The organism is Paenibacillus sp. FSL R7-0210, from assembly GCF_038009085.1.
GTDB classification, from domain to species: domain Bacteria; phylum Bacillota; class Bacilli; order Paenibacillales; family Paenibacillaceae; genus Paenibacillus_AQ; species Paenibacillus_AQ silagei.
In genome coordinates, this window is record NZ_JBBPAR010000001.1 from 6860204 (window position 1) to 6917874 (window position 57671).

A 57671-nucleotide genomic window follows, 5' to 3' on the forward strand; every position below is an offset into this window, starting at 1 on the left:
CAGCACGTAAACTGTCACTTGCGATGGTGTTGTGTCTATCCCTCACCATGATGCTCAGCGGCTGCGGCGGCAATAACACCGCTGCGCCAACGAAGGCCCCGGCGGTTACAGAAGCTCCCACAGCAGCACCTTCGGCAGATAACAACGCAGCATCAACAGATAGTCCAGATCCCGCTGCGGCAGGAAGCCCGTTGGATTTGGCAATGAAGGGTGAATATAAAGGCACGAAGGTCACGATGTTCGGACCGTTTGTCGATGCGGACCAGGTGAAGTTCGAGAGCAGCATTAAGGAATTTGAAGAGAAAACCGGCATTGATATTCAATACGAAGGCTCCAAGGAATTCGAAGCTACGATTAATATCCGGGTCGATGGCGGCAATGCGCCGGATATCGCGGACTTCCCGCAGCCGGGCCTGCTGGCCTCTATTGCCAAGACCGGCAAGGTCATTGATCTGACCGGGGTGCTGGATCAGGCGAAGCTGACGGCCAATTACAATAAGAGCTGGCTGGATATGTCCACCATGGACGGCAAGGATGGCAAGATTATGGCCGGGATCTGGAACCGCAGCAACGTGAAGAGCCTGGTCTGGTATCCGAAGAAGCAATTTGACGAAGCGGGATACACGGTTCCGCAGACCTGGGATGAAATGATGGCCCTGACGGAGCAAATCGCCAAAGACGGTGATCCTGCCTGGGCGATCGGCATCGAGAGCGGCGCGGCAACCGGCTGGGCGGCAACCGACTGGGTAGAGAACATCATGCTGCGGACCACGACGCCTGAGAATTACGATAAGTGGGTAAGCGGTGAGCTTCCGTTCACCTCGCCGGAAGTGAAGAACGCGGTGGAAGTGATGTCCAAGATCTGGCTGAATAAGGATTATGTCTACGGCGGTGCTAAATCCATTGTCACTACTGCATTTGGCGATGCTCCGAAGCCGATGTTCGAGAATCCGCCCAAAGCCTGGTTCAACCTGATGGGGAACTTCATTACCAGCTTTTTCCCGGAAACGGCCAAGGTGGATACAGACTATGACTGGTTCTATCTCCCGCCGATTGATGAGCAGTACGGCAAGCCGGTCCTGGTGGCAGGCGACATCTACGCTATGTTCAATGACCGCCCTGAAGTACGCGCTGTAATGGAGTTCTTCACTACTGGCGAATCGATCAAAAGCTGGGTGCAATCCGGCGGTGTCATTGCCCCGATGAATGATGCTTCCCTGGATTGGTACCAGTCCGAATCCGACCGCCGGATGGCGAAGCTGGTGCAGGACGCTTCGACCCTGCGCTTCGATGGCTCGGACCTGATGCCAGGCAAGGTGGGTGCAGGTACCTTCTGGAAGGGCATGACTGACTATGTGAGCGGAACGGCTACGCTGGATCAGGCCCTGGAGCAGATTCAGTCAGGCTGGAAGAACTAAGAAGCAGGCAGCACGGGACTTAGACACCAAGAGGTTGAAGGGGCGGTCTTGAGCAATCAGGCCTGCCCCTCAGCTGGTGGTAACGGGTGCTTATGAAGAGGGCTCTGCTCTAACAGAGCCTATAGGAGGAACCGATATGGATGCACAAATAAGGCCGGAGCCGGGTGCCGCCGGGGCGCAGGCCAATCAGAGAATCAGCGGCAGGGCAGTCCTGCTATCGCTGGGCGTCTTGCTTGCGAATATTGTGGTCAACGGGCTGATTTTCCTGTTTTTCCGCGATTCAACGCTTCAACCGCTGCTGACAGCGGTGCTCGCAGTGTTGTGGGGCGTGCTGGGCGTATATCTGATCTACTACACCTTGACCTGGGCCGTGGAGCAGTACCCGGACCATGTCCGCAGGAAGGTGCTGCCATATGTTTTTGTCGGACCGGCTGTCCTTATTCTCGGTTGGCTGCTGATTCTGCCTGCCCTGCGGACGCTGTACTTAAGCTTCTTCAACGCTTCCTCCGAGAAGTTCGTCGGACTCAGCAATTACGCCGCGATCTTCAGCGACCGTCTGATGGCTACGGCTCTGCGCAACAACCTGCTCTGGGTGTTCGTGGGCACGCTGGCCTGTGTCTGCTTCGGGCTGCTGATTGCCATTCTTGCCGACCGGAGCAGCTATGAGCGGATCGCCAAATCGATTATTTTCATGCCGATGGCTATTTCCTTTGTTGCCGCCGGGGTCATCTGGAAGTTCGTCTATTATTATCAGCCGGGCGATGAGCAGATTGGACTCTTGAATGCGATTGTGACCTATTTCGGCGGTGAACCGCAGGCCTGGACGAGTATGCTGCAGCCGTGGAACAACTTCTTCCTTATTATCATTCTGATCTGGATGCAGACGGGGTTTGCGATGGTTATTTTCTCAGCGGCCATCAAAGGAGTGCCCGAGGATATTCTGGAGGCTGCACGGGTGGATGGCGCGGGTGAGGTGAAGATCTTTTTTGGCATCATGATTCCTTACATCTCTACGACGATTCTGACGGTGACCACCACGATTATTGTCTTTACGCTGAAAATATTTGACGTTGTCATGGTGATGACAGGAGGTCAATACGATACAGAAGTTGTAGCGACGCAGTTCTACCGGCAATTCTTCATGTACCGCAACTTCGGCTACGGCTCTACGCTGGCTATCGTGCTCCTGATCGCGGTATTGCCTGTTATCCTTATTAATCTGCGGCAGTTCCGCAAGCAGGGGGGATTCTAATGGTGGGCACCAAGAAAAAAAAGGGCAGCAAAACGGCCGTCAATCTGATTCTGGGCGTCATCTGCTTCCTCTGGATTCTGCCGACCTTCGGACTCTTCGCCTCCTCCTTCCGTCCCGCAGCGGATATTCTGCAGACGGGCTGGTGGAAGGTGTTCCCCCATCAGGAATGGAAAGCGGGCGAGACGGTGCAGCTTCCCAAGGAGGTTGATCTGCGGGAGCCGATTGAGGTGAACGGCAAGACCTATACGGATGAACAGCTCAAGGCAGGGGTGAAGGCGGATGGCAGCCGCCTGATGTGGGAGAACCGCAGGGCACGCACGGTGAATATGCAAGAGCAGGGCTGGCAGGCGGTGCCTGACCTCACGCTCGACAACTATAAGAATGTGCTGTCCGGCAAGGAGTACACACTCAAGGAAGCGGACGGCAGTGAAACGGTGCAAAAGGGGAGCGGATTGTCGCAGGCGTTCTGGAATACACTGACGATTGCTGTTCCGGCGACGGTGATTCCGGTGCTGATCGCCTCTTTTGCCGCCTATGCCTTCGCCTGGTTACGGTTCCCCGGACGCAAGACGCTGTTCGTCATTATTATTGCGATGCTGGTTATTCCGATTCAGGTTGCGCTCATTCCGGTACTCAAGGATTACACCGCGCTTGGGCTGAACGGCAGTTATCTTGGAATCTGGCTGGCACATACGGCCTTCGGGCTGCCGCTGGTTACGTACTTCATGTACAACTTCATCAGCCAGCTGCCGAAGGATCTGTTTGAATCAGCTTTTATTGACGGCGCCAGCCACTTTACTATTTTCAGCAGACTGATTCTGCCGCTGTCCGTGCCTGCGCTCGCTTCCATCGGGATCTTCCAGTTCCTCTGGGTATGGAATGATTATCTGGTGTCGCTGATCTTCATCGGGAACCAGCCGTCGGTGCAGGTCATGTCGATGAAGATCGCCGATCTGGTCGGCTCGCGCGGCAATGACTGGCATCTGCTGACCTCGGCAGCCTTTATCTCGATGCTGATGCCGCTGGCGATCTTCTTCCTGCTGCAAAAGTATTTCGTCCGGGGTCTGATGGGCGGCTCAGTCAAAGGCTGATCTGCGGCTGGGACAAGAGAAGTCGGCATTCGGGAGGAGAATACGAAGATGAGACCGGAGACAAATACGGAGATAAGTACGGAGATGAAAATAAAGATGAAGTCCTGTGAGCCTCCTTCCCCCTTATACCCTTACAGAGAGTGGAGTATTGAAGAGGAACACTACGAGGATGAATACAATCAGCGGAGCGAGAGTGTCTTTGCACTAGGCAACGGCTATATCGGTATGCGCGGTAACTTCGAGGAAGGCTATCACGGCAAGGCGGGGGCTTCGGTAGCCGGAAATTATCTGAACGGCTTCTTTGATTCTGAGCCGGTTGTCTATCCGGAGGGAGCCTTCGGGTACCCCTCCCGCAACCAGGCCATGCTGAATGTCAGCGATGCCCGTATCATCCGGCTCAGCATCGAAGGCCATGAGTTCCGGCTGGATCAGGGGAAGCTGCACCGGTATAAGCGCCGGCTGGATATGCGCAGCGGTATGCTACACCGGGAGCTGGAGTGGGAATCTCCAGCCGGGCACCGGGTACTGCTGGTGATCCGCCGGATGGTTGCCTTGACGCATAAGCATCTGGCCGCTATCGACTATGCGGTGACGGCGCTGAACTTCTCCGGGACACTGAAGTTCGATTCTGCGGTGGACGGCGAGATCCGGCGGCCGGAGGCGACGGATGATCCAAGGCTGGGAGCGGGCAGTGCGGTGCCCAGCCTGCTGCTGGAGGATACCGGTTATGACGAAGCCTCCGGGAACCTGTGGATGAAGCAGCGCACCCGCCACACGCGGTTTGCGCTGTTGACCGCTGTCAGCCATGCGCTGCAGGCGAAGTCCGGGCGGGAGATGAGCCACCAATTGATCGGGCAGCGCATCTCCGTCTGTTACGCCGCTGCTGTCCGCAGCGGAGAGACGGTGACGCTTACCAAATATATAACGTATCATACCTCCAGAGATTACGGGGAGGAGGAGCTGGCCGGCAGGAGTGCTGAAGTCTTGGCGCTGGCCAAGGAGCTGGGCTTCGCCGGTCTGGCCGGGGAGCAGCAGGCGTATCTGGACAGCTTCTGGGCACATACGGATGTGGAGATTAGCGGTGATCCTGCACTCCAGCAGGGCATCCGCTTCAATGCTTATCAGCTGCTGCAATCCGTGGGCCGGGACGGAGCAACGAATATCGGAGCCAAGGGCCTGACCGGCGAAGGCTATGAGGGGCATTATTTCTGGGATACGGAGATGTACATGCTGCCGTTCTTCACCTTCACGCAGCCGGAGATCGCCCGTGCGCTGCTGGAATTCCGTTATGCTACGCTCGGCAAGGCCAGAGAGCGGGCGGCGGTCATGTCGCAGAAGGGGGCGCTGTACCCGTGGCGGACCATTGACGGCGAGGAGAACTCCGCCTACTTCCCCGCAGGCACTGCCCAGGCGCATATCAATGCGGACATTGCCTACGGCCTGAAGCAATATATCCAGGCCACAGGCGATATGGAATTTCTGGTTAGCCGGGGTGCAGAGATGCTGTTCGAGACCTCAAGGTTCTGGGCCGATCTGGGCCACTATAACCCCGCGCGCGGAGGGGCCTTCTGCATCGATGCAGTAACAGGGCCGGATGAATACACGGCGATTGTGAATAACAATGCTTACACCAACCTCATGGTACAGGATCAGCTCGAGTATGCCTATGAGACAGCTCTGTTGCTTCAGCGGGACTATCCCGCGGATTACGAACGGCTGCGGCAGGCGATCGGGTTAACTCCCGAAGAGGCAGAGGGCTGGAGAGAGGCCGCAGCACGGATGTTTATTCCTTTTGACGAGCAGCTCGGGATCTATGCCCAGGATGATACCTTTCTGAGTAAGCAAAAATGGGATTTCGAGCATACGCCTGCGGATAAGTATCCGCTGCTGCTCCACTATCACCCGCTGGTGATCTACCGGCATCAGGTGCTGAAGCAGGCTGATCTGGTAATGGCCCTGTTCCTGCTCGGGAACAAGTTCAGTCTGGCGGATAAGCTCCGCAACTACCATTATTATGAGCCGCTGACGACACATGACTCCTCGCTGTCTCCTTGCATCCACAGTATTATGTCTGCGGAGATCGGCGATCTGGCCGGGGCATACCGTTATTTCAGCCGCACGGTGCGGATGGATCTGGACGATATCAACCACAATGCCAAGGACGGGCTGCATATGGCGGCGATGGCCGGGTCCTGGATGTCGATTGTGAACGGCTTCGGCGGCATGCGGCTGGCTCAGGGGGAGCTGGGCTTTGCCCCTGTCCTGCCGGAGCAGTGGGAGAGCTACCGCTTCAAGGTTACAGTAGGCGGTCAGCTGCTAGATATCTTCGTTGAACGTGAGGCGGTAGTGTATACGCTGCTGGAGGGGACGGCACTTGAGATCAGGCATAAGAAGCAGGCGCTGCAGCTGCTTCCGCAGGAGCCGGTGAGGATGTCGCTGGCGCACAGGCTGGAGGCAGTGATCTTCGATCTCGACGGCGTGATTACAGATTCCGCCGAGGCTCATTATCTTGCCTGGCAGGCCCTTGCAGATGAGCTGGGTATCCCCTTCAGCCGGGAAAAGAATGAACGGCTGAAGGGCGTCAGCCGGATGGAGTCGCTGGAGATTGTGCTGGAGGGCAGCGGCCTTGCGAAGCTGCCTGAAGCCGGGAAGCTCCGGCTGGCGGAGCAGAAGAACGATCATTACCGGCAGATGATCGGCCGTATCACCCCGGCGGACCTCCTGCCGGGGATCCGGGAGCTGCTCGATTCCCTGCATGAGCGGGGAATCTCCGTGGGGCTGGCCTCGGCCAGCCTGAATGCGCCGCTCATTCTGGAGCGCCTCGGCGCAGCCCGGTGGTTCCAGGCCGTTGGCGACCCGGCTGCGCTCCGGAAGGGCAAGCCCGATCCGGAGATCTTCCTGCAGGCGGCAGAGCGGCTGGGTGTTCCGCCGGGCAACTGCATCGGCGTGGAGGATGCAGCCGAAGGCGTGGCCGCGATCCGGGCGGCGGGCATGAAGGCTGTAGGTATCGGCGCGGCCGGGCAGCTTGGCGCGGCCGACCTGGTGCTGCCCACTACGGCGGAGCTGGACGCCGGGAAGCTGCTTAAGCTGTTCGCGCGTTAGCCGCTGGCGGAGGGGGGGATCGGGCAGCGAGTTTGTTGTCTGTATAGTAAGGGAGCAGGCGCGTGGCTAGATGTATGCGAAAAACCGAACACATTGTGCTGCGAGAAGGCACGCGGCCGCAATGTATGCGGAAAACCGAATACAATTGGTGACGCGAAGGTGTGCGGGCCAAATGTAAGCGAAAAACCGAATACAAATTGCGGCGAGAGGGCACATTGGCTCAATGTATGCGAAAAACTGAATACAATTGGTGGCGCAAAGGTGAGCGGGTCCAATGTATGCGAAAAACTGAATACAATATGATGACGAGATATAGAACGTATTTACTCAAAAGTTGCTGTCTTCATAATTACACACCATTTACTATGAGATTTTTAAAAAGCCTCTGCAGGTATGCAGAGGCTTTTTGGCTAGCAGGGTATGAGCTCTAAAGAAGTGAATACATTCATAAATGCGGCGATGGTTGGAGTTTAGTTCGAAGCGAACTTTCGTTGATAGATGTATTCTGTACAATTAAAAACCGTAAAATGGCAGGATTTCCTCTTCTAAGTGTAGTCTGTACAACTAAATTTGCCCAAATGGGTGATAACCAGCCACAGCTGGAATTTTAGTTGTACGTAATACAGCTAAGTGGATTTTCGGCGGCACATCGGATGATTTAGTTGTACGGAATACAGTTAAGTACCTCACCACTCGCGCCTTTATCGGGTACAGCCAGCAAACCCTCGGCCCCCACCTACTTTAAGTGGCAGCCTTTCCGGGTTGTAGCTCCCTCAGGTAGTAGCCCCCTCCTCCAGCTCCACAGGCAGAATGTGCGCAGCGGCTACGCTGTGGCCCTGCACCTGCTGCAGGATTAGGTCCACGGCGAGCTTGCCGATCGCTTCCATTGGCTGGCGGATGGTGGTGATCGGCGGGTCGAGCAGGCTGCGGAGCATGATGCCGTCATAGCCGACGATCTTCACATCCTCCGGGACGCGCCGTCCTCTGGTGCGGCAGGCCTTCAGGGCATAGGCGGCGATGATATCGCTGCCCGCAAAAATCCCGTCCACCTCAGGATGCTCCGCAAAGAGCTGCCCGAGCAGCTGCTCGTAAGCTTCGAAGTCGAAGCTGTTGTTGTCGGTATGGAAGGTGACATACTCCAGATTGTGCTGCTTCGCCATATCCTCGAAGGCCACACACCGCAGATGGGATAAGATATTCAGCTTGGGATGCCCGCCGATATGGGCGAGGTGCCGGCAGCCCTTTTGAATCAGAAGAGTGGTAGCCAGCTTGCCTCCCTCATAATTATCCGAGCAGACATAAGGGATATCCGGTGAGATCTGCCGGTCGAAGGTCACCAGCGGCAGATTCATCTGCCGATAGGCTTCCACCTCCAGTGTATGGCTGCCCATAATAATGCCGTCTACCCGGCTTGCGCGCAGCATGTGGATGTATTCCTGTTCCTTCTGCTTGTCCTGCCAAGAATTGCAGAGCAGCAGCTTATAGCCTTCCCGGTAGGCATGTTCTTCAATATGACTGGTTAATTCGCCGAAAAAAGGCAAAGACACATGCGGAATAATTAGTCCGATGATGTTGGATTTCGAGCGGCTAAGGGAGCGGGCCAGTTCGTTCGGCCGGTAATTCAGCTCCTCCATCGCCTGGTGAACCTTGTGCTTCAATTCCTCGCTTAAGTAACCCCTGTTGTTCAGTACCCGGGATACGGTGGTTGCCGATACGCCAGCCTTTAGCGCAACGTCTTTAATGGTCGGCATGGCCTGGCCTCCTGTCTGAGCAGTCAACTGCAGATTCATTCTAACGTGAGCGGTCGGCTCTGTCCAATATCGACGCCTGCTGTCGCTTTTTGTTGTTTCTAAAAACACCTTTTCCCCCTATAATTGTATCAAAGCAGTCCCCGTAATGAAGCCCCATGTATACATTATCCTTCAACTTGTCAGATTCCGATTATGAGATAGATGAACGGGAGTGTGCGAATGAGTGTAGATCATATTCATCTCAGGTTGTTAAGAAGCTTGCTTGTGCCTCTGCTGATCTTCCTGTGTACAACAGCCCCGGCAGGAGCTGTATTCGCTGCAGCCGAGGAGCTTCCCGCCCGGAACGTGCTGGTGCTGCATTCCTATCAGAAGGGCTTCGCCTGGACCGATGACCAAAGTGCCGGAATAGAGGAACGTCTCAAGGGCACAGCTAATCCTCCCGTCATCTACACTGAATATATGGACTGGAAAAGGTACCCCACGCAGGGGAACCTCGAACATTTCTACGAAACCATCCGCTTCAAGTATCAGAACATCCCTATTCATACGATCATCACAACGGACGATGCGGCGCTGAGCTTCGCGATGAAGTACCGCCATGAGCTTCTGAACGATGCTCCGATTATTTTCAGCGGGGTCAACGAGCTGGGGGTGGACAGCCTACCGGATAAGCGCAACATGACAGGCGTTATTGAGAAAATCGATGCGGCGCCCACCATCCGCATGGCCATGGACCTTAACCCTTTGCTGAAAAAGGTGTATGTCGTCTTCGATAATTCGGAGAGCGGGCTGTCGACCGGCCGGATGGTGATGGATCAGATTAGCTCCTTGAATCCGGGGCTTGCGCTGTTCCCGATGAACCGCATGTCAATGGAACAGATCAAAGCTACGGCATCGGCGCTGTCCCCGGACAGTATTGTGCTGATGACTACATATTATAGTGACTCTACCGGAAGAATTGTGGAGTTCGACAGGTTCGCAAGCGAGCTGGGCAAGAGCAGCAGTGTTCCGGTGTATCATATCTATGATTTTGCATTGAATCATGGCGCCTTCGGCGGGAGCCTGATCAGCGGCAGAATGCAGGGGCAGACGGCGGCCGATCTGGCGCTGCGTATCCTGAAGGGGGAGCGTGCCGGGGATATCCCGGTGGTGACCGACAGTAATGTACGCAAGGTGTTTGATTACAATGAGCTGCAGCGGTTCAAGATATCACCGGATAAGCTGCCGAAGGGCAGCGAAGTGATTAACGAGCCGTTCTCCTTCTATCAGACGTACAAGGTGCTGGTGCTGAGCATTGTGGCTGCTTTTGCGGTGCTGGTGGCCTTCATTCTGGTGTTGTTATTCTATGTGCAGCTGGTCAGAAGGATTAGAAGCAACCTGGAAAAAAGCAATGAACGCTTCAGCCTGGCAACCTACGGCTCGGATGCGGTAATCTGGGACGTTGATATGTCTACGATGATCTATTATTTCTCGGACAGCTGGTATGAGGTGCTAGGATATGCCCGGGATGAGCTGAATGAGAGCCGCGGCGGCTGGCGGGATATTCTCCATCCGGAGGATGCCGAGCAGGAGAACCGGCTGCGCATCCAGCATCTGGAGGGTCGTTCTTCTTACTACTACGCTGAATACCGGATGCGGAGCAAGGCAGGCGAATACAAGTGGTTTCAGGCCCGGGGCAAGGTGCTGCGTAATGCGGGCGGCGGATATATCCGGTTTGCCGGGTCAATGGTGGATGTCACGGACCGAAAGGGTTATGAGAGTAAGCTGCAGACGAGCTATCAGGAGCTGGAATCGACCTATGAGGAGCTGACTGCCCTGCAGGATGAGCTGCTGGAGCAGTATAACAAGGTGGTGGAGAATCAGGCGCTGCTGCAGACCAGTGAGGAGAAATACCGGCTGCTGGCTTATAATGACGTGCTTAGCGGTCTGCCGAACCGGCTGTCGTTATCCGAGGAGCTGGAGCAGTTCATTGAAGAGCATTCCGGCGGCCATGCGGCGCTGTTCTTCCTGGATCTCGATAACTTCAAGTACATTAATGACTCGATGGGCCATACCTTCGGGGATGAGCTGCTGGTGCAGGTCGGGGAACGGCTGCTTAGCCGCTCTGACGGGCGCAGTAAGCATTTCCGCTTCGGCGGCGATGAGTTTGTGATTCTGTTCAAGGATGTGGCGGAGGCAGGTGAGGTAATCCGCTATGCGGATTACCTCGTACAGGGCTTCATGGAGCCGTTCCAGCTTCATGCAAGTGTGGTGCATATCACGGCCAGTATCGGGATTGCCCAATACCCGGAGAACGGGAAGAGTGCGGAGGAACTGCTGAAGAATGCCGACATTGCCATGTATAAGGCCAAAGAAGCGGGCAAGGGCAGTTATATGATCTACGGGCAGGAGATGCAGCAGTATTTTGACGAACGGATGATTATTGAGAATCACTTAAGAAGCGCGGTATCCAATAATGAGCTGTCGCTGCATTACCAGCCGCTGGTGGATACCGGCACAGGTGAGCTCTGGGGCTTCGAGGCGCTGATCCGCTGGAACAGCCCGGTGCTCGGCTTCGTCTCCCCCTTATCCTTCATCCGCATTGCCGAGGACTGCCGCCTGATCGTTCCCATAGGGGAGTGGGTGCTGCGCGCCGCCTGCCGGTTCAACAAGGATCTGCAGAATCAGGGCTATGAGGGCTACCATATCTCGGTTAATATCTCGGTCATTCAGTTGATGCTGGATGACTTCACGGACATGGTGCTGAGCGTGCTGGAGGATACCGGACTTGCGCCGGAGTATCTGGAGCTGGAGATTACAGAATCCATCTTCATGGAATCCTTCGAGGCGATCAGCTCCAAGCTGGAGGCGCTCAAGGAGAGGGGGATTGGCATTGCGCTGGATGACTTCGGAACGGGCTATTCCTCACTCAGCTATCTGAAGCAGCTCCCGATTACTACCCTGAAGATCGACAAGTCCTTCATCGACAGCATCGATACCCCGAACAATAGGTCGCTGGCCAGCTCCATCGTCACCATCGGCCATGATATGGGACTGAACGTTACGGCTGAAGGGGTAGAGACCCCGGAGCAGCTTGCTTTTCTGGAGCGGACCCGCTGTGACAAGATTCAGGGCTACTATATCAGCAAGCCTATTCCGGAGAAAGAGGTCGCGGGCTGGGTGGCTGGGCGGATGGTGGGTTGAGGTAACTGGGTATGGAAAATGCAATTTAATTATCTTATGTGTGTACAAATAGTGGATAAATTTTAATGATAAAGGTATAATTTACGCTTAAGTGCACACACTTATTTGAATGTGAGTACATTTATTGTGAGGAGGTGTTAATGGTGTCTGAAGCTGGAGATATAGATTACATTCATATTAAAAAAGGATTTTCAGAGATTTTGGAGCATCTCAATATGCAACAAGAGGATTTTTTTGAATTAATTTATCGTTATCCTAATATAAAAAATCTGGATGGGCTTATAGAGGCTATCAAGTCTGCGACTGGGAGTGAAGCTGAAGCTGAACTCTATCCGGAGGTTATAGATCTGTTTAAAACATATAATGGGATTGCCAACGGCACCATTCTCAAAGAAAATCAGGTCAGCTACTACAAGCTTCGTAAGCTCGAAGAAAGGGGGGAGATTATCAGACTGAAACGTGGACTCTATGCGCTTAGGGATATTAATTATGTTGTAGATGAGATCGTGGAGGCTTCCCTCCTTGTGCCTAATGGTGTCCTTTGTTTGTACTCAGCTCTTGCCCACCATGAACTCACTACGTATACTCCGGGTGAATATAATTTTGCGGTATCCCGTAAGTCCAGAAAGCCTTTGCTCCCGGAATATCCGCCTATCCGACTTTTCTCATACGACGATGTTTCCTTTACTATGGGCGTTGAACAAATCGATAAGGAAGGTCATATTATCAATGTATACAATCTGGAGCGGACCATTTGCGATATCGTGAAATACAGAAATAAGCTGGATGCAAATGTTGTGAAAGAAAGTCTCAATAACTACTCTTCCAGTAAAAGAAAGAATTACACCCGACTGCTTAGATATGCAGATAAACTGAGGGTAAGATCAATTTTGGATAGTTATCTGGAGGTGCTGTAGATAGTTACAAATACTGCTGCTTCAATTATTGCCAGACTAAAAAATGTTGCCCGAGATCATAAAAAAACCTTCAATGTGATTTCTATGATTTATTTTCAGGAACGCTTTTTGAAACGTTTATCGATGTCTAATTATAAAGATAATTTCATTCTTAAAGGTGGAGTGTATTTATATTCTATAACCCAATTTAAATCCAGACCCACAAGAGATATGGATTTCTTAGGCTGGAGAATGAATCAGGATATAACGATGTTGACAACAATCATTTCTTCTATATGTAAGTTGCAACCCGACGATGTTGAAGATGGGATTATATTTCTTACAGATCAAACCGTATCTGAAATCATCAAAGAGGATTTAGAGTATGAAGGTGTGCGAATCAAGGTGCCTTGTTTGCTTGGCAATATGAAGGAGGTACTCCAACTCGATATTGGTTTTGGTGATGTAATCATACCAAGTCCCCAAACCATCGATTTTCCTGTCCTGTTATCTGTTATGGATAGGCCGGAAATCTTGGTGTATACGAATGAATCTGTGATTGCGGAGAAATTCGAAGCTATGATTTCCCTCTCTTTGGTGAATAGCAGGATGAAGGATTTCTTTGATATCTATACGCTAGCTACCACTACGCCGTTTGAAGGGATTCGGTTATATGAAGCGGTGTCTGAGACGTTTAAACGGAGAGCTACTCTGACTGAAAGAAGACATGTCGTTTTTACAGCTGAATTCTATACAGATAGACGCAGAAATGCGATGTGGGAAGCATTTATAAGAAATCTGAAATTGGAACACTCACCCACATTCCGAGATGCAGTGGAATTGATACATACTTTCCTCGGTCCTGTTTATCATAACGTGCTTGACGATAAAGATTTTTTTGGAGACTGGAATTATCAATTATTGAAGTGGGACAATAACTAGAATAACCCGAGCGGCACAAAGGAAACCTTTCTTCTATATAAAAGAGGTTTCCCTGCTGCTCCTGCCCCGGCGCTATTTCAGCAGCTTCCGCGCCAGCTTGACCTTGCTGCCGTAGGGCGGGTAGACAATGCCGAGGTCCAGACGGGTGCCTCGCTTAACAATGCTTTTGTGATGGGAGAAGAGGTCGAAGCTGTATTTGCCGTGGTAGCCACCGATCCCGGAGTTCCCGACACCGCCGAACGGCAGCCGGGTGCTGGCTACATGGGAGATGGTATCGTTGATGCAGCCGCCGCCGAAGGACACCTCGGTCATCACCTGTTGCTCCACCTGCTTATCGCGGGTGAACAGATAGAGAGCGAGCGGCTTCGGACGGGCGTTGATGCTCTGGATGGCCTCCTCCAGCCGGGTATACTCCATAATCGGCAGCACAGGCCCGAAGATCTCATCCTCCATGGAAGCGTCACTCCAAGCCGCCGGATAGATCAGAGACGGCTCGATATATAGCTCCTCGGGAATGACCGTCCCGCCCAGAATCACCTTATCGCGGTCCCGCTCCAGCATCTCCCCGATCCGCCGCAGCTGGCGTTCATTCACGATCCGTCCGTAGTCTGTGTTCTGCCGGATGTCTGTGCCATAGAAATCAGTGACGCAGCGCTTCATCCGCTCAATCAGCTCGGCTGCTACCTCCCTATGGACCAGCAGATAATCAGGCGCAATACAGGTCTGTCCCACATTGATCAGCTTCCCCCAGACAATCCGCTTCGCTGCAGTCTCCAGGTCGGCGCTCCGGTCTACGATTACTGGGCTTTTGCCGCCCAGCTCAAGGGTCACCGGTACCAGGTTCTTCGCCGCCGCTTCCATGACAATTCTGCCGACAGGCACACTCCCGGTGAAAAAAATATAATCGAACGCCGCATGAATCAGCAGATTCGTCGTTTCCTTCTCACCCTGTACTACCCGGATATAGGCGGGATCAAAGGTCTCCCGGATCATGTCCTCAATGACAGCGGAGGTAGCGGGCGTGCTCTCGGAGGGCTTCAGTACGGCGCAGTTCCCGGCGGCAATGGCGCCGATTAACGGCTCGATCAGCAGCTGGAACGGGTAGTTGAACGGCCCGATAATTAGCACCGTCCCGTAAGGCTCGGCTATGATTCTGCTCCGTGCCGGGAACAGGTGCAGCGGTGAGCCTACCTTCACCGGCTTCATCCAGCGCCGTAGATGCTTCATCATATAGCCGATGCTGTCGAGCGTGAATCCGATCTCTGTGGCGTAAGCCTCGAATTCGCTTTTATGCAGATCCTGGTTCAGTGCAGCGATAATCCGGGCTTCATTGTGTGAGATGGCATCCTTCAGCTTCTGAAGCTGCTCCAGCCGGAAGCCGGGGGTTCTCGTGACTCCGCTGGTGAACCATTGTCTATGCTCAGCCAGCAGCCGGTCGATCTGTTGTGCAGTGTATGGTGGCATGCTTGTATCCTCCTTGGTTATTTGCGGTTCCTATAAATTTCCTGCCGAAGAGGGCAGAGTCTGGATGTAATCATGCATCCGGCTCCGGTTCAGCAGGGTGATTTCATTGCCCTTGAATTCGATCCAGCCCTGGTCGCGCAGGAATCCCAGCTCCCGCGACAAGGAGGGGCGGGCTGTATTCATATGCTCGGCCCATTCCTTCCGGCTGAAGGGGAGCTTCAGCCGATCGGACTCCTGCTGCTCTCCCTGCTCCAGCAGGAAGTCTACGATACGGCGGCGCAGCGGACCGGCGGACAGGTTCTCGATCTTCCGGTTCACGAGCACCAGCCGCTCGGACAGATTCTCGATGAAGCGGGTGAGGATATCGGTGTCGGCCGCGAATAATCTCAGCAGCTCCTGCTTGCTGATGAACATCACCTTGCAGGGGCCTGTGGCCGTGACGGTGGCGGGCACGGTGTTATTCCTGCGGAATAATACAGCTTCGCCTATGGTCTGCCCTTCCTTCAGGTGGGCGATGGTTACACTGCTGCCGGTAGGGTGTGTCTTCTGCACCTCAATGCGGCCGGAGAGCAGAATACCAAGCCGGTCCGCGGGATCACCCTCTGCCAGAATAATCGCATTCTTATGGTAGGAGCTGACAGCATAAGCCAGTGTATGCAGCAGCTGTTCGATCTCATCTGCGGACTTTCCGCGAAATAGCAGGCAGGCTTGCAGCGAAGCAGGCTCCGGTCTCATACTTTTCCTCCCGATGAATTGTGATTGGTAACATTCGTTACCGATTGATAGACGAAAGTCTACTACAATTATTGGTAACTGTAAAGGCGAGGCACAGAGCGATTCCATTAATGATAAGGAGTGATTCAGGTAATGAGCGAAATGTTTTGTTTCCAGTGTCAGGAGGCAGCTAAGGGGACGGGTTGTACGATTCAGGGGGTGTGCGGCAAGACCAGTGAGGTAGCGAATCTGCAGGATCTGTTGGTGTATACACTCAAGGGCATTGCCATCTTCGCGCGCAGCGGGCGTGAGCTGGGGATTACTGATCCGGTGACGGAGAAATTTATGATAGAGAGCTTGTTCGCTACCATTACCAATGCTAACTTTGTGCCGGAATACTTCACTGCGAAGATCCGGGAAGGACTGGCCCTGCGGGATCTGTGGCACAGCAGAGTGGCTGATGCCGGAGTGATGGCCTATTTGTCGGAGCATGACGCGGCGAACTGGAATGCAGTGACCGATGAAGAGCTGATGGACAAGGCGGCAACGGTAGGTGTGCTAGCTACAGAACATGAGGATATCCGCTCTTTGCGCGAGCTGCTGACCTATGGCCTGAAGGGAATGGCTGCTTACATGGAGCATGCTGCGGTACTGGGCTTCTATGAAGCAGGAGCACATGCTTTTATGGAAAAAGGCTTGGCAGCTGCGCTAGATGACAATCTGAGCGGCGGTGAGTTGACAGCGCTGGTGCTGGAATGCGGCAAGTTCGGCGTGGATGTGATGGCGCTGCTTGACCGTGCGAACACCGCAGCCTACGGCAATCCGGAGATCACCACAGTCAATATTGGAGTAGGTACGAACCCTGGTATTCTGATCAGCGGTCATGACCTCAAGGATATGGAGGCGCTGCTGAAGCAGACCGAGGGTACCGGAGTGGATGTGTATACGCACAGTGAGATGCTGCCGGCCCACTACTATCCGGCCTTCAAGAAGTATAGCCACTTAGTAGGCAACTACGGCAATGCATGGTGGAAGCAGAATGAGGAATTTGCCAGCTTCAATGGTCCGATTCTGATGACTACGAACTGTATTGTGCCGCCGAAGGACAGCTACAAAGACCGGCTGTACACGACAGGCAACACCGGGTATCCGGGAATTCAGCATATCGCGGCAGGCGCGGATGGAGAGAAGGATTTCTCGGCGCTGATTGAGCAGGCCAAGAGCTGCAGCGCTCCGGTGGAGATTGAGACAGGCGAGATTATCGGCGGCTTCGCGCATGCGGCTGTAATGAATGTCGCGGATCAGGTGGTTGGAGCAGTAGAGAGCGGCGCCATCAAGCAATTCTTCGTCATGGCTGGGTGCGACGGACGGATGAAGAGCCGGAATTATTACACCGACTTCGCAGCAGAGCTGCCGAGTGATACGGTGATCCTGACCGCCGGCTGTGCCAAATACAAATATAACAAGCTGGCGCTTGGCGATATCGGCGGAATTCCCCGTGTACTTGATGCCGGCCAGTGCAATGACTCCTATTCCCTTGTGGTCATAGCGCTTAAGCTGAAGGAAGTGTTCGGTCTTGCAGATATCAACGATCTTCCGATCTCTTATAACATTGCCTGGTATGAGCAAAAAGCGGTGATTGTACTGCTGGCGCTGCTGCATCTGGGCGTGAAGAACATTCATCTGGGTCCTACACTTCCGGCCTTCCTGTCGCCTAATGTAGCTAAGGTTCTGGTAGATACCTTCGGCATCGGCGGTATTACTACGGTACAGGAAGACATGGAGCGGTTCATTGCTGCGGTATAATGCAATACAGCTTCAGCATTAGCCAAAATACACAAAAGCGAGTCTCCGTATACGGGGGCTCGCTTTTGTGTATGGATATGAACGTCACCGTCAGCGCTTACGGCAGCCGGTAGACTGCAAACGGCTCGCCGGTGCGGAAGGCGGCGCTGGCCTGGTCAAGCTGCTCAAGTATTTCCGCATCCGGTGAAGCGGAGAGACTCAGCAGATTATGTTGTACCTGCTCTACAGTAGTTGCACCGACGATCACCGTGGAGACGGCGGGCCGGTTCATCAGCCAGGCCAGGGATAGAGCTGCAGGTGAGGTGCCCAGTCGCTCCGCAATGGCCTGAACCTGCTCCCCGAGCGAGATGCGCTCCGGGGTAAGGAAGCGGCGGAAGTTCGGATCGGTCTCTGCTCTGGAGCCGGCAGGGGCTTTGCTGCTGCCAGTATATTTGCCGGTAAGAATGCCGCCCGCCAGAGGGAAGTATGGGATGATGCCCAGACCCTGATCCAGGCAGAGCGGAAGCAGCTCCGCTTCGGGCGTGCGGTCAGCCAGCGAATAGCTGCACTGGATAGAGATGTATTTCGCGAAGTGCCGGGCTTCGCTGATTCCAAGCGCCTTCATCAGCTCCCAGGCGGCATAATTGGAGGCTCCGATATAGCGCACCTTGCCTGCGGAGATCAGATCATCCAGCGTGCGCAGCGTTTCCTCCAGCGGTGTGTAGGGGTCGAAGGTGTGAATCTGATACAGATCCACATAGTCGGTCTTCAGCCGGCGCAGGCTGCCCTCCAGCTCCTGCATCAGATGATGGCGCGAAGAGCCGCTGCCGCCGGGTCCCTCATGCTTCGGCAATCCGGCTTTGGTCGCCAGCACTGCGTTATGGCGTTTGCCTTCAAGCGCAAGGCCGATGATCCGCTCCGATTCAGAGCCGGCATAGATATTGGCGGTATCGATGAAATTGATGCCCTGATCCATAGCGGTGTGCAGAATGCGGACCGAGGTCTCCTGATCTGCCCGTTTGCCGAAGGAATTGGTTCCAAGACCCAGGGCGGACACCTGCAGGCCGCTATTGCCCAGACGGTTATATCGCACGCTCTCACTTCTCCTTATATAGTAGTAGTCTTAGCAGGAATCACGCACAAGCAGCTTGCCGCCGGACTCCAGGCGGCTGTCCTGTGACCGGGCGAGATTAATCACCGCATGCTCCTCCTGGAGCAGCTCAATCTCCTCACCCAGCTTAAGCAGCAGCCTGGAGAAGTGGCTTAGGACACTGTCCGTGATGTACCCGGTGAATTGTCCCGGATGGGCGAATACCTCAAGCATCTGCCAGAGCTGGTCCGTGCCGGAGCCGAACGCCCCGTTCATACGGCTTAGCGCAGCCTGAAGATCACGGATCAGGCTGCCCAAGTGGCTGTATTTATCCTCCAGCAGCAGCATGACTACCAGGCCGTAATTCACGGATTGCTGGCGGGATTCCACATTCTTGGCCAGCTGGCGCGCCGCCTCAAGCAGTCCGTCCGTCTCTGTCCGCAGCAGGCTTGCGAGGCTGTGCAGACGATGCTGCATTACCCCGGCGTGCCCGGCGTACAGGCCGCTGCCGGTGACCTGGCCGCTAACGTAAATACTGCCGGTGGCTATAATTGTAGATTGGCGGATATCGCCATAGACGTACACATTCCCGAGGGCTTCAATTCGTACAGGTCCTTCCAGATCTCCCGGTACAATGATGTCACCTGCGAACATAACATCGCCCGCAGGATCTGTCATCTCTCTGGCCAGAAGACTGACCGGAGGGAAGTCACATATCCGGACGCTGCCGCTTCCCCCGCAGATACGGGGCCTGCCGGTGTGCCGGGCTACGATATTACCACAGGGAAGGAGCTTGGCATGATTACCGGCAGCAAAGTAGATATCCTGCGGCGGGGGAGGGGGCAGGACCCTTCCGTCTGTGTCGAGGCCGGGAATGCCTTCTTCCGGCGGCAGCTTGCGGGCGAAGACTTCGCCTGCAAAGGCAAAGGGGGCTCCCGGGAAACGGAGATACTCCAAGGGTTCTGCAGGCTTCTGACCCCGGGCTCCCTGTCCCTGAAGCATCCGGTTCCCCTCCAGTGTATGCTCAGGCAGCAGGAATTCCAGCCGGGCTTCCTTGCCGGGCAGCGGGGCTCTGCCTTCAGCGATGCATACGGGGAGATATGTAGGGTTCGTAAGCTCCGCGTACAGGGCGGGAATGTTCAGGTTGCGCAGAATAAAACGGTTGTCCAGTGAGGCGATAATCTGTTCTATGGTGAGCGTGGACAGCAGCATCGCCGGATTGGGCTGGGCACGGACGACCGCTTCGAAGGCGGCGGGGCAGTTGACCAGATTCCAGGCGTACTTCTCTGCACGGTATAAAGTGAAGTGGACCTTGAGCTTGTCAGGCGATACGGTAATTTCATATTGCGGCTTCTCACAGATCTCCCAAGTGATATAATCCGCTCTGGTCACCTCGGTTGGCTCTGTAACGGTCTTCCAGTTGATCTTCAGGACAACAGGGTGGACCGCAGAAATGCGGGCGGGAGCACCTCCGGGGAGCGGGGGAGTAATGAATATCTGGTTGTCCTGCACGAGGATAATTCCATTCTTATCTCCAGTTGTCCCGTCAGAAGCTCGGCCCTCCACAGAGAATGAATCCAGGAGACCTTTACGTTCGAGCATCAGGGACTCTACGAATTCATATCGGCTTGGTTCGATATCCTGCTGCGGCATGGTTGTAACCTCACTTTTTCGTATGATCAATGGCAATTCGTACAGAAAAAGAACATCATCAAGCCTGGGAGGCTTTCCCTCCTGAATAGCTGGCTTAAGTGGTCTCTATTGGCAGCCTGGCAACCGTAAACGCAGATTCCGGCGTTCTTAGGCCCATGGCTTTGCGTCCTGCCCTTTCGGGGAGTTTGCCTTTAGAAATAGATCAATGATATACATCCTGTAGAGGTGGGAGTTATGGTCGACTGTAATCGACAAAAAGAGTCATAAATAGTTCTTACGCGTCATTAACTTCTGCAAACAAGCTTAATTCTAGTACTTAAAGAGCTATTTTTCAACTATATTATGCCTATTTATCAAAAAACTCGAAATATGCAGCTCTATTTCGACAAAAAAACTGGTTTCCCAGAGCTTACAGCTTATGGAAGAGGCAGGGGGAGGAAAGTATGAGCATTCAACTGTTGGGACACCCTGGGCTTGGTAAGACTCGGAGTGTTCTTTTTTGATAAGCGGTTTTGCTGGTGTTAATGTTATGTATGTGTTAACTATGTGAATAAACACAAACATTCAGTGTATTATTTCGTAATAAAACCGAAGACATCGCAAATTCATTGTAATATAATCTAACTCATACCAAGGAAACACGGATTAATGTTAACTAATATGACATTAATAGAGATAGCGACATCAGGAGGGGAGCATAAACCATGCAGATTGCAGCAACACCTTACATCTGGCCTTATGACGGGGCTGTGGACCCGGCGAAGACAGCGCTGATGATTATCGACATGCAGACGGATTTTTGCGGCAAGGGCGGTTACGTCGAGAGAATGGGTTATGACCTCTCATTAACAGCGAGGGCGATCCAGCCCATACAGCGGCTGCTGGCCCGTATCCGGGACATCGAAGGCTTCACCGTGATCCATACCCGCGAGGGGCATAAGCCGGATCTGTCGGATCTGCCGGCGAACAAGCGGTGGCGCAGCCGCCAGATCGGGGCCGAGATCGGCTCCGAAGGACCGGCGGGACGAATCCTCGTGCGGGGGGAGCGCGGCTGGCAGATCATTGATGAGCTGGCGCCTGCCCACGGAGAGTACATTATAGACAAGCCGGGCAAAGGGAGCTTTTACGCAACAGACCTGGACCTGATCCTGAAGAATAAAGGAATTACCCATCTGATTCTGACCGGTATTACTACCGATGTCTGTGTACACACCACGATGCGGGAAGCCAATGACCGCGGGTACGAGTGTCTGATCCTTGCAGATTGTACAGGAGCGACGGATGAAGCGAATCACCTGGCGGCGCTGAGTATGGTTCAAATGCAGGGCGGAGTGTTCGGCAGTGTAAGTGATTCACAAGCGGTGCTGAAGGCGCTGGAGCAATACTAAATCATTCATAAACGGGGGAATAACCATGTGGAACAAGTCCAGAACAAAAGCGCTGATGCTGTTAACCTCGCTAATGCTGCTCCTGACCGCCTGCGGTAACAATACGGAAGCCGGGAAGGCTGAAGGCCAGGGAGCGGAAGGCTCGGGCGAGCTGAAAAAGGTGGTGCTCCGGCTGAAGTGGATTCACCAGGCGCAGTTTGCCGGCTTTTATACCGCAGTGGAAAAAGGCTTCTATAAAGAAGCGGGGCTGGATGTTGAGATCCGCCCGGGGGGCTCGGATTTCCCGGCTGTGCAGATGGTAGCTTCCGGCAGTGAGGAGTTCGGAGTTACCGGTGCCGACCAGATCGTCATCGCCAGAGAGAAAGGCGTCCCGGTCAAAGCGTTGTCCGCGATCTACCGCAAAACCCCGTTCGTCATGTTCACGCTCAAAGAGTCAGGGATCAAGACGATGGAGGATCTGGTCGGGCAAAAGGTGGGCATTAAGCTGGGCGGCAACGAAGAGCTGACCTTCCGGGCCATGGAGAAAAGCGCGGGTATCGACCCTTCGCAAATCGAAGAGATGCCGGTCAAATATGATCTGAGTCCGCTGTTAACCGGTCAGGTCAAGGCCTGGCCCGGATATGTCATTAATGAAGTGCTGGCTGTAGAGGAGCAGGGCAAGGAAGTGAATATTATCGACCCGAACGACTATGGCATCAATTTCTATGCTGATACCTTGTTCACTACGGAGTCTATCATCAAGAAGGACCCGGAGATGGTCGCAAGCTTCGTGCAGGCGTCTATGCAGGGCTGGGATTATGCAGTAAAGCATCCGGAGGAAGCGGCGGAATTCGGTCTGAAGTATGGCGAGAAGCTGGATCTGAAGCATGAGGTCAATATGATGAAGGCCAGCATTCCGCTGCTGGATCCGGAGAAGCTCCCGCTGGGCTCAATGGACGAGGCATCTTGGGAGACATTGCAGAAGAATCTGGTCGAGCTGGGATTTGTGAAAAAGGAACAGGACATAAGCGGATTGTTCACCAACGAGTTTTTGAAATAAGGAGGGACCCGATAATGACAACAGCGATCAAAGAACAGCTGGATGCTGCCGCCGCGCGGCATCCCGGTACCCGGGAAACCATGCTCTCCCTGCGCAATTGCTCTCTTTCTTTCGGCAACGTGCCTGTGCTGGATCAGGTCAGCCTTGATGTATACCGCAATGAGTTCATTTCGATTCTTGGACCAAGCGGCTGCGGGAAATCCACAACACTCCGGTTGATGCTGCGGCTGTTAAGCCCGGAGGCCGGTGGAGAGGTGGCGTATGCTTCACCTGATCTGTCCCTGGGCATGGTCTTCCAGAAGCCGGTCCTGATGCCGTGGCTCAGCGCGCTGCAGAATGTCATGCTGCCGCTGGAGCTGGGCGAGAAGAAGAAGTTCAGCAAAGCCGAGGCACGTGAAAAAGCAGAAAGTGCCCTGAGCCTGGTCGGCCTCCAGGATTATCTGAACCACTTCCCGCATCAGCTCAGCGGCGGGATGCAGCAGCGGGCAGCGATTGCCCGAGCTCTGGCGGCTGATCCGACGGTGCTGCTGATGGATGAGCCGTTCGGCGCACTGGATGAGCTGACGCGTGAGAAGCTGAATTTCGAGCTGCTGCGGCTATGGGAGAGCCCGGAGACCAGTCTAAGCAGCATTGTGATGGTCACCCATTCGATCCATGAATCCGCGCTGCTGTCGGACCGGGTCGTGATGATGTCTCCCCGGCCTGCCGGTGTGACGGATATCATTCCGGTGACGCTTCCCTCCCCGCGTGAGGCGGGCATGGAGGAGCTGCCGGAATTCCACCGGATTGTCAAGGAACTGAGAAAGCGGGTGAAGCATCTATGACGGTCAAAATCAAAGACACCCTGTACCCGGTCACGTTTGCGCTCGGCTTCCTGCTGCTGTGGGAGTTGGCTGTACGTCTCCTGTCGGTTCCGATGTATCTTCTACCTGCGCCTACGCAGGTAGTCTCGGCTATCAATGGCTCGCTGTGGTCGCATACGCTGGTTACGCTGGGCGAAGCGCTGACCGGGTTCATTCTCGCCAATATCCTCGGCCTGGCTACCGCAGTGATTTTTGTTCATTCCAAGCCGATTGAGAAAGGGATGTTCCCGCTGGCCATCGCCCTTAAGACTACGCCGCTGGTGGCGCTGGCCCCGCTGCTGGTCGTCTGGCTGGGGACCGGGTATACCTCGAAGGTAATCGCTTCGATGCTGATCTGTTTTTTCCCGATTCTGGTGAACAGTGTCAAGGGGCTTAAGGCCATTGAATACGAAGCCTGGGAGCTGTTCTCCACCTACAAAGGGACGAAAAGCGAAATCTTTTGGAAGCTGCGCCTGCCGACGAGTCTGCCTTATATCTTCTCTGCCCTCAAAATCTCCACCTCGCTCGCGATAGTCGGTGCCATAGTCGGCGAATTTGTCGGAGCCAATAAGGGACTCGGTTATGTAGTGCTTGTCTCTTCCTATCATATGGATACGCCGGTGATGTTCTCGGCCATTATTGCTTCGGCGCTGTGCGGCCTGCTGCTGTTCTGGTGTATCGGGCTGCTGGAGAAACGGGTTATTTTCTGGACAAGGAGCGATGATCTATGATGAACTGCTCGGTCATTCGAATCCCGGCAGGCGCGCCGCATGATATGTCGGGATTAAGCGCAGCGGTGGAAGCAGGCCTGTTCCGGCCGGAGGAAGTGGTCGCAGTGCTGGGGAAGACGGAGGGAAACGGCTGTGTGAATGATTTTACACGGGGTTATGCTGTGATGGCCTTGAAAGGATTCTTTGCTGAAGCGGCAAAAGGAGGAGCTGCCGACATCTCTTATGTGATGTCCGGCGGTACGGAAGGGGTGCTCAGCCCGCACTTCACGGTTATCAGCCGCAGCGGGCAGAAGGAGCCGGGTGTGGTCACTGATGGCCTGAAGTCACTCGCCATTGGAGTCGCCAGAACCCGGAGCTTCCGGCCGGAGGAACTGGGACGGCTCCCTCAGGTGGACGCCGTGGCGGATGCCGTGGCCCGTGCGGTCATGGATGCGGGCATCACCTCACCGGAGGATGTACATTTTGTACAGATCAAATGTCCGCTGCTTACCGCTGAGCAGATCTATGAGGCACACAGCCGTGAGGGTTCGCTCGTCACAGAGGATACTTATAAATCGATGGGCTATTCCAGAGGAGCTTCTGCACTGGGTGCCGGGGTAGCGCTGGGTGAGGTGGATCGTGCGGCCTTGCAGGAAGAAGAGATCTGCACGGACTGGACTCAATTCAGCGCGGTAGCCTCCACTTCGGCGGGCAGTGAGCTGTCCTGCTGCGAAGTGATTGTGTTCGGGAACTCACTGTCTGCGGACGGCCCGTACCACATCGACCATGCCGTGATGCAGGATGCTGTGGATGGCGCTGCGCTTCAGGGCCTGCTGGACCGTTATCCCGGTGAAGAGCTGGTGCAGGTGCTGGCCAAGGCGGAAGCCGATCCCGATGGCATCATCCGCGGACGCCGCCATATCATGCTGGATGACTCGGATATCAATCATACCCGCCATGCGCGGGCTGTAGTCGGCGGTGTGCTGGCCTATGTCGGCGGCGACCCGATGATCTACGTCTCAGGCGGAGGCGAGCATCAGGGGCCGAAGGGCGGAGGACCGGTGGCGGCTGTGTTCCGCCGCAGGTAGCAGAGCTTTTTGACAGGAGCAATGTATTATCACTATCCATCATGGGGGAATCGAATATGCATACACAGGAAACGAAAGTGCTGGCAGCAGCAGATATGACATGGGAGCTTATGCCGAATCACATAGAGCTGTATCACCGGGAGATTGTCTCGGCAACGGAGGCGGACCGCCTGGGCATCCGCATGAGCTCGATTCTGTGGGAGAAGCTGGGGATCGGCGGCCAAGTCTTGCCGCATTATCATGATGTAGTCGAAATCATTCATATTACCGTAGGAGAGGTCAAGCTGCTATGTGACGGGGAGTGGTACAGCTACCGGGCCGGAGATACGTTCCATGTGCCTGCGGGCGTAGTCCATTCTGTCAGGAATACAGGGGATTCTCCTTCGGAGCAGATCAGTATTTTTGTACCGGCGGAGGCGGAGGTGCCGTCCAACAGCTTCTTCGGCACTACACTAATCGAGGATATCTATTCTTCCAAGCTATAGTAAAGGCGGCGGAGCCATGGGCAGCAATGTAATTACCGGTTTGACCTGCAGCGATATCCTGCTGATTCCCGACCTGAAGGAAGCGGCCCTGCTGGCTGGGGCCGGGGGCCTTGGACGTTATATTAACCGGGTCAATGTAATGGAGGTTCCCGATGTCATTGACTGGGTCCGTCCGGGAGAGTTCCTGATTACAAGCGGCTTCCCCTTTCATAACCGGCCGGAGCTGATCGCCGAGATTATTCCCCAGCTGAACCAGAAGGGAGTGTCCGCGCTCGGGATCAAAACCAAACGTTATATCGATGAGATTCCGCCGAGGGCGTTGGAACTCGCGGATCAGCTGGGCTTCCCGATCTTCGAGCTGCCCGCCTCCACCTCCTTCTCCGATGTGGTCCGCGACATTATGGAGCGGGTGCTGGTGCAGGAGGCGCGGGAGCTCTCGCAGCTGCAGAGCCGGTTCCAGAAGCTGTCGAAGCAGCTTCTCCATGGCGACGGGATTGAGGATTTCCTGCTGACTCTGGACGGGATGCTGCATAATCCGGTCGTCCTGCTGGATGATACCGATCAGGTCTTCTGTTCTCCGCAGGCGGATGCGCTACAGCTGGAGGAGCAGCTTCCGGCCTGGATACAGCTTCGCCAGGAAGGCAGTCTCGGCATTACATTCCTCACAGTTGGAGAACGGCGTATCCGAGCTTATGTCTCGGCTGTCAATGACAAGGGAGCAGACCAGTGTCTGCTGGTGCTGATGGAGTGGAACAGCGAGCTATCGGTAGTGGATCAGTTAACGATTGACCGGGTCGGTGTGCTGGTCGGACTGGAGATGATCAATGCCGGGGCCCGCCGCGAGGTGGAGCTGAAGTATGTGGACCAGTTCCTGCAGGACTGGATCAGCGGCCGGATTGCCGCTGCCGAGGATCTGAAGCTGCGTGGCGCAGCCTGCGGCTGTCCGCTACCGGAGCGTCCGCTGCGTGCTGTAACCATCGGATGGCTGGAGGATAAGCCGGAGCTTAAGCAGCTGCAGCAGGTAGTGAAGCGGGTGCGTGCCCGGGCAGACCTTCAGCATGTGAAGCTCACCATCCTTGAAGGGGAGCTGGTGCTGACCGTGCCGGAGCAGCCGGAGCTTCCGCTGGAGGAGACACTGGGTCGTCTGCTGGCCGAGATGAACCGGATAGTTGTCAGCGGAAGCTGCGCCTTCTGTATTGGCGATCTTGCGGACGGCCCTGATCAGGTGCGGTTCAGCTATGAATCCTCCCGCAAAATCGCCCGCATCCGCCAAATCAGCGGCTACAGCGGGTCTTATGTCGATTACCGGAAGCTGGGTGTCTTCCGGCTGCTGTACCATCTGCCCGAGCTGGAGGAGATTACCGAGTACAGGGATCAGTATATTACTCCGCTGCTGGAGTACGACCGCAAGCATAATGCTTCGCTGCTCCAGACGCTCCAGCTGTATTTCAAGTGCAACCGCAACGTCAAGCGGACCTCCGGCGAGCTGTTCACTCATTATAATACGGTCACCTACCGGATCGACCGGGCCTGTGAGCTGCTGGGATTAAGCCAGGATGACGGTGACGATATGCTGGAGCTGCAGCTTGCGCTGAAGCTGCATGAGATGGGCAAGGGCCGCAGGTCCGGCACCGATACGCAGAGAAGGAGATGAAGCCTGATGACAGCAATAACAGAATGGCCCGCGAAGCTGACAGCCGGCTGGCTGCGGGAACAGTATTTGAGCGGCACGCTGGACCCGGAGGAGGTCATCCGGGAGATCATCCGCCGCGCTGCGCGGGATAAGGACATGAACATCTGGATTGAAGCGCCCTCCGTGGCGCAGATCGCTCCCTACCTGGCAGCGCTCAAAGAGCTGAATCCGCAGGAGCATCCCTTGTGGGGCATTCCATTCGCGGTGAAGGATAACATCGATGTGAAGGGGCTGCCCACGACGGCGGCATGTCCTGAATTCGCTTATCAGCCGGAAGCCGACGCAGCGGTCGTGGCGAGATTGGTGGCTGCGGGGGCGATCCCTGTCGGCAAAAGCAATCTGGACCAGTTCGCCACCGGACTCGTCGGTGTGCGCAGCCCTTACGGCGAGACGCATAATGCCCTGCGTCCCGAATACATCAGCGGCGGCTCCAGCGCCGGTTCGGCGGTTGCTGTAGCCCGGGGCCAGGCGGTATTCAGCCTGGGCACTGATACCGCCGGCTCGGGCCGTGTGCCGGCCGCACTGAACGGGCTGGTCGGCTACAAGCCCAGCCTGGGCGCCTGGCCGGTGCGCGGCGTAGTGCCGGCGTGTGCCAGCCTGGATTGTGTCACCGTATTCGCGCACAATCTGGAGGATGCGCTCACGGTGGACCGCGCAGCACGCGGCTTCCAGGCAGCCGATCCGTGGTCACGTTCCGTGAAGCGGGAGGCTGCCACTCTGCCCGGGAAGCTGCTACTGCCGGAAGCGCCGCTGGACTTCTACGGGCCCCATGCGGACGAATACCGCCGGGCCTGGGAACGGGCCGAAGCGGCGGTTCAGGAGCTGGGGCTGCCGGTTGAACGGGTGGACTGTACGCTGTTCTCCGAAGCGGCAGCCATCCTGTACGACGGCCCCTGGGTAGCCGAACGCTGGGCGGATCTGGCCGGATTCGTAGAGAGTCACCGTGAAGCAGTGCTGCCGGTAACGGAGTCGATTCTCTCCTCCGGGGCCGCGGAGCGCCACACTGCTTCGAGCCTGTTCCGGGCCATGCACCGCTTGCAGCAGTATAAGCGGGAAGCGGAGCTGCTGCTGCGGGATGCGGTGCTGGTCCTGCCGACCTGCGGCGGAACCTGGACCCGGGAGCAGTTGGCTGCGAACCCGGTAGGGGCCAACTCCGATATGGGCCGCTACACCAATCACTGCAACCTGCTCGACCTGTCGGCGGTGGCAATTCCCGCCGGGGAAGCGGCGGGGAACCTGCCGTTCGGCATTACGCTGTTCGCTCTGGCGGACAGTGAGCATTTGCTTGCCGGAGCCGGGGCGCGGTTTCTGGCGGAGGGGGATGATGGTGAGAGTGGGGGGAGTTCTGCCGGGGCCGAGGCTCAACTTCTGGCAGAGCACCAATCGCTGGAGCCGGAAGCTGGCGGAGGTACTAGTGGTGCAGGTGGTACTGCTGGGGCTGACGTTGGTGAGGCTGGAGGTATTGGTGCTGCTACTGGCGCCGAACTACCAGCGTCCGGCATGGTTACACTGGCGGTCTGCGGGCTGCATATGCGCGGCTTCCCGCTGGAGAAGCAGATGCTGGAGCATGGCGCGCACTTCTGGCAGAAGGCGCGGACTGCTGCCTGTTATGAGCTGGTCAAGCTCCCTACCGTGCCGGCGAAGCCGGGTCTGCTGAGACAGGCGGCAGGGGGAAGTGCTGTCGAGCTGGAGCTGTGGCAGATGCCGGTGGAAGCGCTGGGCGCGTTCGCTGCGCTTATCCCGGCTCCGCTGGGTCTCGGGCGGGTGGCCCTCGCGGATGGGCGCGAAGTGACGGGCTTCATCTGCGAAGGCTATGCCGCCGCCGGAGCTGAGAACGTTACGGCCTACGGGGGCTGGAGATACTTGCCTGCTGAATAAATACCGCTTTCAGCGTGCAGCTCTGCATGCCGATTAACTGCCGCTTTCGGCGTTCACCTCTGCGTGCGTTATACTAAGGTGGAATTTGTGTATCCCATCTCGTGTCACCGGGATACATGTAGTAATTAGTTGGATTTTCTCCATTTGCTGCTGGTGGAATACCTCCTATGGGAACAGCAGATGGATAAACAGCACTTATTTTGTCCGGTTTTAACGCATTCCATAGATTGCGGCGGATTAGATGTACTTTTTCCAACTGCTTCAGTCAAATCGGCTGATTTGGCTGTATTAAGTGCCTTTTTTCCAACTGCTATAACTTTACGCGCTGCCACCCAAGCCACTTTACCCGCGCGCATCCCATCCCACCAACAAGTTGCAGAAATCCCAAAAAAGGACTCTCCCAAGCTTATAGCTTGTGGAAGAGTCCTTTTTGTATGAATTGGATGGCGCGTGCAGGCTGTGCCTTGACATGCTGTGGTACGGTGGAAAGGGCCGCATAATCGGCGCGTTCAATTTCTTCAAGAATCCGGTTCAGGTGGGAGAATACCGCACCGAGATCACGGAAGGCCGCGAGCGGGCATTGATCCTGCAGCTCCGAGAACCAGGCGAGCTGCACATCGCGGGCTCTTCTCAGACTCTCGGGGAGTGACCGTCCGCTGCATTCGGCATCCGATAGCGTTCGTGTGCCGTACAGGGCGATACAGTCTGCCGTTGCGGTTACAACCTCCAGCATCCAGTCGGCTGCGGCATAATGGGCCGGCAGCAGGGCGATCTCTTCGCTTATGGCCTTGACATAGGAGTGGACCTTGATGAGATGGGTGGTCGTCTGTGTCAGCTTGCCAATGTCCTTGCGGCACTGGTAATGAGACAGCGTGTAATGCATCTCCTTCTGCAGCCGGTCGCTCTTCTTCAGCAGCTCGCCGGAGCTCCCAAGAGCAGCCTTGGCCTGTGCGGCATCCCGGCCGCTTGCAGCGAATCCGGTTAAGGCATCGGATAAGGTCAGGCTGCCCTTCAGCGCCAGGTCCTTGACCTTGACGAAGCTCTTGGGCGGCACGATAATCATATTGATGATGAGGGCAATCAGCACGCCGATCAGCGTCTCGGCGACTCTCCAGACGATATATTGGTCATGATAGAAGGTAAGTGCGAGAACCGAGGTGACGCCGACCTGGGAGACGGCCTGGATATTGATCCGGCAGGCTGTAGCCACCCCAATGCCGATCAGCAGCATCAGCAGAATCGACAGCGCACCCACATCGAAGAATTTGCCTACGATCAGGCTGACGATGCCGCCAAGGACCACGCCGGTCATGCGGTAGACGCCTTTTTCAAGGGAGGCCTTGACACTGCTCTGGGTAATCAGAATCGCCGCCAGCGGCGCGAAGTACAGGTAATGGTCCCCGTAGATAATGTGCACAGCCAGCCACGAGAGCGAAGCGGCGAGCGTAATCCGTATCATATATAAGGATAATCCGAACTTTTCAAGGCGCTCCTGTAAGCCCTCGTTCATGTTTGTCATCTTCTTTCATGTAAATAGGAAAAATTTTATGGTTTTCATCCGTTTTCATTATAGCACCTCAAAACAGGCTGGAGGCGGGCAAGATTTTACGAACTTGTTAAGTTTTTGTGCGCGATTTCACAATGTAAGCTATCGCATATATTGCAGGATTCATTTATGCTATATATATTGAAGTCTGTCGAACCAAGGCAAGAATTGTCGCTTATCCGTGCTAAGCATGCTGCTGCCGGATTGTCTCCCGCAAGAAGCGGGTAAAATAGGTTGTACTACATAAGTAAGGGAGGTTGTTAGCTATAGCTACCCCGGAAGGCACTATTATTTCATTTGACCAGGTGATTAAGCAATACGACGACGAAGAGGCTGTACTCAAAGGCGTGAGCTTCGAAATTGAACGCGGTAAATTCTACACGCTGCTGGGCCCTTCGGGCTGCGGAAAAACGACCATTCTGCGTCTGATCGCCGGCTTCGCGGAGCCGACGGAAGGTTCGATCTATCTGAACGGCAAAATTATCAACCACATTCCCGCCAATGAGCGGCAGGTCAATACGGTATTTCAGGACTATGCGCTGTTTCCGCATCTGAACGTATTCGAGAATGTGGCGTTTGGACTGCGCATCAAGAAGCTGAAGAAGGATGTCATTCATCAAAAGGTGCAGGAAGCGCTGCGCTTCGTCAACCTGGTCGGCTATGATCAGCGGGCCATTAATGAAATGTCCGGCGGGCAGAGACAGCGTGTGGCCATTGCGCGCGCCATTGTCAACGAGCCGCAGGTGCTGCTGCTGGACGAGCCGCTCTCGGCGCTTGATCTGAAGCTGCGTACGGAGATGCAGTATATTCTGCGGGAGATGCAGCAACGGCTGGGCATCACCTTCATCTTCGTCACCCATGACCAGGAAGAGGCGCTGGCGATGTCCGACTGGATCTTCGTCATGAACGGCGGCAAGATTGAGCAGAGCGGCACGCCTAATGATATCTACGATGAACCGATTAACCGGTTCGTGGCCGACTTCATCGGAGAGTCGAACATCGTGCCGGGTGTGATGATTGAGGACTATGTAGTGGAATTCAACGGTCACCGGTTCGAATGTGTCGATGCCGGTCTGCGGCCGAATGAAGCGGTGGAGATTGTCATCCGTCCCGAGGATCTGGAGATTGCTACAGTTGAGGCGGGCAAGCTGAAGGTGCGTGTGGATTCGCAGCTGTTCCGCGGGGTTCACTACGAGATCAGCTGCTATGACGGCTCCGGCCATGAATGGCTCGTCCATTCCACCCGTAAGGCGGAGGTTGGCTCCGAGATTGGGCTGTATTTTGACCCGGAAGCGATCCATGTTATGCGTTTCGGTGAAACGGAGGAAGAGTTCGACAAGCGTCTGGAGGCTTACGCCGAGGTGGAGAGCCATGATGACTAAGGGCAAGTCGTATTACCTCATCCCGTACTACCTGTGGATCGCGCTGTTTGTCATTGCCCCGGTGCTGCTGGTGGTCTACTATTCCCTGTTCGATCTGGAGGGGAAGCTGACGCTGAATAACTACGTCAATTTCTTCACGCCGGTCTATATGAGAATGATGCTGAATTCGTTCTGGTACGCTTTTCTGATCACGGTGTTCTCGCTGCTGGTGGCTTATCCGGCCGCTTATCTGCTGACGCGAACGAAGCACAAGCAGCTGTGGCTGCTGCTGATTATTCTGCCGACCTGGATCAACCTGCTGCTGAAGACTTATGCCTTCATCGGGATCTTCGGCACCTTCGGTCCGGTCAATAATTTCTTTGATTTATTGGGTCTGGGCGAGCAGCAGATTCTGTTCACGGGCTTCAGCTTTGTGTTTGTGTCGGTCTATATTTTCATTCCATTCATGATTCTACCGATCTTCAGTGCGCTCGACGAGATGAATCTGTCGCTGGTGGATGCTGCGCGTGATCTGGGTGCATCGGGATGGACAACGTTCCGGCGGGTGGTTTTTCCGCTGACGATCTCGGGTGTACGCTCCGGCTGCATGGCGGTATTCATTCCGGCGCTGTCGCTGTTCATGATTACACGTCTGATTGCCGGGAACCGGGTGATTACGCTCGGCACCGCGATTGAGCAGCACTTCCTGGTCACACAGGATTGGGGTATGGGCTCCACCGTTGCGGTGTTCCTGATCGCCATTATGGCGCTGTTCATGATTCTGACCGGCGGCTCCCGGAAGGGGGTGCGCGGATGAAGAACAGACGCAGGATTAAGAACAAGAACGGCATCGCCAATATCTATCTGGTGCTGGTCTTCCTGGTGCTGTACGCGCCGATCTTCTATCTGATGTACTACTCGTTCAACAGCGGCGGTACGATGCACAAGTTCGAAGGCTTCACGCTGGATTATTACCGTGAGGTAGTTGCCGATACCCGGCTGATGATTATTGTGATTAACACACTGGTCATCGCCCTTCTGTCATCGGCCATTGCGACCATCATAGCGGTAATCGGTGCGCTGGCGATCCATCATGTCCGCAGCCGCCGGGCCAAAAACACACTGCTCTCGCTGAACAATGTGCTGATTGTCAGCCCGGATGTCATCATCGGAGCCTCCTTCCTGATCCTGTTCACGATTGTCGGGATCAAGCTCGGCTTCACCTCCGTGCTGCTCTCGCATGTGGCGTTCAGCATTCCGATTGCGGTCATTATGATCCTGCCGCATCTGCAGGAGATGAGCCCGACCCTGACGGATGCCGCGCGTGATCTCGGCGCTACGCGCCGGGATGTGCTGACAAAAGTCATTCTGCCGATCATCAAGCCGGGAATCTTCAGCGGATTCTTCATGGCCCTGACCTATTCCCTGGATGATTTCGCAGTCACCTTCTTCGTCACGGGCAATGGCTATTCCACCCTGTCGGTGGAGATCTATTCCCGTGCCCGTCAGGGGGTCTCGCTGTCGATTAACGCGCTGTCGACGCTGATTTTCCTCTTCACAATTCTGCTGGTCATCGGTTATTACTACCTGAACCAGCGTAAAAGCCGCCCGGCGGCACAGATTGCCGAGCCGGTGGCCGAAGCGGGGGTGCCTAGATGAAGCAGCTAGTCAATACGTTCCTGGCGATTCTGATCGTCGCCTTCGGACTGATGTTCCTGGCCTCCCGGCTGAACTCGGCCCAGGGCTATTCTGGCGGCAACACGCTGACTATCTATAACTGGGGCGACTATGTGGACCCCGATCTCCTGAAGCAATTCCAGGAGGAGACCGGGATTACGGTCATCTACCAGACGTTCGATTCCAATGAAGCGATGCTGACCAAGGTAGAGCAGGGGGGTACGATCTTCGATGTTGTGATCCCCTCTGACTACGCGATCGCCAAGATGCGGGAAGAGAATCTGCTGCTGCCGCTGGATCACAGCAAGCTGCCGAATCTCGCCAACATCGATTCCAAGTTCATGAATCTGTCCTTCGATCCCGGTAACAAGTATTCGGTTCCTTATTTCTGGGGGACGGTGGGGATCATCTTCAACCCGGAGATGACGAAGGGCATCGATTTCAGCAGCTGGAATTCCTTATGGGACAAGCGGCTGAAGAATAATATCTTCCTCGTGGACGGAGCCCGTGAGGTCATGGGCATGGCGCTGAACAGCCTGCACTATTCCGTCAATGACACGAAGGAGGAGCATTTGCAGGAGGCGCTCGCGAAGCTGAACAAGCTGTCCCCAAATGTGAAGGCCATTGTGGGTGACGAGGTCAAAATGCTGCTCGCCAACGAAGAAGCGGCGGTCGGTATCGTCTGGTCCGGCGACGCTTCGGAGATCATGGATGACAACGACAAGCTGGACTTTGTCGTGCCGGAGGAAGGCTCGAACAAATGGTTCGACAACATGGTCATTCCGCGCACCGCCGGCAATGTCGAAGGCGCGCATAAATTCATCAACTTCATGCTGCGGCCGGATGTGGCGGCCCAGAATACGGAATACGTCGGCTATTCCACGCCGAACGTTCCCGGCCTGAAGCTGCTGCCGGAGGACATCTCCGGTGACGAGCGCTTCTACCCGCCCGCCGAGCTCACCGACCGGCTGGAGGTCTACGACAACCTCGGCAAGCGGATGCTTGCCCACTATAATGAGCTGTTCCTGATGTTTAAGATGAATAAGAAGTAGCTGGCGTAAGCGCCGGAAGAGTACAGAAGCCCCCTGCATGCGCGTATTGCGTAGGCGGGGGGCTTTTGCTTGCCAGGGGGTAAGGTGGAAGTGGGTGGCGGGAGTTGCATAGGGGATAGGGGAGCGGGACTATAACGGCGTGGAGGAATGGGGACTGACGAGGATTGAAGGAGTGGGGTGCTGGCGGCTGATGGTTTGATAGAGGATAAGAACGGTGTTGCCGATGCTGGTGGAGTAATCTATGTTGGTGGAATCGGGTGATAATGCTGCGGAAGCGGGTAACAGATGGATTTTGTCCACCTACTGATGAGTATTAATGGGTTGTGGGGGAGAGAGTTGGAAAAACAGCACTTAAATTTCCCCAGATCGCCCTATAGCGGCAAAACCAGGAGCAGCAGTTGCTGGTTTTCCACTTGTTGTCGAGTATTCCTTGGGAATAGCGAAATTAAGATGCGTTTTTCCAATTATTTGCCGAAGGCTAATTAAAATATTCCAGTACACCGCGCTTCAACTCATATCGTGCGGTTCGTTCCTGATTGCTGGTGGGAACCGGTACGAGCCAGCCCTTGTCAGACAGACTTCGCAAGGTGCGGACAGCGGTTCTGTAATCAATTGAGAAATGCTGCTTTACATCCTGCGGGCGAATAGGCCGGGCTAGATGAACGGTTAACCGGATGACCTCCTGCTCCATCAACTGTACGCGCGATACTGGGGTTGCCGCAGGCTGATATCTGCCCAGCACCATCCGCAGCAAGGTTATGCAGAGCTCGGGACGCTGTTCAACATCATCGTATGCGAAGGAAATCACATGATAGCCCATGGCGTACAGGAAGGTCTCGCGGTTCAGCTCGCCGCAGTATTTGTTGCGGTCCATATCACGTACATGCGAAGCATAGCCTTTGATTTCGATCAGCAGCTTTACGTATCCGGGCAGCCAAGCAAAGTCAGCGAAATAAGATCGTCCCCGCCAATCCATCACCTCATACTCCGGGTGAAGTCCGGTAAAATGTCCCCGCAAAGGCCACCATACATTCTTCAAGAACAGCACCTCGGCATGCCGATGCCCCCTTTCCAAGCGTGCTCTTCGTTCCCCCTCAGGTCTGCAATTCAAGTGTCCGCTGATAAATTGTTCATGTGCTTCTTCAAAAGTCATGCTCCTCATCCTCTCCGGAAAATAGAAAACGCCCCGGCTTCCCCATAAAGGGGTAACCGGGACGTTCTTCGTCTCGCTGGTATAAGTATAGGGTAAATGCTGGGGGAAAGCTAGAATGCAGCAAGAAGTGCGCCTAATTCACGCCGATTCGTATACGGATGGGTATCACTGCATAGAACTATAAGCTTGATGAAATGATGTTGCTTTTGAATTTCGTGCTGTTCTAATTAAAAGTTTGTATTTTTCCATTTCTTCTTCTCCTGCTGTATACCTGTATTGTTCAAATAGATCAACACAAGTAATGGCTATACTTTCGTTGTTGATTTTAGCGGAGGATTCCAGGCTTCGCAGTACATTCGTAAACTTCTCATAATACTTATTGTGAAGGTAATAGGCTGCTAATTCAGCAAGAAAGCGGGCATGCTTGTCTGCCATAACTTGCTGGTTATATTCACCGAATTCGGAGTTATATGTTCTGTAAGGGATGTAACTAGAGAAGCGCTCAAGAATATGGTCTATATTCCAATTATACCGATTTGCAGATTTAACAATGTTATACATTGCCGTGAATATCTCGTCTGGCTGGGTAGATATAAATTCCACATAATTATTTAGTACCTCTAACTGCCCATCGAGTATACGATACAAATAGATATTTGCTCTACCCCACTCCTTGAATTGGGCTAATATCCGCTCTTTTTCGTCATTAGTTTCTTGTATCCAAGGCACATCTGTATAAAGGCTTACACGCTCTATTGCAGACTTATAGTCCCCATATTCCATACAGACACTTGATAAAAAGAGATGGGAACGGAGAATATATAAATACAGCGGACTTGAAGGTGATCTTTCGTTGTCCGGTTTACGTTTCGAGCGGAGCTGGAGATTGTAACGGAGGGTAGCCAGCTCAAGCATTTTCTCGGCAAGCTCGTTCACCTTGGACCACTTTTGCAGAGAGTAGTAGACATCCAGCAGGTCTTTCAATCCGTCCAGCTGATCCGCCTCATTCAGCCGGTCGATGAAGCATTCGAACAGGATGGCTACCCGCAGATTACTGCTCTGGTCATCACCGAGGCCAATCCGGAACAAGCGATATTGGCATATTGCCAGCCGTTCGGAATTCTGATATTTCTCACTGGTGCTCACATTCTCATACAATAATGCTGCTGCGTGCCACAATCCCTGCTCGAACAATCCTTCTGCAACTTCGAATAGCATAGGGGCATAGACCAGATTCTCCAGCAGGTTCCTAACTACCTGTTCAACACAGTCAAGACGGCCGAGCGCCGCTGAACGCACAAGAAACGGCCGCAAGCGCCGCCAGGTGGGGGCCGAATGATGAAAGCATTCGTCCACGTATAAGGTATAGAAGTAGTCCTCCGGCAGGCCCATACCCCGGGTAATACGCTCCAGATGATCCATGGCAATCGGTTGACGGTCTTTAACGACACGGCTGAGTGTGCCGGAATTAATTCCTGAAGAGATGGCAAACTGATTAATGGACAGGCCCTGATTAGACAAATATGCGGTTACCTGATCGCGAATCGTGGTTGTGGACTTCATATAACACCACCTGACCTAATCCCAGTAATTAGATTTTTATTTCATTGGTGTAATAATATGTGATAATATTCCAATGGTCAATAGAGCGGATTAGTAGATACAGTGAACAAAAGGAAGGGCAGACATGGAATGTCCCTGGTTAAGTCTTCCGAGACATTGAAACGCCCCGGTTCCTTTGCGGGGATAACTGGGGCGCGTTTTTGATTCTACTTGTACTATTTAGACAGGAGCTTGGTTGCTAACGGGGATGGTTACTTCACAGCGGTCCGCATCCGGTAGCTAACCGGTACCTGCAAGGTCCGGCCCTGGAAGAACTCCTCTACCTGTGCCGAGAATTCTGCGATGTCCTGCACAAGTGAGGCCGGGCTGAGCTTCAGGAGGGACTGGACGCCGCCCTGGCTGAGGGCCAGCCCGATATAGCGCTGTGCATCGCATGACTCCATATTGTGAAAAACAATCTCTCTCGCGTAAGTAAACCGTCCGCTGGCTTTGATCCGGTTCAAATGACCTTCCTTGTCCCATTTGCTGGCCTGGTCGGCACCGGGCTGAAGTTCCGCAAGCATGGCATCCGAAGCCGCAATCAGCCGGTTGTAACGGGCTTCAATAGCGGGCTGCAGCACCAGAGGCCAGTCACAGTCGTAGGCGGCAAAGACTCCGCCGGGTCGCAGACAACGGGCGATTTCTTGAAGAGTGCTGTCCGGGTCCATCCAGTGGAACGACTGGGAGCAGGTGATAATGTCCACACTCTCCGTATCGAAAGGAAGCTGGTTGGAGTAGCCCTGCACAAAAGACAGGTTATCCGCTCCGCTGCCGAGAAGACGGAGCTTGTCCTGAGCCTTGCCCAGCATATCCGGGTTTGGCTCCACTCCGGTCACTGCATTGGCGGCATCCTTCCACAGAAAGGTGGACAGGCCGGTGCCGCAGCCAATATCTGCAACATGGGAAGGACGGTGGCCCAGGTAACTGGTGAGCAGTTCAATCACCATCGGCGGCGCTTCCGGCCGGTAACGGTCGTAGTCATTTTGGTACCCCAAAAAACGGTCGATATTAGCCTTGCTGTTGCCTGAAGGAATCATAGGAATGGCCTCCTTGCTATAGGTAGCTAAATGTAGGATAAGTTAGTCATGCCTGCTGTTCAAAAGGAACGGGGGGTCATGAAGCTCCCCCCTGCTAACGCAAAAGCGCCGGATCAACCGCAGGCACAAGCCCTTCCGCAGCAGCCCGGTTCAGCAGTGCAGAGATGGCCGCATAGCCGTCCTCGCCAAGGCTCATCGTGAATTCATTGACGTAAAGATCAATATGCGATTTGGCCACTTCCGGCGATAGCTCCTGGGCGTGGCTTAGCACGTATTCCTGGCAGTCCAGAGGATGGTCCCAGGCATACTGGAGTGAGCTGCGAATCCAGCCGGTAATGGCTTCAGGGTCCAGATCGCGGCGGGCAATAATCGCACCAAGCGGAATAGGCAAGCCGGTATCGCTCTCCCACCAGCTCCCGAGGTCAGTCAGCAGGTTGAGATTGTAAGACGGGTAAGTGAAGCGGGCTTCGTGGATGACGAGTCCGGCATCGATCTCTCCCTTTTGCACGGCAGGCATGATCTCATCAAAAGGCATAACGACGATCTCGGCCGGACCGCCCTGCACCTGCTGTGCTACCCAAAGACGGAACAGCAGGTATGCCGTAGAGCGTTCGCTCGGGACGGCAATTCTGCGGCCGGACAGCTCGCGCGGATGTTTGATGGCGCCTGCGCCTTTGCGGGTTAGTACAAGCGGGCCGCAGCCCCGTCCCAGCGCACCGCCGCAAGGGAGCAGCTTGTACTTGTCCAGCACCCAGGGAAGGGCGGCGTAGGAAATCTTGAGCACTTCAGGCCCGGCGCCGTCTGCTGCAAGCCCGTTCGTAATATCGATATCGGCAAACATTACATCCAGCTGGGGTGCGCCGGGAATCAGGCCTTGCGCCCAGGCATGAAAGACAAAGGTATCGTTAGGACAAGGGGAATAAGCAATATGAAGCTCTTGTGTCATTACAGCACCTCCCGTAAAATAGCCGCCGCCGCTGCCAGAGCGTCCAGCGCTTCATTGATCTTCCACGCGGCCCGGTCGCGCGGGCCGACCGGGTTCGAGATCGCGCGCAGCTCCAGCGCCGCGATTCCCAGCGCCTGGGCGGCCACGGCGACCCCGTGGCCTTCCATCGCCTCCGCTGCCGCCTCCGGGTGGCGCGCGGCCAGAGCCGCGGCCGTCCCGGCGGTGCCGGTCGCGGTGGACACGGTAAGCACGGTGCCCGTGCTTACCGTGAGGCCGGCCGCTGCCAGCGCGGCCGCAAGGGCCTGTACCGTGCCGCCCGGCGCAGGCACGGACACGCTGCCGAAGCCGAGCTCGGCAGCGCTGCGGAAGCCCTCCGGCGTCTCTGCGCCGAGGGCCGCGTCCAGCATCTCGCTGGCGATGACCAGCGAGCCTACGGGTGCGCGTCCCGGGAAGCCGCCGCCGATCCCGGCGCTGACGACGCAGCCGTACGAGCCGGCTGCCAGGGCGGCGGCGGTGCCCGCCGCTGCCGCAGCGGGGCCGGCGCCCGCCGCGATGACGTCGAACCTGCGGCTGCCGGCGAGGCCGCGCAGGACCGCCTCGCGCTCAGCCGCGACTGCCGTCACGATCAGCACGCGCGGCGCGGGGGCTTCTTCCGCCGCAGCACTGCGCGCGGCGGCCCCGGAATGATGATGAGCCTTCGATTCCATAATCAGCCTCCTTTTGTAGCCTTGGTATAAGATTAGAATAGGATTCATTTGAAGTATTAGGAATACCCAATAAGTTGCTTGCTAAGAGCCGTCTGCTTCGGTGTATACTCACCTTTTGAAAGTCTACGCCGTTTTAGAGAACAGGTCAAATATGCGGAGCGGGAGATAGATGGATTTTCTCCACTTGCTGATGAACGAATAAACCCTGCTAAAACAGCAGCTGGATAAAAGGCACTTAATTAAGGATGATCCGCCCAAAGTGGCGAAATTCAGCTCTATTAGATGTAGATTTTCCACTTGCTTATTGCGGGAGTTGGAGGGGGTGATTGTTGCGCGGGTTGGGGGGGATTTACCCGCAGAGGTTAGCTTTTTTGTAAGAATTAGGCTTCACATGACCGCAGCATAGAGCGATCCTTCCTTGCGCCGGGCGGAATGAAAATTAATTCACCTCCCGCGCTTGACAGACTGCTTCCAATAACGTATATTTATCTTAACTTAAAGATAATTAACTTGAAGATAAATGCAGCCGGTCAGGAGGTGTACCAAATGAGCAGCAAGAATAAGACAGCAAGAACAGAGACAGATACTACGCTGGAGCAGGAGCAGGCAGCATCGCTTAAATTGTTCGTCGTTCTGTCGAAGGCGTACAAGAGCCTGATGGATCAGGCGGTGAAGGATATGAAGAGTCACGGGCTGGCCTCGGCGGAATTTATGGTGCTGGAGGTGCTGTATCATAGAAACCGGATTCCACTTCAGCAGATTGGCGAGAAGATTCTGGTCACCAGCGGCAGCATCACCTACAATATCGACAAGCTGGAGAAGCGGGGACTGCTGAAGCGCGTTCCTTGCGAGGATGACCGCCGTGTTACGTATGCCGAGATTACGGAGGCGGGACGGGAGCTGTTTGATGATATTTTCCCGCAGCATGTCGATTCTATTCACAGCCTGATGGGCGGACTGGACAGCGAAGAGAAGGCTCAGGCGACGCTGCTGCTGAAGAAGCTGGGCAAGGGAGTATAGAAGTGAGTCCGTAGCAGCCCAGCTGCGGTAAGGTTGTCTGCTTGTTAGCAAGCTGAACGAAAGAAGAGAATAATAGCTCAGCAATTTTATTAGCAAATATCTTAATGTTAAGATAATTAAAACCAAGAGAATGGAGAGTGTTTAAAATGGTTAGTGTAGGTTTATTGTTGATGAGATTGGTGATTGGTGTAGCGTTCATCGGGCATGGTGCACAGAAGCTGTTCGGCTGGTTCGGCGGATATGGACCTAAGGGAACAGGCGGCTGGATGGAGTCGATTGGTATCAAGCCGGGCGTGCGTATGGCGGTGCTGGCAGGTCTGATGGAGCTGGTCGGAGGCCTGCTGTTCACTCTGGGTCTGCTGACTCCGGTGGCTGCGGTGCTGATTGCGGCAACGATGCTCGGTGCCATTGTGAAGGTTCATGCTCCTAACGGATTCTGGTCCACAGCGAACGGGATTGAGTTTCCTTTAACGGTGCTGGTAGTCGCTGTAGGTATAGCGCTGACAGGCGCGGGTTCGATTTCACTAGACGCAATATTCTTCAATTAAAATAAGCGCATCATCATCACAACTATCAGGAGGGTTCACTCATGACTATGCATACTGCAGGGATTCATCATGTTACCGCTTTTGTTGGAGACGCTCAGCGTAATGCTGATTTCTATGCCGGAATTCTAGGCCTGCGGCTCGTCAAAAAAACCATCAATTTCGACGCCCCCGAGGTCTACCACCTCTACTTCGGCAATGAGCAGGGTGCGCCGGGTACGATCATCACATTCTTCCCTTGGGCTCATGGCCGCAAAGGCAGAATCGGCGGAGGACAGGTCGGTGTGACCACTTATGCTGTACCGGCCGGCTCCTTCGGATTCTGGGAGCAGCGGCTGGCCGCTTACCAGATTCCTGTGACTAAGGTTACCCGGATTGGCGAGTCGTATCTCTCTTTCGCGGATTTTGACGGACTGCGGATTGAACTGGTGGAGCGTGAAGAGGGTGCGCTGAGCACCTGGTCGTTTGGCGGCGTTCCGGTAGAGCATGCGGTTAAAGGCTTCGGGGGTGCTGTCCTCTACAGCACAGCCCCGGACCGGACAGCGGATACACTCTCCCGCACCCTGGGAATGGAGCGTATCGCTGAAGGGGACGGCTACATCCGCTACAGAGCTTCAGGCAATATCGGCAATATTATTGATCTGAAGGCCACTCCAGTTCCGCAGGGCGGCGGCGGTACAGGTACCGTTCACCATATTGCTTGGCGGGCCGCAGATGACAAAGAGCAGCTGGAGTGGGGACGCCGGGTTCAGAGTCACGGCTACCAGCCGACTCCGGTGCAGGACCGCCAGTACTTCAATGCCATCTACTTCCGGGAAGAAGGCGGAATTCTGTTCGAGATTGCAACCGATCCTCCGGGCTTTGCCCGTGATGAAGCACCGGAGGCGCTGGGGCAGAAGCTGATGCTTCCGGCTTGGTTTGAGCCGCAGCGTGCGGCGATTGAAGCGAACCTCAGCCCGTTTGAAATCCGTGAACTGGAGGTGAAGCCGGTATGATTCATGTATTTGAGCAAGGTACAGACGTAACCCAGCCAACACTGGTCTTATTCCACGGCACAGGCGGCAACGAGCGTGATCTGCTGCCGCTTGCAGAGCTGCTGGCACCCGGAGCATCTGTGCTGGGCATCCGCGGCAACGTACTGGAGAATGGCATGCCGCGTTACTTCCGGCGGCTGGCGGAGGGGATTTTCGATGAGGAGGATCTGATCTTCCGCACCCATGAGGTGAAGCAGTTTCTGGATGAAGCGGCTGCAAAATACGGCTTCGATGCTGATAACCTGGTAGCAGTCGGCTATTCTAACGGCGCGAATATTGCGGGCAGCCTGCTGTTCCACTACGGAGGAATCTTCCGGGCGGCAGTGCTGCTGCATCCGATGGTTCCGCTGCGCGGCCTGGCGATTCCTTCGCTGCAGGGGGTTCCGGTCTTTATCGGGGCAGGGACCAATGATCCGATTATCCGCTCCGAGGAGACCCGGGAGCTGGAAGCACTGTTAAGCGGTGCCGGGGCAGAGGTTACCTCGCACTGGGGCAATCAGGGGCACCGCCTGAGCGCCGCCGAGGCGGAGGCGGCAAGAGATTGGCTGGCCGCTCTTACCGATTCTGAGGAGTAACAACAGCACCACCTGAGATAACCGCCTGCGGGCCTGCCGATCACCGAGAGGATTGGCGGCTACGGCAGGCGGTTTTTTGTTGTTCCTGCCAAGCTGCCGCGCTTTCCCGCCCAACCAGAAATTCATTGAACATTCCAGCGGTAATCGGTAGTATGGAGAAATATATAAACGGACCTGAACATAAATGGCTCTGCCGTCTTACTAAAGGTTACGGGCAAGAAAGGATGTATCCTGTTCATGATGAAGCAAAATTCGGTGACAAGCCTGGCCGAGGGCGGGCCGTCCAGAAGCCAGCGGCTGCAGCTTGCCGTGATTCTGGGAGCCATCGCTACCATTGGTCCCCTGTCGATTGATATGTATCTGCCTGCCCTGCCTGCCCTTGGTCTCTATTTCGATACCAGTCCCGCCATGATTCAGCTTACCCTGACCTTCTTCCTGCTGGGACTGGCTTCGGGCCAGCTTGTGGCCGGACCGCTCAGTGATGTGCATGGGCGCCGGATTCCGCTGTTGTTCGGAATGATGATCTATGCGGTATCCTCGCTGCTCTGTGCGTTCAGCCCGTCCATCGGACTGCTGATTGTGCTGCGCTTCATTCAAGGCCTGGCCGGATCGGTAGGGGTGGTAATCTCCCGTGCGGCGGTCCGCGATATGTACAGCGGCTCGGAATTAACCAAGTTCTTCTCGCTGCTGATGATTGTCAACGGACTGGGTCCGATTGCAGCGCCGGTCATCGGGGGGCAACTGCTGAGAGTGACGGACTGGAAGGGGGTATTTATCGTCTTGTTCGTATGCGGGCTGCTCTTCGCGGCGGTCATCCTGTTGCGGCTGCCGGAGACTCTGCCTAAGGAACGGCGTATCCGCAGCGGGCTCAGAGGGACCCTGCGTACCTTCCGCATCCTGCTCGGCAATGCCGGATTCATGGGCTACGCGCTCTCCCAGGGCTTTGTTATGGCAGGCATGTTCGCTTATATCTCGGGATCATCCTTTGTTCTGCAGACGATTTATGGGGTATCCCCGCAAATGTACAGCCTGATTTTCGCCGTGAATGGCCTCGGCATTATTCTGACCGGGCAGATTGCCGGGCGGATGTCGGCCAGAGTGGGTGAGCGTAAGCTGCTGATCTGCGGCCTTCTGCTCAGTACCTCTGGAGGTATTCTGCTGCTGATTACCCTCCTCGCCGATGGCGGGCTGCTGCCGATCCTAATCTGTCTGTTCGCTGTGGTTGCAAGTGTAGGTCTTGTGGGTACGACCAGCTTCTCGCTGGCGATGCAGGATCAGGGGGAGACGGCTGGCAGCGCCTCTGCGCTTCTGGGTCTGCTTCCCTTGCTGCTGGGGAGCTGCGCGGCTCCGCTGGTCGGACTTGGCGGCAGTGGCTCGGCCCTGCCGATGGCGCTGGTCATCGCGGGAGCGGGCCTCCTGTCGGTTCTGTCCTATCTGCTGCTGTGCAGAAGAGAGGTCAAGCTGTGAGCCGCAAGGACTTTGCTACCCTGTTGCTGCTTGCTTTTGCCTGGGGGGCTTCCTTCCTGTTCATGCGGATTGCCTCGCCGGAGCTCGGTCCGGTCTTCACGACAGAGCTGCGCGTTACGATTGCCGGAGCTGCTCTGCTGCTCTATGCGCTGCTGACCCGGCGCAGGTTGGGCCTCCTGAAGCACTGGAGATCTTTCCTGCTGCTCGGTGCGGTTAACGCGGCGCTCCCGTTCACGCTGATCTGTATGGCCGAGCTGCACTTAAGCGCCTCGCTGGCGGCGATTCTGAATGCAACAACCCCGATGTTCGCGGCATTGGCGGCGTGGGGGACCCGGAAGGAGAAGCCGGGGGCGGCCAAATCAGCCGGGCTGATCATAGGCCTTGTAGGTGTGGGCGTGCTGGTCGGCTGGAGTCCGCTTCCGCTGACCGGCACGGTTCTTTTATCCGTTGGTTACTCTCTTGGAGCCGCGCTCTGCTATGCGTTCGGAGGATTATACGCATCACGCGTAGGCTCCGGTCTCACTCCGCTGGCGCTTGCTGCGGGACAACAGCTGGGTGCAAGTGTGGTGCTGCTGCCGCTGGCGGTGATTTTTGCCCCGGATCGTCTGCCTTCTTCCGCCGCTGTATATTCTGTCCTCGGCCTCTCGCTGATCTGCACCTCAGTGGCGTATCTGCTGTATTTCCGGCTGATTGCCAATATCGGCCCGGTCAAGACCGTCAGTGTTACCTTCCTCGTGCCTGTATTTGGCCTGTTGTGGGGCGTAATCTTCCTGCAGGAGCAGGTCTATGCCAATACCATCGCCGGGCTGGTCATCATCCTGCTGAGCGTTATGCTGGTGAACCGGAGGGCCAGGAAGGGTTGAAGGGATATTCAGCAAACTTTCAGCGCATTTTAACGTTCATTGTAGAGAAAAGGGATATATTGAAGAGGTGAAAGGAGGGACACCCATGAATGTCTCATCCGTTGCCGCTTCATCATCTGTATCTTATACATCCTCCAGCGCCAGCGATACCGCTGCACTTGAGAAGCAGAAGGCGAAGCTGGAAGCTGAGCTTGAGAAAGTAAGCGCAAGCAAGGACAGCGAGCAAGCCAAAGAAACCAAAACCAAGCAGCTAGAACAGCAGATCAAGCAAATTGAAGCACAAATTACCCAGAAGTCACAGGCTGCGGGCAGCTCCGCTTCTGCCCAGAGTGCTGCCGCGCCTCCGGACAAGCCTGCCGGTAACCATAAGCTGACAGCAGCATCCGTTCAGGAGATTGCTAACGCAACCACCGACAGCGCAGGGAGATTCGACATCCGAGTATAGCCTGAGCGAGAACAGCATGTCTCTGAAGGGAGCCGCCATTGCCATGGTGACAGGCTCTCCGTTAGGGGATGACAACCCTTGGTACGATGATAAAAACACCCGGACTAATCGCAGTCCGGGTGCTTTTAAAATATAGATGTATACGCTTCCCGCCATCACCGGATAAATATAAATCTGATGCAGGGACTTATCCTCCGCCCGCCGTCTAACTCTTATAGGCATGTGACCATTATACGGGAGTTCTGTTGCGGATCTTGTTATAATGGGTTCGTATGAAGAGGGCTGAATATGTTCAGGCAACAAGAGCGTTCGGCAGTGAGGACAGGTGAAGTCATGCATACTGTAATCAAAAATAAATTGGAACGCTTCAAGCTCGTACGGCTGCTGATATCCATCTACCGGATTAAGGCGGTGCGTGCGCTTTTTCCGCTGCTGATTATCGGTCTGGTCTATCTGGAGGGGCAGCATGAGCTGAAGCAAATTCATTTAGGCAAAATTATCCGTGATCTGAAATCCGTTCCCGTACCCTCTATTATGCAGATGCTGGGAATTTCGCTGCTGTCGGTGGCGGTCATGAGTACTTATGATTACTTGATCCGGCGGCATTTCCGCCTGCAGATCGGCTGGTTGCGGACCTTCCGTTATGCCTGGATCGCCAATACGTTCAATAATATGATTGGATTCGCCGGTCTGGCTGGCGCGGGCCTTAGAACGCTGCTCTATAAACGGAGCAGTGTGCCTGCATCCTTGCTCGCACCGGCCATTGTGTTCCTGTCACCGCTGATGATTACGGGGCTGTCGCTGCTTGGGTGGGGGACGATAACCGGACTTCTGCCGGCGGACCGGCTGCTGGAGGCGCATCGCTGGCTGGGTTTTGCAGTCTGGGGGATAGCACTGTATCTGCCGTTCTTTGTACTCCTCCAGCGCTCTGCGCTCTTCGCCAAATGGGTCAACCGGGGTGAGGGGAGAACCGCCTGGCTTACTGTGGTTGCTTCTGTGGGTGCCTCCTTCCTGGAGTGGGTGTTCGCCGGGCTGACCTTCTGGTTCATTGCCGGTGAGATGCTCGGAAGCGCTCCGTTTCTCACCGTCTTCAGTATCTATGTAGTGGCTGCGATAGCGGGAATTCTAAGTATGGCTCCCGGCGGCATCGGTGCGTTCGATCTGATTGCGCTGCTCGGGCTTACCCAGCTTGGCATCAAGAGCGACCATGCTATGGCAGTTCTGGTCATCTACAGATTATTCTATTATATTATCCCTTGGCTGCTCGGACTGGTGCTGGCTGCGCTGGAGTTCGGGCTGCCGGGTACGAAGGGCGCTGAACGCAGCGGCGACAGAGTGGAAGCCCCCCTGACGGTCTGGCAGAAAATATGGGGCTGGCCCGGTCAATATACCTTCCTCAGCGATCTGGGCGTATGGGCACTCGGCAAGCTGGTCTTGGCCAGCGGTCTGCTTCTGCTGCTGTCGGCAGCTACGCCTGAGCTGCTCTACAGGCTGAAGGTGACAGAGGAGCTCCTCTCGCTGCCAGTGATGCAGATCTCGCACCATCTGTCCGTGCTAATCGGCTTTATGCTGATTCTGCTGTCGCGGGGAATCTCCCTGCGTGTCCGCAGGGCTTATGTCTGGACGAGCCTGCTCCTATTGGGTGGGGCGGTATTTGCATTCACGAAGGGATTCGATTACGAGGAGGCTCTGTTCCTGCTGGTGGTGGCGATGATCCTCTGGATCTCACGAAGCCGGTTTTACCGGGTCAGCGTTCCGTTTAGCGCCAAAAGTACCTTATGGTGGCTGCTCCTGACTTCGGCTGTAGCCCTCAGCTATTACGGGCTGGCGAGTTATACCCATCACGGCTTCCTGAAGCATCTCCCGCCCGGCATCCAGCCGGAATGGCTGCGGCAGCACAGTAATGTGGCCGCCACGGCGGCCGGCGGACTGATTTTCTCTTGGCTGCTGCTGACGATGGTTGTAGCCCTCAGGCCGCAGCACAAGGCAGATATGCTTCTCGCGGATAAGGATATGGCGCGGCTGGAGCGCTTCCTCTCGGAGGGCTGGGGCAATACCTTAAGCCATATGCTGTTTCTTGGCGACAAAAGCTTCTATTGGGCCCAGGAAGGCAAGGTGCTGTTCGCCTTCGCCAGAGTCCGGGACAAGCTGGTGGTACTGGGTGATCCGCTTGGGCCGATGAATCTGCTTAATAACGGAATCAGTGAGTTCAGGCAGGCTGCTGATTTGTATGGACTATCTGTAGTCTTCTATCAGGCGACCCCGGCGCATCTTCCGCTCTATCATGAGCAGGGCTACCGGTTCTTCAAGCTGGGAGAAGAAGCGCTGGTTCCGCTGGCGGACTTCAGTATTAGCGGTTCGCGGAACGCCAGCCTGCGTAATGTGAAGGGGCGGTTCGAGCGCGAGGGCTACCGTTTCGAGATCACAGAGGCCCAGCATTCGAAGGAGCTGCTGCAGGAGCTTCGCCTGTTGTCAGAGGAATGGCTGGCCGGGCGCAGGGAGAAAGGCTACTCGCTGGGCTGGTTCAGCGAGCCGTACCTCCAGCTCGCACCGCTGGCGCTGCTGCGTGGAGCAGACGGCCATTTGCTGGCTTTTGCCTCCATGGCTCCTGGTTATGACGGGCAGAAGAAGGTCTCGGTGGATCTGATGCGCCATCACAAGGATACTCCGAACGGGACTATGGATTATCTGTTCCTGTGTCTGCTGGAATGGGCGAAAGCGCGCGGTTACAGAAGCTTCAATCTTGGGTCTGCCCCGCTGTCCAATGTCGGGGGCCGCTTTGGAGCGCTGCGGGAGGAGAAGCTCGCCCGGCTGGTTTTTGAGCGCGGAGGCCACTGGTATGGCTTCTCCGGTCTGCGCCGGTATAAGGAGAAGTTCAACCCGGTATGGGAGCCGCGTTATCTGGCCTACCCCGCTGCGGTGACTCTTCCTCTCCTGACTCTGGATCTGGTGAGGCTGGTCTCCAGGCATCCGGAGGAGGGGAAGTGAGGTGAATAGCCTACTGGCGATTGGCGAGTAAGCCTTGTAGTATACGGAAGGCCGGATAAGGCGATAAGAAGTCACGGAAAATTTTTGTTTTTCTGCAACTTTTTATATTCAAGCGTCATAAACAAGGATTCAAAAATCGCGTAACAGGAGGATTATTCTATGTTCAAGAAAGTATTGCTTATTTCTGTTTTGACTATGAGCATGCTGATTACCGCCGGTCCGGTGAATGCGAATCCCAAAGAGCAGCCGGTTAATGAGCAGACCGACGTGGTATGGGTTAGCGGAAATGCAGCGGCACTTGTGGATCATGTGAATAATAAAGCAGATATCGTTGACCTACATACAAACACTGCGACTACGATATCAGAGGACTCCAGCCGTATCCTGGACCTACAGGTGATGAGCAGTCCGCCGAAAATTGTGCTTCTTAAACAAGGCAAAGGCACTAAAATTTCGAAATCCGTATTCTCCTCTGATGGACGTCTCCTCAGCAAAACGGATATCCCGCTTAAAACGGCAGGGGACAAAGTAAAATGGGTAGCTCCAACCGGCAAAACCAATGAACGGATCATGGTCCAAGCGAGAAACAACTTCAGCCTGTATCAATATCCCTGGGCAAAGCCGAGTGTGACTTATAATGCCAAGTTTATTGACAAGGGATATGAAAATGTATCCGTAATGGATTGGGATTTTCAGGCATACCCGTATTTGGCCGTTAAGTATCAGGCACAAGGGATTATGAGCACGGACTATCTGGTGAAGCTGGTTAATTTGTATTCAAGAAATGAGACGGTAATCAAGGACTTCAATACAGACTTCTCCATTCATTCCAGCGGGAACTTCTATGCAGCTTACACTTCCTACACTTATCAGCCCGTACCGGGGAATGTAAGCCGTCCTTCAGCCGATGAGGCTCAGAAGGTCTTCCAGTTAATCAGCAAATCCACTAGCAAAGAAACGGCTTCTGTCAAACAGGTCTTCAAAGAGGATGGCGACATTTCCGGGTGGGTAACGGAAGTCATTAATGGTCAGGTGTTTGTGGGGGATCTGCAGGGGCGCTCATGGTCCCTATTCTCTCAGGGAGGCGCGGCGCTGCTGAAGAATCAGGAATGGCCGAAGAATGGCAACACGAAATTTCTGTACGCTAATATAAAGTCGAAAACAGCGTATTTCCTGGATTATTCATCTGGTGATATCTCGGTCATTGCGAGTACATTGAAGTAAATAAAGCTGCTGTGGCAGCAAAAAAGGTGCCGCCCTCTCCGATTGCTGGAGGGGGCGGCTTGCTTTTGATTAGGAGTGTGCGCAGAGTTGGGGGAAGTGCCCGTACGCATGCAGAATGAGTAAATGGTGTGCCAAAAGTGTACGCGAAAAACAGCATACAATGTGCTTGTATGCAGGCGCACGGGCCGAATGTATGCCAAAAACAGCATACAAAGTGCTGGCGTGCAGGCGCACGGGCCGAATGTATGTCAAAAACAGCATACAATGTGCTGCCGCGCAGGCAAACGGGCCGAATGTATACCAAAAACAGCATACAATGTGCTGCCGCGCAGGCAAACGGGCCAAATGTATGCCAAAAACAGCATACAATGTGCTGCCGCGAAGGAGAGTAAAACGAATTAAGGCCAATGGAACAAAAATCAGGGGCACTAGTGCCCCTGATTTCGCCGGATGCCCCACAAGTAGCGGATAGGTAAGAAGGGGTTAACTGTATTTGCTGCGCAGCCGTATAAGTTCTTACACTATCCATCCGCTAAGTTGATTTTGTTCGCTGAATCGTCCCGTACCCGCTCAGCGGATACGCGCTACCCACCACAGCATAGCTGCAACTGCCAGGATACCTAGCGCTGCCAGCGTATCACGCCTGCTCCAGCGGAGCTGATAGACGGGGGTCCGCTGCTTGGCGGGATCGTACCCCCGCGATTCTACGGCTGTCGCTAGCTCGTCGCCCATACCCAGGACAAGAATCAGCAGAGGCACGATGATTAGGGCAATCTGCCTCGGGGACCAACGGGCCACTCCGCGGGCGCGTCTTCCGCGTGAGCCCAGCGCAAGCTGCAGCTGGGCCAGCTTGCCGAGAATCCACGGCACGAATTGCAGGGTAACGGATACGGCAAGCGACCAGTTACGGGTGCGGATGCCCAGGGCCCGCAGCGGAGCGATGCCCCATTCCAGACCCTCGCGCAAGGGAGCTCCGGTGGTCGTCTCGGTGAACAGGAAGCCCAGGGCAATTAACAGCAGGAAGCGCAGCACGTTAACTCCCCCGCGCACGAGTCCTGCATAGCTGAAGCTGAGCGGCCCGAGTGCGAAGTCGGGAGAGCTCCAGCTAAGCCCGGACAGGAGCCAGAGGAACAGGAACATCAGCAGGAACGGGCGGAAGAAGCGGAAGGCCCGGCGCCAGGAGATGCTGGCCGAAGCCGCGAGCCCGGCCAGCAGCCCGGCGGTAAGCAGCAGCGGGAGCAGAGTGTTCATCCCTAACAGGACCAGCGAGCCGAGAATCATCCCCAGCCATTTGGCCCGGGGATCGAGTCCTTGCCAGCCGGGCCTGAGCGGGGTGTTCTGTTCTAGTCTTGGATTGCCAGGCCTGATTATCGTCTGAACCCTCTCTGTTCTGGAGGATCGAGGAGAATGATCTCGCTTCCTGGTGCCTTCTAAGCTGTATTCCGTACTGTGTTGTTCGCTGACTTTGGTATTCTGGTTGCCGGGTGGCATGGCGCTGCTGCGGGCAGAGGCGCCAGTGCCTGCTGGCCACCTGTCCGTCTGCGGCATAGGCAGCGGGTGCTTTTCCAGCCCTAACAGCAGCTCCTCCAGATTGTCCGGGACTGCTTCCAGCAGGCCATGCTGCACCGCTCTGCGTCCCATAGAAGCATAGACGGGGGGCGTGAGTCCGGCGTCTGCCAGTAGGCCGGGATCCGCAGTCAATGCCGGAGCAGGGCCGTTATAATGGATAGCACCCTGCTTCATCACGATGACCTTGTCGGCAACCGGCAGGAAGCTGTCCAGATCATGGGTGCCGATGATCAGGGTCAGGCCGCCGCTGCGAAGCTCCTGCACCATTTCGAGCAGTGCCTGCGCTGCCTGGGGGTCCAGCCCTGCGGTCGGCTCATCCAGAATCAGAAGCCCGGGCTGTACGGCCAGGGCACCCGCAATACATACGCGCCGCTTCTCGCCCCCGCTAAGCAGAAAGGGAGAGCGCCCGGCGAATTCATCGTAAGCCAGCCCGGTCTTCGCCAGGGCGCCCGCGATGATCTCCGTCCGCTTCTCCTTGGACACCTCGCGCTCCATCAGGCCGTATTCGATATCCTTATGTACCGTACCCGCGAACAGCTGGGTCTCCGGCTGCTGGAATACCATGGACACAGCTTCGGCAGTCTTGTAGTCCGTCTTCTTCCCGTGATCGTAAAGTATCTGCCCGGAGGAGGGCTGTGCAAGGTCCGCGAGCAGACGGAGCAGCGTAGACTTACCGCTCCCGTTCACCCCGCAGAGGACAGTGAGTGTACCTGTAGGGATATCCAGAGAGATATCCTGAACCGCTGGCCTGCCGCCTTCATAGCAGAAGGAAAGATGCTCCGTACGAATTCTCATAGCAGTTCCTCCAGATCCTGTCCGGTCAGCGGCAGCAGGTGAAGCGGCCAGCCCTGCTTCTGCAGCAGCTTCCCGACCCGGACGGCCGGAGAAGGAAGCCAGCCGAGGGTCTCCGGCAGCTCCGAGGTATAGAACAGGCTGCGCGGGCTGCCGTCATAGAGCAATTGCCCCTTGCCCAGCACCGCAATGCGCGGGCTTGCGGCCAGCTCCTCCATCCGCTGCGTGACCCAGAGGATGGTAGTCCCTGCCTGCCATAGCCCCTGGGCCAGCTCCAGAATATCCGATCTTCCCTCAGGGTCCAGCATCGAGGTAGCCTCATCGAAAATAATCATCTTAGCTTCCAGTGCCAGGCAGCAGCCAACCGCCAGACGCTGGCGCTCTCCGCCGGATAGTGTAGATACCTCTGCCTCCGCTTTATGGCTTAGTCCTACCTGCTGTAGAATCTCATGGATTCGTGCAATCATCCGCTCCCGTTCCAGTCCCCGGTTCTCCAGCCCGAAGGCGATATCCTCGAACGGGGTGGAGCCAACCGTCTGTGCTTCGGGATTCTGAAACACAAGCTGCACGTGCTGCTTAACAGCCATACGGTTCTCCGGCAGGCGCAGATCCAGTCCGGCCACGGACAGACTGCCGCCGGAGGGGGTGTTCAGTCCGTTGAAGGAGCGGATTAGCGAGGTTTTGCCGCAGCCGTTGGCCCCTGTCAGCGCTACCCATTCCCCAGGCCCTATATGAATGTTAATCCCTTGCAGTACCGTTCGGCGATGCTGCCCCTCCCGCACGGACAAGCTTATATTATGCGCCCTGATCATCCTCATGCCTGCTTTCCGTCCAGCTCTAGTCAACAATTGCTACCCATTATAACAAAGATTTCAGAATTGATGAATCTGGAGGGTGATGTTATAGTGATCCCAAGTGGAAACGGCTTTGCCATCCTTTTAAAGGATGGTACCGTTTCGGTGAGAAATAGAAGGATAATTTGTAGCGTGAAACATATAAATTCTTATATTTTTTAAAAAAGGGGGAACCTCCCGGCCATGAAGAAATGGACCACCCGCGGCCTGATATTCAGTGCCTTATTCGCCGCCGTCATGATAGCTCTGAGTTATTTGAAAATCTCGCTGCCCTTCTCCACGGTACCCATTACCATGCAGACCCTCGCGGTAATGCTGGCTGGTTCAATCCTTGGGGCCCGTTACGGGGCGCTTGCTGTACTGATCGTGATCGGACTCGCCGCTGCCGGATTCCAGGTGATGGGCGGAAGCGGAGGATTGGCGGTCCTGGTTGGCCCTACCGCAGGATATATTTTCTCCTGGCCGTTCGTGGCCTGGCTGATCGGCTTTTTCGCTGAACGCATTAAGCAGGACAAATACACCTTCGTGAAGCTGCTGGCCGCTAACTTTATCTTCGGGGCACTGTTAGTTTATCCGGGCGGTGTGGGGTGGCTGGCCTATTCCACAGGCATGGATTCACTCGCCAAGGCACTGACGGCAGGCATGTGGCCGTTTCTTCCGGGGGACCTGCTCAAAGCAGTCTTGTGTTCGGCTGTAGTAACGGCGGTATGGAAGGTATATCCGATCGAACGTATTCTGAACCATGACACAGGCGTCTGGGCTGACGGGGACAACACAACCACAACTCCTTAACCGCAAGCTGCTGACCAATAAGTGCAAATGCTAACTGCAAGCCGTGTCTTGCTCAGCATAAATAGGTGAATTCATAGCCCCTGTGGCGTGGATTCGCCTATTTCGCGTTGTTCACAATAGTAATTCTATAGGCATCCGTCAGATGTTGAACGTACTGTGGATAAAATGTGGATAACATTGTGGAAAAATCCCAGTGGTGGAGCTGAAACTGGGCTGGATGAGGAAAGGAGAGGAAAAAAACTATTGGTGGCGCTGAGTTTGGCCGGATGAGTGTCAAATGAGCCAATGAGTAACTTGTTTGCGTGTAAATAGAGTAATATATTTCTTTTGTGTATAATTTGTGGATAAAATGGGAAATTGGCTGCGAAAGCAGTGAAGTTGCAAAGTAATAGGTGGGTTCGGTAAAGTATGAAGCTTCGTTCGTAGCGAAAAAATGGGGATAAGTGTATTCTGTGCAACTAAAAACAGTGAGAAGGGTGGACTGCCTCTTCTAATTGTAGTCTATACAACTAAATTTGCCCGAATGGGCGAAAATCCAAGTATAGAGGCATTTTAATTGCAGGAAATACAACTAAACGGAGATTTAACGGGACATCCGGCGATTTAGTTGTACAAATTGCAATTAGCCCCCCCTTGCACCCTAATCGGGGCGCGGTAAACCTCAGCAAGCCATTATCTAAAGTAATTCTCACACGTTTAGATCTGATGAGCTCCTAATACCCTTGATCCATCCCGAGTCACTTCTCACCTATAAAAAAATGCCGTCCCCTAATAACAGGGACGGCATTAATCTTTACAAGCTCAATCCTCCGCGCAGGCATCGGCTGGCTTCGGCTCGGGCAGCGCCCAGACGGAGACGCTTCCGCCATTCACCGGGAAAACGGCCCAGCCGTCTTCGCCGATGGTGACGGACTCCCCGCGGTTATGGGTGAAGTCCTCCCATACCTCTCCGCTGCGCGCTTCGCCCACGAACATCCGCTTCTCTCCGTTGTCTCCGTTGGAGATGACTACAGCGCAGCCGGAGCCTTCGATCTCCTGAACGCCGCGCCGGACCCAGCCGATAGTGTTCGGATGGTCGAAGTAATCGTCCTGATCACCGTAAGCTTTGGTGTAGCGAGCACAGAGCAGAGGATCGATGGCGTCCTTCTTGCCTTCCATCGGCGCAGGGCCGCCGATGCCGTAATAATCCCCGTAGAAGACAACGGGATATCCGTCGCGCCGCAGCAGAATCAGGGCGTAGGCGCTTTGCTTGAACCAGTCGCCCACCCAGGATTCCAGAGCCTCATGAGGCTGGGAATCGTGATTGTCGACGAAGGTGACGGCATTCGCGGGGTGCGTCTGTACGAGCGTATCATCGAAGATATGCGTCAGGTCGAAATCCCGGCCTGCCAGTGCGGCGGAGTACAGCTTGTAATGAAGAGAGACATCGAACAGATCGATCTGGTAATCGACAGTGTTCAGGAATTCGCGGCAGGCCTCCAGATTGGAGTTCCAGAATTCACCGACGATGTAGAAGTCCTCGCCGCGCTTCTTTTTCATCTCCATGGCGAATTCCTTGATGAACTCATGGTTGATATGCTTGATCGCATCCAGGCGGTACCCGCTGCATTGCAGGGTGTCAACCAGCCACTTGCCCCAGTTCAGCATCTCATTCTTCACATCGTCATTGCTGTAATCAATGTTGGCGAACATCAGATAGTCGTAGTTGCCGAATTCATCATCCACATTCTGATTCCAGCCTTTACTCGTGCCGTCAATCCGGAATACGCCGTTGCGGCCTTCCTTGGCATCGAAATCGGTTCCGTTGAAGTGGGTGTGATTCCACTTGAAGCTGGAGTATTCCTCGCCGCGTCCCGGGAAATCGAATTTGGTCCAGCCTTCAATCTCGAACGGCTCGGAGATATCCTTGTTGCGGTCGTTCGGGTCCACCTCAATAACCTCGAAGACCTCGGTCTCATCCGCTCCGGCTTTATGGTTCATGACCAGATCCACGTAGACCGCAATGCCGTTCTTCAGGCACTCGGCAATCGCGTCGATTAACTCCTGCTTGGTTCCATACTTCGTGCGCACATCACCCTTTTGATCGAATTCACCGAGGTCATACAGATCGTAGACTCCATAACCGGTATCTTCGGGCGAGACGGCCTTGGTAACGGGGGGGACCCATACCGAATCAATGCCCGCCGCCTTCAGTTCCGGGGCCATCTGGGCAAGGCGTTTCCAGTGTTCTCCGTCCGCCGCGACATGCCATTCAAAAAATTGCATCATAGTATGATTTCTCTTCATAATTCTTTGGCCTCCTCTACAAATATAAGACGAATGGGACGGTGATCAAATGCTTCAGCAGGGAGTAGAAGAGATTTATGTAGACCTCTGTACATCAGTTGAATAAGTCCAGTTGGCGCGGGGCCAGCCCGCCGTCGATCCCAAGCAGCGATTGCAGCTCTTGGGCATTAGGAGTGGCATCCCCGGCAGAATTATTATTAAATACCACGTAAATATTCTTACAGGTCTGTTCAAGCTCCAGCAGCCGGTCCCGCCACTGCGTTAACTCTTCGGTGCTGTAACGGTACAGATAGCGAAGCTTGCGCCAGTCTGGGTGACTGCTCTGATTCCAGCCTGCGGTGTTGCGCCCGTGCAGCCTTACGTAGGTGAGGTCCGGCCGGGTGGCGACAGGGACAATCGGGATGGAGCCGGAACCTGCCTGCGGCTCGTCGGCTATCGTATGAATCCAGCCTTCCTGCTCCAGGAACCCGAGGGTCCGCTCACGCATCTCAGGGCTGTACCAGGAATCATTACGGAATTCGATGGCAGCGGGTACATCCAATAGCCGCTCCTTCGCTTCGCGCAGGAAATCCACATTGTCCTTGGTGCAGTCGAACCAGGGCGGGAATTGAAACAGCGCCATCGCCAGCTTGCCCGCTGAGCGGACAGGGGCGATAGAGGTATGGAAGGCCC

45 protein-coding genes and 1 riboswitch (2 of these 46 running past the window's edge) are annotated in these 57671 nt (G+C 55.1%); of the genes, 30 read left to right on the top strand and 15 right to left on the bottom strand.

Annotation, left to right across the window (positions count from 1 at the left end; translation table 11 throughout):
• From MKY64_RS29225 to pgmB, 4 genes are all read left to right on the top strand, one after another.
• Positions 1-1418 carry the 3' portion of an ABC transporter substrate-binding protein gene (locus MKY64_RS29225; RefSeq protein ID WP_340957371.1) on the top strand. It extends 13 nt beyond the left edge of the window, so the window shows 1418 of its 1431 coding nt (coding positions 14-1431); its start codon lies beyond the left edge, outside the window; the stop codon is at positions 1416-1418.
• 136 nt (positions 1419-1554) lie between these two features.
• Positions 1555-2670, top strand: a complete 1116-nt coding sequence (locus MKY64_RS29230) for a carbohydrate ABC transporter permease (RefSeq protein ID WP_051478249.1) — start codon at positions 1555-1557, stop codon at positions 2668-2670.
• Positions 2670-3761 (top strand): carbohydrate ABC transporter permease, encoded by a 1092-nt coding sequence (locus MKY64_RS29235; RefSeq protein WP_076074751.1) that lies wholly within the window; start codon positions 2670-2672, stop codon positions 3759-3761. The genes MKY64_RS29230 and MKY64_RS29235 overlap by 1 nt, the downstream gene beginning before the upstream one ends.
• 48 nt (positions 3762-3809) lie before the next feature.
• Positions 3810-6863, top strand: coding sequence for a beta-phosphoglucomutase (gene pgmB, locus MKY64_RS29240; RefSeq protein ID WP_340957374.1), 3054 nt, complete (start codon positions 3810-3812; stop codon positions 6861-6863).
• Positions 6864-7636: 773 nt separating this feature from the next.
• On the opposite strand, the gene MKY64_RS29245 is transcribed toward pgmB, so the two are convergent.
• Positions 7637-8614: a LacI family DNA-binding transcriptional regulator gene (locus MKY64_RS29245; protein WP_340957376.1), complete on the bottom strand. Its 978-nt coding sequence runs from the start codon at positions 8612-8614 to the stop codon at positions 7637-7639.
• 219 nt (positions 8615-8833) lie between these two features.
• On the opposite strand from MKY64_RS29245, the gene MKY64_RS29250 reads away from it, so the two are divergent.
• From MKY64_RS29250 to MKY64_RS29260, 3 genes are all read left to right on the top strand, one after another.
• On the top strand, positions 8834-11797 hold the full coding sequence (locus MKY64_RS29250) for an ABC transporter substrate binding protein (RefSeq protein ID WP_340957379.1): 2964 nt from the start codon (positions 8834-8836) through the stop codon (positions 11795-11797).
• A 143-nt stretch (positions 11798-11940) separates the two neighbouring features.
• Complete coding sequence (locus MKY64_RS29255; RefSeq protein ID WP_340957380.1) at positions 11941-12714, top strand: type IV toxin-antitoxin system AbiEi family antitoxin domain-containing protein; 774 nt, start codon at positions 11941-11943, stop codon at positions 12712-12714.
• Positions 12715-12822: 108 nt separating this feature from the next.
• The gene (locus tag MKY64_RS29260) at positions 12823-13635 is read left to right on the top strand and encodes a nucleotidyl transferase AbiEii/AbiGii toxin family protein (protein WP_340957381.1); all 813 of its coding nucleotides are present in this window, start codon (positions 12823-12825) and stop codon (positions 13633-13635) included.
• Positions 13636-13707: 72 nt separating this feature from the next.
• Here MKY64_RS29260 and MKY64_RS29265 read toward each other — a convergent pair whose 3' ends face one another.
• Together MKY64_RS29265 and MKY64_RS29270 are read right to left on the bottom strand one after the other, a co-directional pair.
• Positions 13708-15099: an aldehyde dehydrogenase gene (locus MKY64_RS29265; protein WP_340957383.1), complete on the bottom strand. Its 1392-nt coding sequence runs from the start codon at positions 15097-15099 to the stop codon at positions 13708-13710.
• Between the two features lie 30 nt (positions 15100-15129).
• Positions 15130-15834 (bottom strand): Crp/Fnr family transcriptional regulator, encoded by a 705-nt coding sequence (locus MKY64_RS29270; protein ID WP_340957385.1) that lies wholly within the window; start codon positions 15832-15834, stop codon positions 15130-15132.
• Between the two features lie 132 nt (positions 15835-15966).
• Between MKY64_RS29270 and hcp the strand changes: the two genes are divergently transcribed.
• Complete coding sequence (gene hcp / locus MKY64_RS29275; protein ID WP_340957388.1) at positions 15967-17619, top strand: hydroxylamine reductase; 1653 nt, start codon at positions 15967-15969, stop codon at positions 17617-17619.
• A gap of 97 nt (positions 17620-17716) precedes the next feature.
• Here the strand turns inward: hcp and MKY64_RS29280 are convergent, their stop codons facing one another.
• Together MKY64_RS29280 and MKY64_RS29285 are read right to left on the bottom strand one after the other, a co-directional pair.
• A complete protein-coding gene (locus tag MKY64_RS29280) occupies positions 17717-18691 on the bottom strand; it encodes an aldo/keto reductase (protein ID WP_339252111.1) in 975 nt (324 codons plus the stop codon).
• A gap of 30 nt (positions 18692-18721) precedes the next feature.
• Positions 18722-20341, bottom strand: a complete 1620-nt coding sequence (locus MKY64_RS29285) for a flagellar assembly protein A (protein WP_340957391.1) — start codon at positions 20339-20341, stop codon at positions 18722-18724.
• Between the two features lie 107 nt (positions 20342-20448).
• Positions 20449-20541, bottom strand: a riboswitch (cyclic di-GMP riboswitch).
• A 504-nt stretch (positions 20542-21045) separates the two neighbouring features.
• Between MKY64_RS29285 and biuH the strand changes: the two genes are divergently transcribed.
• From biuH to MKY64_RS29325, 8 genes are read left to right on the top strand one after another with little or no spacing between them, the layout of a single operon-like run.
• The gene (biuH, locus tag MKY64_RS29290) at positions 21046-21729 is read left to right on the top strand and encodes a biuret amidohydrolase (RefSeq protein ID WP_036728124.1); all 684 of its coding nucleotides are present in this window, start codon (positions 21046-21048) and stop codon (positions 21727-21729) included.
• A gap of 25 nt (positions 21730-21754) precedes the next feature.
• Positions 21755-22768 carry an ABC transporter substrate-binding protein gene (locus MKY64_RS29295; protein WP_076074710.1) on the top strand — a complete coding sequence of 338 codons (1014 nt, stop codon included), beginning with the start codon at positions 21755-21757 and terminating at the stop codon, positions 22766-22768.
• A 14-nt stretch (positions 22769-22782) separates the two neighbouring features.
• Positions 22783-23592 carry an ABC transporter ATP-binding protein gene (locus MKY64_RS29300; protein ID WP_036728130.1) on the top strand — a complete coding sequence of 270 codons (810 nt, stop codon included), beginning with the start codon at positions 22783-22785 and terminating at the stop codon, positions 23590-23592.
• Positions 23589-24341 carry an ABC transporter permease gene (locus MKY64_RS29305; protein WP_036728133.1) on the top strand — a complete coding sequence of 251 codons (753 nt, stop codon included), beginning with the start codon at positions 23589-23591 and terminating at the stop codon, positions 24339-24341. The genes MKY64_RS29300 and MKY64_RS29305 overlap by 4 nt, the downstream gene beginning before the upstream one ends.
• Positions 24338-25408 carry a ring-opening amidohydrolase gene (locus MKY64_RS29310; protein ID WP_340957393.1) on the top strand — a complete coding sequence of 357 codons (1071 nt, stop codon included), beginning with the start codon at positions 24338-24340 and terminating at the stop codon, positions 25406-25408. The genes MKY64_RS29305 and MKY64_RS29310 overlap by 4 nt, the downstream gene beginning before the upstream one ends.
• Positions 25409-25464: 56 nt before the next feature.
• The gene (locus MKY64_RS29315) at positions 25465-25893 is read left to right on the top strand and encodes a cupin domain-containing protein (RefSeq protein WP_036728136.1); all 429 of its coding nucleotides are present in this window, start codon (positions 25465-25467) and stop codon (positions 25891-25893) included.
• Between the two features lie 16 nt (positions 25894-25909).
• A complete protein-coding gene (locus tag MKY64_RS29320) occupies positions 25910-27547 on the top strand; it encodes a PucR family transcriptional regulator (RefSeq protein WP_340957394.1) in 1638 nt (545 codons plus the stop codon).
• A 6-nt stretch (positions 27548-27553) separates the two neighbouring features.
• Positions 27554-29464 carry an allophanate hydrolase gene (locus MKY64_RS29325; RefSeq protein ID WP_340957396.1) on the top strand — a complete coding sequence of 637 codons (1911 nt, stop codon included), beginning with the start codon at positions 27554-27556 and terminating at the stop codon, positions 29462-29464.
• 406 nt (positions 29465-29870) lie between these two features.
• On the opposite strand, the gene MKY64_RS29330 is transcribed toward MKY64_RS29325, so the two are convergent.
• Positions 29871-30974 (bottom strand): FUSC family protein, encoded by a 1104-nt coding sequence (locus MKY64_RS29330; RefSeq protein ID WP_340957397.1) that lies wholly within the window; start codon positions 30972-30974, stop codon positions 29871-29873.
• Positions 30975-31267: 293 nt separating this feature from the next.
• On the opposite strand from MKY64_RS29330, the gene MKY64_RS29335 reads away from it, so the two are divergent.
• Genes MKY64_RS29335 through MKY64_RS29350 form a run of 4 tightly spaced genes read left to right on the top strand, consistent with a single transcriptional unit; the run spans position 31268 to position 35100 of the window.
• Positions 31268-32392 carry an ABC transporter ATP-binding protein gene (locus tag MKY64_RS29335; protein WP_200869578.1) on the top strand — a complete coding sequence of 375 codons (1125 nt, stop codon included), beginning with the start codon at positions 31268-31270 and terminating at the stop codon, positions 32390-32392.
• Entirely contained in the window at positions 32382-33188 is an 807-nt protein-coding gene (locus MKY64_RS29340) for an ABC transporter permease (RefSeq protein ID WP_340957399.1), read from the top strand. The genes MKY64_RS29335 and MKY64_RS29340 overlap by 11 nt, the downstream gene beginning before the upstream one ends.
• A 14-nt stretch (positions 33189-33202) precedes the next feature.
• Positions 33203-34030, top strand: a complete 828-nt coding sequence (locus MKY64_RS29345) for an ABC transporter permease (protein WP_076074941.1) — start codon at positions 33203-33205, stop codon at positions 34028-34030.
• Entirely contained in the window at positions 34027-35100 is a 1074-nt protein-coding gene (locus tag MKY64_RS29350) for an ABC transporter substrate-binding protein (protein ID WP_036728155.1), read from the top strand. The genes MKY64_RS29345 and MKY64_RS29350 overlap by 4 nt, the downstream gene beginning before the upstream one ends.
• Positions 35101-35578: 478 nt before the next feature.
• Here the strand turns inward: MKY64_RS29350 and MKY64_RS29355 are convergent, their stop codons facing one another.
• From MKY64_RS29355 to MKY64_RS29375, 5 genes are all read right to left on the bottom strand, one after another.
• Complete coding sequence (locus tag MKY64_RS29355) at positions 35579-36253, bottom strand: hypothetical protein (protein WP_036728157.1); 675 nt, start codon at positions 36251-36253, stop codon at positions 35579-35581.
• A 165-nt stretch (positions 36254-36418) separates the two neighbouring features.
• On the bottom strand, positions 36419-37816 hold the full coding sequence (locus tag MKY64_RS29360; protein ID WP_051478253.1) for a helix-turn-helix domain-containing protein: 1398 nt from the start codon (positions 37814-37816) through the stop codon (positions 36419-36421).
• Between the two features lie 251 nt (positions 37817-38067).
• Positions 38068-38892 carry a class I SAM-dependent methyltransferase gene (locus tag MKY64_RS29365; protein WP_340957401.1) on the bottom strand — a complete coding sequence of 275 codons (825 nt, stop codon included), beginning with the start codon at positions 38890-38892 and terminating at the stop codon, positions 38068-38070.
• A 94-nt stretch (positions 38893-38986) separates the two neighbouring features.
• On the bottom strand, positions 38987-39838 hold the full coding sequence (locus tag MKY64_RS29370; RefSeq protein ID WP_340957402.1) for a 1,4-dihydroxy-6-naphthoate synthase: 852 nt from the start codon (positions 39836-39838) through the stop codon (positions 38987-38989).
• A complete protein-coding gene (locus MKY64_RS29375) occupies positions 39838-40545 on the bottom strand; it encodes a futalosine hydrolase (RefSeq protein ID WP_340957403.1) in 708 nt (235 codons plus the stop codon). Before MKY64_RS29375 ends, MKY64_RS29370 begins: the two co-directional genes overlap by 1 nt.
• A gap of 546 nt (positions 40546-41091) precedes the next feature.
• On the opposite strand from MKY64_RS29375, the gene MKY64_RS29380 reads away from it, so the two are divergent.
• The 9 genes from MKY64_RS29380 to MKY64_RS29420 all read left to right on the top strand — a co-directional run bounded on the left by MKY64_RS29380 (position 41092) and on the right by MKY64_RS29420 (position 50706).
• Entirely contained in the window at positions 41092-41565 is a 474-nt protein-coding gene (locus MKY64_RS29380) for a MarR family winged helix-turn-helix transcriptional regulator (protein ID WP_036728164.1), read from the top strand.
• 146 nt (positions 41566-41711) lie between these two features.
• On the top strand, positions 41712-42113 hold the full coding sequence (locus MKY64_RS29385) for a DoxX family protein (RefSeq protein ID WP_036728167.1): 402 nt from the start codon (positions 41712-41714) through the stop codon (positions 42111-42113).
• Between the two features lie 41 nt (positions 42114-42154).
• Positions 42155-43105: a ring-cleaving dioxygenase gene (locus MKY64_RS29390; RefSeq protein WP_155991603.1), complete on the top strand. Its 951-nt coding sequence runs from the start codon at positions 42155-42157 to the stop codon at positions 43103-43105.
• Positions 43102-43719, top strand: a complete 618-nt coding sequence (locus MKY64_RS29395; protein ID WP_036728168.1) for an alpha/beta hydrolase — start codon at positions 43102-43104, stop codon at positions 43717-43719. Before MKY64_RS29390 ends, MKY64_RS29395 begins: the two co-directional genes overlap by 4 nt.
• A 237-nt stretch (positions 43720-43956) precedes the next feature.
• A complete protein-coding gene (locus MKY64_RS29400; RefSeq protein WP_442792666.1) occupies positions 43957-45186 on the top strand; it encodes a multidrug effflux MFS transporter in 1230 nt (409 codons plus the stop codon).
• The gene (locus tag MKY64_RS29405) at positions 45183-46049 is read left to right on the top strand and encodes a DMT family transporter (RefSeq protein ID WP_340957407.1); all 867 of its coding nucleotides are present in this window, start codon (positions 45183-45185) and stop codon (positions 46047-46049) included. The genes MKY64_RS29400 and MKY64_RS29405 overlap by 4 nt, the downstream gene beginning before the upstream one ends.
• A gap of 85 nt (positions 46050-46134) precedes the next feature.
• Positions 46135-46494 carry a FlxA-like family protein gene (locus MKY64_RS29410; protein WP_036728173.1) on the top strand — a complete coding sequence of 120 codons (360 nt, stop codon included), beginning with the start codon at positions 46135-46137 and terminating at the stop codon, positions 46492-46494.
• Between the two features lie 333 nt (positions 46495-46827).
• Entirely contained in the window at positions 46828-49482 is a 2655-nt protein-coding gene (mprF, locus tag MKY64_RS29415; RefSeq protein ID WP_340958196.1) for a bifunctional lysylphosphatidylglycerol flippase/synthetase MprF, read from the top strand.
• 159 nt (positions 49483-49641) lie between these two features.
• The gene (locus MKY64_RS29420) at positions 49642-50706 is read left to right on the top strand and encodes a hypothetical protein (protein WP_340957411.1); all 1065 of its coding nucleotides are present in this window, start codon (positions 49642-49644) and stop codon (positions 50704-50706) included.
• A gap of 570 nt (positions 50707-51276) precedes the next feature.
• Here the strand turns inward: MKY64_RS29420 and MKY64_RS29425 are convergent.
• Both MKY64_RS29425 and MKY64_RS29430 read right to left on the bottom strand, forming a co-directional pair.
• Positions 51277-53070: an ATP-binding cassette domain-containing protein gene (locus MKY64_RS29425; protein ID WP_340957413.1), complete on the bottom strand. Its 1794-nt coding sequence runs from the start codon at positions 53068-53070 to the stop codon at positions 51277-51279.
• Positions 53067-53879, bottom strand: coding sequence for an ATP-binding cassette domain-containing protein (locus MKY64_RS29430; RefSeq protein ID WP_340957415.1), 813 nt, complete (start codon positions 53877-53879; stop codon positions 53067-53069). The genes MKY64_RS29425 and MKY64_RS29430 overlap by 4 nt, the downstream gene beginning before the upstream one ends.
• Before the next feature lie 225 nt (positions 53880-54104).
• On the opposite strand from MKY64_RS29430, the gene MKY64_RS29435 reads away from it, so the two are divergent.
• Positions 54105-54713, top strand: coding sequence for a biotin transporter BioY (locus MKY64_RS29435; protein ID WP_340957417.1), 609 nt, complete (start codon positions 54105-54107; stop codon positions 54711-54713).
• 801 nt (positions 54714-55514) lie between these two features.
• On the opposite strand, the gene MKY64_RS29440 is transcribed toward MKY64_RS29435, so the two are convergent.
• Together MKY64_RS29440 and MKY64_RS29445 are read right to left on the bottom strand one after the other, a co-directional pair.
• Positions 55515-56999 (bottom strand): alpha-amylase, encoded by a 1485-nt coding sequence (locus MKY64_RS29440; RefSeq protein ID WP_339252054.1) that lies wholly within the window; start codon positions 56997-56999, stop codon positions 55515-55517.
• A gap of 94 nt (positions 57000-57093) precedes the next feature.
• Positions 57094-57671: the 3' portion of a DUF72 domain-containing protein gene (locus tag MKY64_RS29445; protein ID WP_340957421.1), read on the bottom strand. The gene runs 268 nt beyond the window's last position; only the last 578 of its 846 coding nucleotides appear in the window; its start codon lies off the right edge, out of view — the gene reads right to left on this strand; it ends in the stop codon at positions 57094-57096.

Coding starts and splice junctions, on each gene's coding strand:
- MKY64_RS29430 (WP_340957415.1), bottom strand. CDS start 53,879: ATGATCAGGGCGCATAATATAAGCTTGTCCGTGCGGGAGGGGCAGCAT.
- MKY64_RS29425 (WP_340957413.1), bottom strand. CDS start 53,070: ATGAGAATTCGTACGGAGCATCTTTCCTTCTGCTATGAAGGCGGCAGG.
- MKY64_RS29365 (WP_340957401.1), bottom strand. CDS start 38,892: ATGATTCCTTCAGGCAACAGCAAGGCTAATATCGACCGTTTTTTGGGG.
- MKY64_RS29310 (WP_340957393.1), top strand. CDS start 24,338: ATGATGAACTGCTCGGTCATTCGAATCCCGGCAGGCGCGCCGCATGAT.
- MKY64_RS29395 (WP_036728168.1), top strand. CDS start 43,102: ATGATTCATGTATTTGAGCAAGGTACAGACGTAACCCAGCCAACACTG.
- pgmB (WP_340957374.1), top strand. CDS start 3,810: ATGAGACCGGAGACAAATACGGAGATAAGTACGGAGATGAAAATAAAG.
- MKY64_RS29440 (WP_339252054.1), bottom strand. CDS start 56,999: ATGAAGAGAAATCATACTATGATGCAATTTTTTGAATGGCATGTCGCG.
- MKY64_RS29390 (WP_155991603.1), top strand. CDS start 42,155: ATGACTATGCATACTGCAGGGATTCATCATGTTACCGCTTTTGTTGGA.
- MKY64_RS29305 (WP_036728133.1), top strand. CDS start 23,589: ATGACGGTCAAAATCAAAGACACCCTGTACCCGGTCACGTTTGCGCTC.
- MKY64_RS29370 (WP_340957402.1), bottom strand. CDS start 39,838: ATGACACAAGAGCTTCATATTGCTTATTCCCCTTGTCCTAACGATACC.
- MKY64_RS29400 (WP_442792666.1), top strand. CDS start 43,957: ATGATGAAGCAAAATTCGGTGACAAGCCTGGCCGAGGGCGGGCCGTCC.
- MKY64_RS29435 (WP_340957417.1), top strand. CDS start 54,105: ATGAAGAAATGGACCACCCGCGGCCTGATATTCAGTGCCTTATTCGCC.
- MKY64_RS29235 (WP_076074751.1), top strand. CDS start 2,670: ATGGTGGGCACCAAGAAAAAAAAGGGCAGCAAAACGGCCGTCAATCTG.
- MKY64_RS29355 (WP_036728157.1), bottom strand. CDS start 36,253: ATGACTTTTGAAGAAGCACATGAACAATTTATCAGCGGACACTTGAAT.
- mprF (WP_340958196.1), top strand. CDS start 46,828: ATGCATACTGTAATCAAAAATAAATTGGAACGCTTCAAGCTCGTACGG.
- MKY64_RS29230 (WP_051478249.1), top strand. CDS start 1,555: ATGGATGCACAAATAAGGCCGGAGCCGGGTGCCGCCGGGGCGCAGGCC.
- MKY64_RS29315 (WP_036728136.1), top strand. CDS start 25,465: ATGCATACACAGGAAACGAAAGTGCTGGCAGCAGCAGATATGACATGG.
- MKY64_RS29380 (WP_036728164.1), top strand. CDS start 41,092: ATGAGCAGCAAGAATAAGACAGCAAGAACAGAGACAGATACTACGCTG.
- MKY64_RS29295 (WP_076074710.1), top strand. CDS start 21,755: ATGTGGAACAAGTCCAGAACAAAAGCGCTGATGCTGTTAACCTCGCTA.
- MKY64_RS29245 (WP_340957376.1), bottom strand. CDS start 8,614: ATGCCGACCATTAAAGACGTTGCGCTAAAGGCTGGCGTATCGGCAACC.
- MKY64_RS29330 (WP_340957397.1), bottom strand. CDS start 30,974: ATGAACGAGGGCTTACAGGAGCGCCTTGAAAAGTTCGGATTATCCTTA.
- MKY64_RS29340 (WP_340957399.1), top strand. CDS start 32,382: ATGATGACTAAGGGCAAGTCGTATTACCTCATCCCGTACTACCTGTGG.
- MKY64_RS29350 (WP_036728155.1), top strand. CDS start 34,027: ATGAAGCAGCTAGTCAATACGTTCCTGGCGATTCTGATCGTCGCCTTC.
- MKY64_RS29385 (WP_036728167.1), top strand. CDS start 41,712: ATGGTTAGTGTAGGTTTATTGTTGATGAGATTGGTGATTGGTGTAGCG.
- MKY64_RS29270 (WP_340957385.1), bottom strand. CDS start 15,834: ATGAGACCGGAGCCTGCTTCGCTGCAAGCCTGCCTGCTATTTCGCGGA.
- MKY64_RS29420 (WP_340957411.1), top strand. CDS start 49,642: ATGTTCAAGAAAGTATTGCTTATTTCTGTTTTGACTATGAGCATGCTG.
- MKY64_RS29285 (WP_340957391.1), bottom strand. CDS start 20,341: ATGCCGCAGCAGGATATCGAACCAAGCCGATATGAATTCGTAGAGTCC.
- MKY64_RS29250 (WP_340957379.1), top strand. CDS start 8,834: ATGAGTGTAGATCATATTCATCTCAGGTTGTTAAGAAGCTTGCTTGTG.
- MKY64_RS29325 (WP_340957396.1), top strand. CDS start 27,554: ATGACAGCAATAACAGAATGGCCCGCGAAGCTGACAGCCGGCTGGCTG.
- MKY64_RS29320 (WP_340957394.1), top strand. CDS start 25,910: ATGGGCAGCAATGTAATTACCGGTTTGACCTGCAGCGATATCCTGCTG.
- MKY64_RS29265 (WP_340957383.1), bottom strand. CDS start 15,099: ATGCCACCATACACTGCACAACAGATCGACCGGCTGCTGGCTGAGCAT.
- hcp (WP_340957388.1), top strand. CDS start 15,967: ATGAGCGAAATGTTTTGTTTCCAGTGTCAGGAGGCAGCTAAGGGGACG.
- biuH (WP_036728124.1), top strand. CDS start 21,046: ATGCAGATTGCAGCAACACCTTACATCTGGCCTTATGACGGGGCTGTG.
- MKY64_RS29410 (WP_036728173.1), top strand. CDS start 46,135: ATGAATGTCTCATCCGTTGCCGCTTCATCATCTGTATCTTATACATCC.
- MKY64_RS29360 (WP_051478253.1), bottom strand. CDS start 37,816: ATGAAGTCCACAACCACGATTCGCGATCAGGTAACCGCATATTTGTCT.
- MKY64_RS29300 (WP_036728130.1), top strand. CDS start 22,783: ATGACAACAGCGATCAAAGAACAGCTGGATGCTGCCGCCGCGCGGCAT.
- MKY64_RS29375 (WP_340957403.1), bottom strand. CDS start 40,545: ATGGAATCGAAGGCTCATCATCATTCCGGGGCCGCCGCGCGCAGTGCT.